Below are 57,671 nucleotides of genomic sequence, written 5' to 3' on the forward strand. Positions count from 1 at the left end.
TTCCTATTGCTGTATTTGCACTGGGATTAGCTAAGGTGAGGGTGAGGTTTTCGTTCCCTTCTACTAAACTGTCTTCGCTGATGGGAACCACAACTGTTTTTGTGGTTTCGTTGGCGGCAAAGATAATATTTTGAGTGGTGGCGGTAAAATCTGTGCCGCCTGTTGCTGTACCGTTACTGAGTTGTACATCTATATTAGATGTGCCTGTGGTGACGCCAGTTCGGTTTAAAGTTACCGCGACTCCTACAACTGTGCCATCTTCATTGACTTGATAACTTGCTTGGGAAAATTGAATGCTGCTGTCGTTGTCGATGATGTCTAATGTGGCGGTGTTTTGAGTACCAATAATTGTATTAGCACTAGCATTTGCTAAGGTGAGGGTAAGATTTTCGTTCCCTTCTACTAAAATATCTTCTGTGATGGGAACAACAACGGTTTTGCTGGTTTCGTTGGCGGCGAAGATAATATTTTGAGTGGTGTTGGTGAAATCTGTGCCGCCTGTTGCTGTACCGTTACTGAGTTGTACATCTATATTAGATGTGCCTGTGGTGACGCCAGTTCGGTTTAAAGTTATGGCGATACCAACAATTGTGCCATCTTCATTGACTTGATAGTTTGCTTGGGAGAATTGGATGCTGCTGTCGTTGTCGATGATTTCTAATGTGGCAGTATTTTGCGTTCCTATTGCTGTATTTGCACTGGGATTAGCTAAGGTGAGGGTGAGATTTTCGTTCCCTTCTACTAAACTGTCTTCGGTGATGGGAACAACAACGGTTTTGCTAGTTTCGTTGGCGGCAAAGATAATCGGAATAGTACTGTTGTTGAAATCTGTGCCGCCTGTTGCTGTACCGTTAGCAAGTTGTACATCTATATTAGATGTGCCTGTGGTGACTCCGGTTCGGTTTAAAGTTATGGCGATACCAACAATTGTGCCATCTTCATTGACTTGATAGTTTGCTTGGGAGAATTGGATGCTGCTGTCGTTGTCGATGATTTCTAATGTGGCAGTATTTTGCGTTCCTATTGCTGTATTTGCACTGGGATTAGCTAAGGTGAGGGTGAGGTTTTCGTTCCCTTCTACTAAACTGTCTTCGCTGATGGGAACCACAACTGTTTTTGTGGTTTCGTTGGCGGCAAAGTTGATGGTTTGTGTGGTGGCGGTGAAATCTGTGCCGCCTGTTGCTGTGCCATTAGCAAGTTGTACATCTATATCAGATGTGCCTGTGGTGACTCCGGTTCGGTTTAAAGTTATGGCGACACCAACTACTGTGCCATCTTCCGATACTTGATAGTTTGCTTGGGAGAATTGGATGCTGCTGTCGTTGTCGATGATTGTCAGACTGGCGTTGTTATTTGTGGCGCTGACGGTGTAGTTTGTGCCGTTGGTGAGGGTGAGATCCACCGTTTCCCCAGGGTCGATTAGATTATCATCAACGGGAACGACATTAATAGTGGCGGTATCTTTTCCGGCTGAAATAACAATACTGCCGATCGCAATCGTATCAACATTCGTACCGGCTGTAAAACTATAGTCGGCGGGATTGTTGGCTGTACCGGAGGGAGTGAAGTTGATGGTTAAACCGCCAGTTGGCGCTGGGGTACTCAGTTTAACATTTAATGTGCCATTTGTAACACCCTCTTCGTTCGGATTTGTGCCGGGAGTAATGGAAACTTCTGGCGCTTGTACTACGCCGCTGATATCGAAATTGAAGGGATTTTCGTCGGCGTCGTTGTTGCCAAAGGATATAGTTCCGTTGAAGGTGCCTGCATTGGCGGCGTCGAGTTGAACTTCAAAGGTGGTAGAGTTACCGGCGGCAATTGTGGTGCTGCCGAAGGGACTCGCTAAGCTGAAACCAGTACCTATTGGGGAAATGGAATTGAGGGTTAAATCGTTAAAACCTGTGTTTTTGATGGTGAAGGTTTTGGTAATTGCAGTACCCAGAGGAGTGGTGCCGAAATTGACGCTACCTGTGTTGTCGGGAATATTGGTAGCAGTTTCTAAAACTTGGATTTCTGGGATGTTGTTGTTAGCACCAAGGGTTGTTGCTTGTTTGCGGAAGTCGCTGGCGTCGTTGTTGGTGTCTGTAGCGTTGGGAACTCTCGCTACTGCTTGATCTCCGATCGCACTCGCAGCACCGTTAGGTGCGCCGCCACCACCCAACTGCACTTGGTCAATAACAGCACCAGTGTGATCTTTCAGCACGATCGAGATGTTGTTACTCATCTGACCGCCACTGGCGACATTTCCCAACACAAAGTAGTCACCAGCTTTGGTGCTGGTAAAGCTACCGCCGCCTGCACTGATATAATTTTGTACCTGAAAGGCTCTAGTGACAACGTTGTTGCTGAGGTCGCCGATGACATCGCTGCCGTCAAGAAGTTCGATTTTCCAATTAGTTAGGTTTAAACCATCTTTGGCGATGTAGAGTTCTACCCATTCGTCTACTCCCTGACTGATTGTGCCTGCGCCGGAAGTACCGTTGAAGTTGTTGGTACTCCAGTCTTGTTGCGGATCGGTGACGACTTCGTTAACCAGTACTGAACCTGCTGGCGCGGGGATTCCGGTGACGTTAATCGCGATCGCATCATTATCCGTCTTACTCCCACCACTCCCAGTATTCCCTTGGTCATCTACGGAGATATTAATACTGTCAGTACCGTTAAAGTTGGTATTACCTTTATACGTGAGATTGCTTAAAGCAGTATTGATATCAGCAAGCTTGCCACTAAACGTTATGGTGGGGTCGGTTGTGCCGTCGCCTGTGGTAAAGGTGAGTCCGGTTGTCGAACTTAAAGTCAGGACTCCGCTAGTCGCAGATACAGTAACTTTTACAGCACCAGTACCCGCATCCACATCGGCAATGCTAATACCCCCAATGACTAAATTCGTGTCTTGATTGACGGTTTGACTGCTGGGAACAGTTAGATCTGGCGCATCGTTGACGGGGTTGACGGTGATAGTGAAGGTTTGCGCGGCGCTGGTGTTGACGTTCGGTGCGATGTTGCTGCCGTTGTCGGTGAGTACCACAGAGACGGTAGCTGTACCGCTGCTGTTCGGTGCGGTTTCAAAGGTGAGTTTGCCAGTAGTCGGGTCAATAGCCGGTGCGGATGTAAAGGTCAAACCGCCAGTTGTCCCGGTGATGGTGGGAGTAAACGTTAGAATTTGGCTGGTTTCGTCGATCGCGGTAGCTGGGCCGGGGAGAATATTGGTTGCCCAGGTTGCGATCGCTTGTACACCTGCATCCTCATTTACCGCCACATCGCTGCCTTTGGTGAACTGCGGCGCGTCGTTGATGGGGTTGACGGTGATAGTGAAGGTTTGCGCGGCGCTGGTGTTGACGTTCGGTGCGATGTTGCTGCCGTTGTCGGTGAGTACCACCTGGACGGTAGCTGTACCGTTGCTGTTCGGTGCGGTTTCAAAGGTGAGTTTGCCAGTAGTGGGGTCAATAGCCGGTGCGGATGTAAAGGTCAAACCGCCAGTTGTCCCAGTGATGGTGGGAGTAAACGTTAGAATTTGGCTGGTTTCGTCTGTTGCCGTCGCTGGGCCGGGGAGAATATTGGTGGCCCAGGTTGCGATCGCTTGTACACCTGCATCCTCATTTACCGCCACATCGCTGCCTTTCGTGAACTGCGGCGCGTCGTTGATGGGGTTGATAGTGATGCTGGCAGTCGTAGTGGTGCTGCTGAAAGCGGTTTGTCCGCCATTGACGGAGGCGTTCACCCCTGTTTGGCCGTTTTTGAGGCCGTTGGTGGTATCCCAAGCGCGGAAAGTGATGCCGGGATTGACTGTGCCGTTGTAGTCGGTGTTGGGAAGGAAGCGAATTCTGGTATCTGTCTGAAGTGCGATGCGTTTGAAGTCGAAGTTACCCGATGCAGAACTGGTATTATCGCCGAAGAATAAGAAGTTTGGCTGTTCGTAGGGATCGTAGGGTAAACCTGCACCAGCGGAGTCGAAGGCCCGATAGTCGCGCAATGCACCGCTGAGAATTGGCGTGCCATTGGATTTGAGGGTGTAATTATTGTTTAAAACTGAGAGTTCGTAGCGAGTCAGGGAAGTGGTTGACTGAAAAGCGCGTTCTGTGGTGCTGTGAGTGAAAAGAGTTCTAGTGGGGTTGGGAACGGGCGTTACATTCGGGCCATCATTCTTGATCCATATTTCGTCCGGCCAAAAGCTAAGTTCGATCGCTTTAGTGTTATCGCTGCTAACTGCGATCAAGCTCAAACCAGAACGGTCTATCAGTCCGTCGCTGTTATCATCGCTGGAGTGATATTCGCTGTTGAGTTTGCCATCGAAACGAACGGTAAAGCCTTTAGTGCGATCGAGAATGGGAAAAGCTGCATTGACTAAAGTTGGCGAAAAGGCTTGGTAATTGCTGTAGCCAGCAGCCGATGAAAAATTAGTTACCAAGTTGGTCAAGTTACCACTAGCAGTTTGAGTGCCAAAAGGAGGAGAAGTGCCAAATTGGAACCAGCCTTGGCTATTGGGTGTACCAGTGACAAAGCCGCTGTAGAGTGATGTCCAACCCAAGATTGTGGCGCTGCTATCGGAAACCGCGCCGAAGGGTGTCCAAGTTGTGCCATCTGTGGAGAATTGCCAAGCGCCGTTGGTGTTATCCACTCCGGTGACGGCAATTCCCAACGGGTCGCTGTTATCGTCGGTGGCTAAACCAGCAATTAGGTCGGAAACCAGCATTCCGGTGTTGCTGGCAAGAGTTTCGTCTTCGTTAATAGTTGGTAGAGTTGACGTTCCCGCAGTTAAAACTGGCGCTTTATTGACATCGACTTCATAAGCACCGATGTCAGCAATTGCGGTGCCGTTTATATCCCCGTCGCTGGGCCGAGGCATTCCCCTTTGGTCGGTGGTGGGTGCATCGGCGGCGTTAGCTGCATCGATGGCCTTACTGCCAGTAACTAAAGCGTGAGTTTTAGTCGGGCCGCCGTTAATAGCTAGGGTGGTATTAATTACGCTGGCGGCAGCTACACCTGTAATATCGCTGCCAAACCCGGTACTGCTGCCAACAGCCCCAATTATGTTGGCATTATTGCTGGTAAAGGTTCCCGAAACATCGGCGTTGCTAATGCTAGCAGTATTTCCAATCGCGATCGAGTTTTTGACGGTAGTGCTGCCAAGCTGATTGTAAATCCCACCGCCAGTATTGTTAGTAGTGTTAAAAGCGATCGTGCTATTAGTGATATTCAAAGTGCCGCTAGCACGGTTACGAATACCACCACCACCATCACCTCCCGATGTGTTACCGCTAACGGTGCTGTTAGTCAGGTTGAGCGTGCCTCCCTGATTTTCAATACCGCCGCCGCCTTCACTGCCACTACCAGAAGCTTTGTTGCCGCTGATAGTGGAGTTGGAAATGGTCATCGTGCCATTGAAGTTTACAATGCCACCCCCATCGTCATAAGCATTGTTGCCAGAAATGGTGCTGTTTTGAATAGTTACCGTGCCGCCGTCGTTGAGAAAGGCAGCAGCATCACCTCCGAAGCTAGCGCTGACCTTGGTGATTCTTGCATTCGTGAGAGTTACATCATTGAGTGTGAGGTTGCCTCCAGTATTAACCCTCAATATCCGATAGTCGGAATTATTGCCATTGATGACCGAATTGTTGCCGTTGATGATAATTGGAGTGATAATTACTGGCAAACCCGTGTTTCCCCAATCGCCATCTATATGTTGGGCGGATGTCAGGGTGTAAGTGCCGCCCAATAAGTTAATGGTGTCAGTACCAGGGTTAGTAACTTCATCATTGGCATTGGTAATCGCATTAATCAGCCCGGTAGCATCACCAGCATTGACATCGAAAGTGGCTAAAATTCCTTGATAGGATGCGATCGCACTCGCCACAAACGCCAATGGTGCTTTAATCTTTCCGGTGGTAACTTGCAAATTCCAGTCACCGCCCAGTGCTGCGTTACCCGTTAAGTTATGGGAAGCCGCAATATCTGCACCCGTCAACTCGCTTAATCGTTGCACGAAGGCGATCCCCTCTTCTCCTGCTGCCACGTCGCAACCATAAAGAAGGATATCGGCATCATCTGTTAAGGAATTCCGCCACTGCTGCAACTGAGAACCGTATGTGTGGAGATTGCCCGAATTGAGGGTGCTGCTACCCAGTTGCAAGCTACCGGGACTGCCGTGCGAGACGATATGAATCGTATTTATTTCATTGCGAGAAGTTATATATTGAGTAATTTGATTGACTTCATCCCCCGTAGGGTAGATAATAATTACATCAGTTCCAGGTTTAACCCCAGCAACAAGACTCTGGTAGTCAGGAACTGTGGAGTCAATGAAAACAATGGCATTTGGCTGGGTGCTGGCATTAATGTTGTTTGACATAGGGAAACCTTTTACCGAGTAATTCTCGGCTCAATAACAATGTATTTTCATCAGTATGAAGACAGGATTTTCCGCAATCCCGATCCGAGATGCTGAAAAAATTTATCAAAACTTCAAATTAAAGAAAAGTCTAAGTAATTACACTATGTTCTTGACTTAAGTAATTACTAGGAGATGCACTGGCACATATCCAAGGTAGCACAGTTTAAGCAAACTTAAGGTTAGCAGCCTTCCGCAACCCTTCTACCTGGACAGTAACTGACAACATTTGTGCTTCGTTGACATTAAATGTCACCCATATATCCAGTTCTCCTTTACGTCGCTTTGGCAGATCGGCAATACTAATTGTACCAATCAAAGTGTTGTTTTCCACCAAGCGATCGCAACCTTGGTAAACATGAATATCCAGGGAAGCTTGATCGTCAGCAGTGGTGCCGAAAATCTGAATTTGTTGGCAAGGTGTTTTGCGATTAGCCGCTATCAACGGGTAGAATTCTTTGTCTTTGATTTCGACGCCGAGAGCGTGACTGGTGCGTGTGCGAATTTCGATGTCGCGACCAAAAACTTCCCGATTATCCAAGTAAGCTGCGTATATAGCTGCACCCTCTGCCACACACAACCAGGGGTTGGTATTATCATACACTTTTTGGGCAGTGATGAGGTCGCTTACTAAGGATTTTAGACGCGGGATTTTGCTGGAACCGCCGACGAGAATGACGCGATCGACTTGCGACGGCTGCATATTAGCTGTTATCCACAGTTTATCGATCGTGCGATCGATCTTATCTATGTAAGACTGAATGCAAGCCTCAAATTCCGAGCGCGTTACAGTTGTATCTATATGTTTTCCTGGAATAACATCAGTAACGGTAACATATTCTAGTTGGGTAGAACTTAAAGTGTGCTTTGCCTCTATAACTTGCTCCAATATTTTCTGTCTCGCCTTGCGTGCTTCCAAAGGAGATAAATTGTTGAGAGTCAGACCGGATTTTTTTAGCAAAAATTCCAACAAACATTCATCGAAATCCATACCGCCAAGTCTGTCGTCGCCACCCGTAGCCAGCACTTCAAAAAGCAGCTTTGACTGGGACTGTTCCAACCGAAATAAAGTTAGGTCAAAAGTACCGCCACCAAGGTCAAATACCAGGATATTTTCTGCAAACTCTTTTTCTGGACAAGCTTGCACCAGTTGCCAAGCGTAGGAAAGAGAAGCTGCAATTGGTTCTTGGATTAACCCGATACAGTTAATGTTAGCGATTTCGGCTGCTTTGCGGGTATTTTCGCATTGGTGAGCTTTAAAATAGTAGGGAACAGTGACAACTGTACCGCGACTTTGAAAAAGATTTACAGGACATTTATCGGCCACATCTTTATATAAGCGCTCTAATATTTTGGCAGATAACTCAATCGGTGAAAATGCGCGATCGCCAATGATAATTTTTTGATCGGCGTCATCCATATAGCGTTTGATCCCAAATGCCATATTTTCTGGGTAAATCAGACCTCTCCTGAAGGCAACTTTCCCCACTAGAAGCTCGTTTGTTTTCGGATCGACGTAAACAACGGATTGCAGGGTATCGTCGCCTGTGCGAGTTTGATAAATTCTTGGCCCTTTACCGTCCCAGCGTGCGATCGCACTAAAGGTAGTCCCTAAATCAATTCCCAGAACCGGATTCAAATCGTTATCAACAAACATATATCAATTTTGTATTTTGGATGAAAGGAATTTACATTTCCCCATTTTAATTCTTGACGACAACTACTTGAGCAGGACGCAGCACTCGCAGATCGGAACGATCTGGCGCTGAGTATTCGTATCCTTGACGAATGATTTCTTTTATGTATTCATTCGGCAATCGCTCGTCAGGCTGGACATCGAATGGTTCGTGAAGCGTGTAATCAATTGGCATTTTTATTTTAACTTGCATAGGATAAACTTGGACTTGTTCTAGCGCTTGGATGAGACTTACCCGCAAATTAATGTAAGTTTGGAACCAAATATCCAGTTTTATTGTTAAATTAGGATATTCATCTTTCAACTGATTAACCAGCGGTTGAGAATAGCGCTGTCCGTTTTCGATTCCATCAAGGATTGGCAGCACTTTCTTTTCTACAAAGTTTAGCCAGCGTTGGCGGCGTCTTTCTGCTAATTCTCGCATTTCTGCAATGTACTTGTAACGTTGATTTCCAATCTCTTTGAGTTTTTTGTCAATAATTTGGCGTGCCGACTCCTCATTTGTTCCCTCTGCTGTAAAAATATCGCTCAATTCTTGTTCGCTTGCGCTTGGTAGCTGTCGCTTTGGCGTTTCAGTTTCGTTTAGTTCTCGTGCCGGTTCGAGAAGTCGCCCTAGCATTCTACTAATAATTTCTAAACCTTTATCTCTTTCTTGTAGTTTTTCCTGCACCGCCAGAGGTAATTCTTGTTTCACTTTCTGACATTCAGGAAATAGTTTGTTTTCGCTAAGTTGCAACGTAGTGGCGATCGCATCAAAGAGCATTTTACCACGATCGGCCCAATGTTGCGCTTGAGCGTAGTAGCTATTAAGTTGCTGCCGATCAGTTTGGCAATTTACTCGATCAGACTCGACTAATTGAGCAACTAAGTCTATTTGAGCCGCCGATTTTGTCGCAACGATGGGGGATGTGTGATTTTTTTCTCCTTCAATAACAGCGAGGCGATTTTCTATCTGCTGCAACGCTTGTAGCATTTTACTAGCTAGGTTTTCTAATTCGGAAACCCGGCGATCGACTGACTGCAACTGCCTGTTCAAAGCCAAATCGCGATCGCCAGATTTTTTTCTGGGGCTTCTGATGCTTTGATTTTTATTTATGATTCTTCTTACCTTTTTACCACTCATTTTTTTATAACTTTTTTATTTTTAATTCACCTACAGAACTAGAACTGCTTGCTTTCACTTTCAGTAAATTCTGGCGATCGATTTCAAAAGTTACTTTTATCCGTTCTTCTCCTCGCGGTTTGGGCGGAATTCCGCTTAGGAAAAATTCGCCAATACAATTTACGCTTTCGGTATCAACAAACTCTGCTAACCTATCTGACTGATAAACAGAAATTCGTAATTCTGTCATGTCGTCTCGCGAGGTGGTAAACTCTTTGCTCGCTGCTATGGGTGTATTAGATGGAATTTCGCGCCCTTTTTCTATTAAGCAACTGAACTTACCTCCTTGGGTGGCAATACCCAGGAAATGGGTGACGATGTTTGCGATCGCGAGTACGGGTGGGGTCACTCCGGTTGTCCCTATATCGACATCTGACTGCACGTTCAACATAGCGGCAAATATGGCGGCACCACGCGCTACAACTGTGTCTGGATCGGTGTCAGAATATGGTGGTTTGCCAAACATTTCGGTCAGCATTTCTTGCGCCAGCGGGACTTTAGTAGACCCGCCTACTAAAATGATGCGAGAGATATTTTCTATAGTTAGTTTCGCATTATCTAACGCTGTTTGTACGGCGTTTTTTGATGACAAAATGAGTTCGCGTATGGCGTCGTTGAATTCACTGCGTCCGATCTCGATATCCAGATTGTGAACATGACCGGATTCATCTTTAATTAAGTTAGGAATGGCGATTTGGGCAGTTTTAGATTCTGTCAGTTCCCATTTAGCAGTCTCCGCCGCATCTCTAAGCTTTTGTTGTGCTTCGCGCAAAGCTTTTAGTGAAATTCCGAAATCTTTCTTGAGGTCGAGAATATCGATTTTTGATATTTCTTGGAATTTGTGGGCAGCAATTTCCATGATTTTGCGATCGAAGTCGTCTCCACCAAGTTTGGGAATGCCTTCTTTAGCTAAGATTTTGAACTCGGCGCGACGATCTTTAGTTGAATCTACCTGGAGAATGGAGACATCGAAAGTGCCGCCACCTAAGTCGTAAACTAAAATAGTTTGGTCGCGGTCTTTTTCTATAGCATAAGCGATCGCAGCTGCTACTGGTTCCTCTAATAAATAGAGAACATCCAAATTAGCCAATTTACCCGCTTCTAGGGTGGCAGTTTTCTGGGTGTCGTCGAAGTTAGCGGGAATACAGATAACTGCATAGCGGGGAGTGCCAAGCAAATCTACTGTCCCTGTCTGTTGGGCACCGTTAACCAATTTCGATAAAATCTCAGCAGTGACATCTGTAGGGGTGTAGATTTTTCCCGGTAAACTTTTAAATTCTTTTTTCCAATTTCCTCCCATCTCGCGCTTGATGGAGGCAACGGTATTTTCTGGGTCGATTATTAAACGGTTGCGTGCTGCTTTTCCAACTAATATTTCACCATCAACACGCACGCTTAATACAGATGGAAGTGTTTTATTTCCGTCAATTGGGATAACGTCAGTTTGTCCTTTGATAAAAACTGCGATCGCTGAGTTGGATGTTCCTAGATCGATTCCGACAATATAAGGGCTATGTTTGGGAATTATAGTCATTTTTTAAATGGGAAAATGGAGAGTGGGGGAGTGGGGATTGGGGATTGGGGATTGGGGATTGGGGATTGGGGATTGGGGATTGGGGATTGACAACTGACAACTGACAACTGACCACTGACAACTGACAACTGACCACTGACAACTGACAACTGACAACTGACCACTGACAACTGACAACTGACAACTGACAACTGACCACTGACAACTGACAACTGACAACTGACCATTATCTATTCATAATTCTCGCCACTTTCGTGTAAGCTTCGCCGTTTTCGACTAAAGAATCCACGGCAGTTAAGTCTACAACGCCTTGATTTTTTCTGGCTTTCTCTATAATAGATAAGCTTTGCGATATGGCTGGCAACTGCACTGCTGTAAAGTGAATGATGCCATCAGCATCAAGATCGAAAATAGCGGCGACAGGTACAATTTCAGAATGCGGCGGTGATACAGGCAGGGAAAGCAAACCCAGGCATTCGTTGAATTTGGGGTCGTTGTTTTCGCCGCGAAATACGGGTATGTCTATCTCGTTTTGGAGGGCGCGATTTGTGTAACCGATAATACCGCGTCGGCAGGGATAGGCGGTTTGACGGGGAATAATTGGCTTGAAAACTAGCTCATCCTGCTTATTGAGCATGGATACGCCCAGTGAATGTGCGGTTACATCTAGCACATCGAGGGGAACTAGATCTGGTAAGGAAAGGTTAGCGGCTGCGATCGCAGCACCGTGTGCAACTACTTCGTCTACGCGATCGCTAGTGTAAGGTTCTTTGATTTCTTTAGCAACAATTTCCCGGACGGCGCGATTTTTGGTAGAACCACCTACGAGAATCACGCGATCGATATCTTGCGGTTTCAAAAGGGCGTCTTGCAAAACCGACTTCATGCAATCAACTGTGCGTCGCAATAGCGGCGCAATTAAATTGTTGTACTCAGATACAGAAATTTCCAGTTCTAGGGGATAACCCAAACAGTCAGGAATGGCGATCGTGGCCCGATCGCTGATTGAAAGTTCAATTTTGGCATTTTCTGCGGCTTCTTTGAGGCGTTGTCGTGCGATCGTTCCTTCTCGACTAGGATCGTTTTGTAAGTCAATGCCTGTCTGTTCTTGAAATGTTTGACTTGCCCAATTTACGATCGCTCGATCGAAGTCGTCGCCACCCAAGTGACTGTCTCCGCCTACCGCTTTCACCTCGAAGCGATTGCCTTGCACAAGCAAAATTGAGACATCAAATGTACCGCCACCAAGATCGTATACCATGATAGTCTGGTCTTTGTTTTTGTCAAGACCGTAGGCGATCGCAGCTGCGGTGGGTTCGGGAATCAGACGAAGTACGTTCAGTCCCGCCTCTTCACCAGCACGTTTGGTATCTTCCCGTTGCGCCTCAGTAAAATAGGCGGGAACCGTAATCACGGCGTCGCGGATATCTTCACCAAGTGCTTTGCGCGTACCTTCCACAAGGATCTTCAGCACCATGCTACTGATATCTAAGGGAGACAGGAATTTGCCGCCGATGCGATAGAATTTGTTGCGGTCTCCCATGAAACGCTTTGCCGATGCGATCGTGTTTTCCGGGTCTAGCAACAACCTCGATTTTGCCGCTTGACCTACCAACACACTGCCATCGTCGCGCCAGGAAACCACAGAAGGCATGGTAGAACGACCGTCAATAGCTATAGTTTCTACAACTCCTCGGCGAAAGATAGACACAACTGAATTCGTCGTTCCTAAGTCGATGCCAACAGCGTATGTCATAAGTATTGCCAATAACAATAAACTCTAAACCCAGTGGTTGTTGCAAAGTAAATAATACCAGAAAACTGGCGAACAATTACCTTTTTCCCAATTACCCATCACCGATTAATAATGACACATGGGCGCTAACAACGCGCCAACCTTTTTCGGTTCGCATCCAGGTTTGACTTTGGCGTCCGATCCTATCTGAGGATGGTGGGCGCTTAAATTCTGTATTTACTGTGGCAAAATCTCGTCCGTAAGTGGTGATGACTGTGTTTATCAGTACCCTTTCTAAATTAGCAGCCGATCGGTTGCTGCGAAAAGTCGCGATCGCATCATAACCGTACAGATTTTCTCCCACGCCAAAGCGTACTGTCTGCGGACTTTGCCAAAATAGTTCGTCTAGTACGGCGATGTCATTGTCAATCAAAGCTTTTTCGTAACGCTGAAATGCTGCTGTCACTTCAGCTACCACATCGGGAATGTTGATATCCATAGTTCTGGAAAATAAATATTAGCAATTTCTAGCAACCGCCCGTGTTAGGACAACTCCAACTTTTACCTCTGGTCTTTCCATCCCCCTCTTCCCTCTTCCCTCTTCCCTCTTCCCTCTTCCCTCTTCCCTCTTCCCTAGCCCCTAGCCCCTAGCCCCTAGCCCCTAGCCATAAGGTAGGCATTGCCCACCCTACGAGTTTTATTCTGGATACAGACGATATGAGGCTGTTGGCAAATCAGTTGTATTATCCCCTTTTTCCATCTCCTCGTCAAACTCTTCGATCAATTTTTCGCACTTTTCCAACAATTCTTTCTCCTCTTCTGGTGTAAATCCTTCTTCAGCAGCTGTGCGAATTGGGCTTTTCTCATTTTCTTCTAAGGTTAGTGGCGATTTTTCTGGGTTGTTTTTTTCAGAAGTCATAGGTAAAGTTCCTTGGTGCAATAAGTAGGTATGGCTCGATGTCAGATCGGTTTAGCGCGGTATGACGTTGAAGGAAATACAAATGCGATCGCTATTTCCAGTAAAGGGAATGGTTGAATGCCAGAAGTAGGATGGGAAGAGTACCAGCAACCCTTCTTCTGGTTTAATTGTATATTTTTCTATTTCTTCCGTTTCCACTACCTTGGGGAATAGATTGCCGAAATTCAAATATCCTTCCCCATTATTGTTCTGCTTCACAGTATCTGGAATTTGGATATAATAAACGCCACTGACAAAACTTTCCGGGTGAATATGAGAGGTTTGAAATCCTTCTGACTCAAGTACAACAGCCCAACCGCTGAGTTTCCATGCTGATGGCGGTTCAGAGAAAAAGTCATTTTTGGCATTAACTGCACAACTGTTTAAATAATCCCTTATGTGGATATTTACCATATCGCATAAGGTCGTAATTACAGGTGCATTATCGGTAAATATCTCGTAAGTCTGACGCCCTTTGTTTATGGGTTTGCCAATCCGATCTTTTAGTAAAGTCGGATGATTATAAATATACTTTTTTAGGTCAGCATTGTAAGCAGTTATATTATCCCATTGTGCCACTTTAGTAAATGGGTATTTGGCCAGCAGCGCTGAGTAATCAAAAATATCCGCAGCCTCATCGATTTTTTCCACTTCTTGAAGTGCTAAACCAAGATGGGCATAAACTTTAACATTTTTTTGGTCACTTTCGCGGGCTAGTTGAAAGTGTGCGATCGCTCCCTCTAAATCACCCGTTTCTCGCAAAGCAATTCCCATATTAACACCAAAATCTACCGCATCTCCATCTAACTTGAATTTGTTTTGATAAAGTTTGATTGCTTCGTTCCACTGAGATTTATTAGCGAATATTTGGCCTAAACGAGACATTGCTTTGAGCGATTTAGGCTCTAGTTTTAAAGCTAGATTGTAACATTCTACCGCCTCCTCATTGTGCCCTTGTTGACTCAAAATAATACCGAGATTAATATGAGGATCGGGGTTCTCAGGTGCTAATTTAGCAACTTCGCGATAACAGGCAACCGCAACATCAATTCTACCCTGTTCGTAGAAGACTGCACCAATATTGGCAAGAGCTTCTGTAGAGTAAGGATCGATTTCCAAAGCTTGCTGATAGGCTGACTGTGCCGATCTAAGATCGCCTTTCCGGTAATATAGCATACCCAGAGATGTCAGTGCTTCAAAGAAATCCGGCACAATCGATAGACCTTTTTGATAAGAAGCGATCGCATCATCCAGCAAACCAATTTCCTTTAACAAATGACCGAGCGCTACATGAGCGCGTGGATGCCGGGGATTCGCCGTTACTGCTAGTTTGAAGGATGCGATCGCATCTTCTACCAGGTCTTCTTCTGTTAGTAAAATACCCAAATTAAAGTGTGTATCTGCAAAGTTAGGATTAATTTCTAAAGCATTTTTATAACATTTAATAGCTTCCTCTGTGCGCCTTGCCGATATGTAGACGCTGCCCAAATTATTCAAATAGCCAGCATTGTTGGGTTCAACACTTACAGCCGCAGAAATTAGAGGAATTGCGCCTTTTAGATCCCCATTTTGCGCCTTAAGTAGACCCAAACCATTTAATGCCTTGGGATTTTTAGGTTCCGACTGAAGTATTTGTTCGTAAACAATTTGTGCTTGCGCCAACTGTCCGCTTTTGTGAAGTGACAGCGCATCAGAAAGGGCATCCGATCGCAAATTATTGTTTTGCCTAAAAACACTTTGACTATTTTTACCTTTATTTTTTGCCGCTTTTCGTCTTTGTTCTCTATTCATATTCGATCCTTGTTTTCTCGTGACCGGACTTAGGCTGGGAATGCTCTGTAAGAGGATCTGCCTCTAGTCTGAGGTAGATCCTCATTTTAACTAAGAATAACCTTGGGCCGATCGCGCTTGCAATCCCATCACAGTGCGATAACGATCTTCTACTTCGCCCAGTGTTTTAGACTGGCGATTATTAGCCCACTGACTGCGATCGAACAATTCCTTTCTTAAGTTATCTACATCGATAGTTGTCACTTGCCCATTTGCAACAACTCTTTTGCCATTTACCCAAACACTATCAACCGCCTGAGTGGGACGACCCAATATTAGCAAACCAATCGGGTCGGTGCGCGGCAACAGCGACAAACTCTTAAGATCGTAAAGTACCATATCGGCCTTTTTACCCACAGTCAGCGAACCAAGTTCATCCGCCACATTCAATCCTTTAGCACCGCCCAAAGATGCCATTTCCACCGATTGACGCGGCCCGATCCAGTGGTGATAATCTAAATCCGTGACGTTGTGCAAAATCGAACCAATCTTGATAGCTTCCAGCAAATCTTGCGAATCGTTACTAGCAGAACCATCGCAACCAAAAGACACATTGACTCCCGCTTGCAGATATTTCAAAATAGGAGCAATGCCGCTACCCAAACGCAGGTTACTGAGAGGATTATGTACAACGGTGGATTGAGTTTCTACCAAAATAGCAATATCTGCATCGGTCAAATGCACGCAGTGGGCTAAAGAAGTGCGGGGACTAAGATAACCGATACGCTGGAGATGTTCAACTGCGCTACATCCGTATTTTTCTTGAGCCAGCAACACTTGGGCTTTGGTTTCCAGCAAGTGAGAATGACGACAGAGATTGTAGCGATCGCTCAATTCTGTAACGCCTTCAAACAAAGCATCAGAACACAGTTGAATTCCCGTCGGCGCAACCAAAATATACACGCCTTCTTCTGGTTTGTGAAACTTATTTACAGCCTCTTCTATTAATTGCAGAGTGGCGTTTGTCGAGCGAATATAAGCTTCGTGTTCCTGTTTTGTATCGCCGCTGGGAATGCCAGATGTGAGAGATTCATCCTGAATCAGAGGGGCGATAAAAGCGCGGATACCGACTTCTTTGTAAGCGCGAACAGCAGTAGCAATAGTTTCGATTTCTTTACCCGGAATCAAAACCAAGTGATCGACAACACTTGTGCCTCCAGACAGCAAAGTTTCTACAGCCGTACCTAAAGCAGTCAGATAAATTTGTTCCAGTTCCAGAGGTACAAAGTCGTAGAGTTCCGCCAGCCACAATTCTAGCGGAACCGGGGGAATCACGCCGCGCTGCCACATCTCCGACGAGTGGGTGTGCCCGTTGACGAAACCGGGGAGGAGGAGTTTGTTGTTACAATCGACAGGAATGCCGATCGCATTGAGATTGGGGTCAATAGCGGCAATGCGATCGCCTACTACTTGCACATCAACGGTTGCGTAACCGCGATCGACCGGAATTAGAGCTTGCTGGAGGGTAAAAGTCACCGAATTCCCCTGTAAATTAAGAATTTAGAAAGTTTTCCGAGTTTGGGACAAAAAAGTAGTATTAAACATATTAAGTCTAATTCCATTTTGAACTACAACAGAACTGTAACTCAAAACTCAAAATTCAAAACTATGATGAAACCCCTACGTACCTTGGGCATACCCCCAAATGCTTGGGCAGTTGATGCGGAAGTAGCAGATATCACCCGACCGCCCCTCGAACCTCAATCCATAATACTACCAACAGAAACCAAAAAGCTACGTCTGGATTTGGCAAAAGCAGCCATATTAGTAATTGATATGCAAAATGACTTCTGTCATCCAGATGGTTGGCTAGCGCATATTGGCATAGACGTGACACCGGCACAGACTCCCATCAATCCCCTCAACACACTACTACCAGAATTGCGAAAAGCCAATGTGACTGTAATTTGGCTTAACTGGGGAAACCGTCCCGATTTACTGAATATCAGCGCTGGATTGCGCCACGTTTACAATCCTACAGGCTCGAGCGTTGGTTTGGGCGATCCTTTGCCTGCCAATGGTGCCAAAGTCCTGATGGCGGGAAGTTGGGCGGCGGCAGTAGTAGATGAATTAGAACAAAAACCTGAAGATATCCGTGTTAATAAATACAGAATGAGCGGTTTTTGGGATACTACTTTAGATAGCATCCTGCGAAACCTGGGAAAAACTACTCTATTCTTTGGAGGAGTGAATGCCGATCAGTGCGTAATGGCTACATTGCAAGATGCTAACTTCCTGGGTTATGACTGTATTTTAGTCAAAGATTGCACCGCCACTACTTCCCCAGAGTATTGCTGGCAAGCCACCCTTTATAACGTTAAGCAATGTTTTGGTTTTGTTACAGATTCGCAAGCTATCTTAAAGGCAATTACTCATTCGATTTTAGATTTTGGATTGAACCCACAGCAGTAAAAACAAATAATCATATCATGTCCTTACACATCGGTCACCTCAAAAACTCGTGTGATTATTCTTATCTGCGTTTATCTGCGTTTATCTGTCTACCCTACGGTCAGGCGAAGCGCCTACATCTGCGGTAAAAATTTAACCAACGATGACAACAGACAATTTGACGATATCACTACCAAATAACAAAGGAAAAAGGAAAAATGATTAATCGCTGCATGATTCCGATCGCCAAGTCTCCCAGAGATTATCAAGCTTTTCGCATCAGTCCCCAGGACAGCAATCGGTTAGCGATCGTATTCGATCCCACAAGTGCTAACGTATCGTTAACTTTGTGCGTCGAAATTTTTGATGCTGGGGGTAAAACTCCTCCCAATCGTCATAATCTGGCCGTAGAATTGTTTTTTATCCTCAAAGGAGAAGGACTGGCAACCTGCGATGGCAAAACAGTTTCTATTGGTGCCGGAGACAGCATATTAGTACCGCCAACAGGAACTCACGAACTTAAAAATACAGGTTCAGGGCGCTTGTACGCCCTGTGTTTTATGGTTCCCAACGAAGACTTTGTAGAACTGATTCGCAGCGGCACACCCGTAGAATTGGATGAAGAAGATTTAAGCGTTCTCGGTCGTAAAGATGCGCTGGTTCCATGCTGAAAAAAGCCAGAAGCTGTTGTGCATTTAAATCCCATATCGTAGGGTGCGTCAGATATTCAAGTTTTTCCTATAATGTTAAGCTGTCTGTCTGACGCACCCTACTCAAAACGAACGCTAACGCTGCGAAAACCGCGCCCCAAATAGTCTATTAAAATACAATATAACAGTCTACAGAAACCCGGTTTCTTGGAGAAACCGGGTTTCTAAGGTTCTAGATGTAGATTGTCAAATCTACCAGGCGGTTGGAATAACCCCACTCGTTGTCGTAATAAGCGAGAACTTTGACAAAATTGCCATCAAGTACGCTAGTCGATCGCAAATTCACAATTGCGGAGTGAGGATCGCCTACGCAGTCGGTAGAAACCAAAGGCAAATCGCTCACTTTGAGAATTGCTTTCATCGAATTGGTGGCATACTTGCGGAAGGCGTCGTTAACTTCCTCTGCCGTTACCGATTTTCGCAATAACGCATTCAAGTCGGTAACAGAACCTGTGGGGGTAGGTACGCGCAAGGCGATACCATCGAGACGCCCTTTGAGTTCCGGTAAAACCAACCCAACTGCTGTAGCTGCACCCGTTGTAGTTGGTACAATGTTCTGAGCGGCAGCGCGTCCGCGTGCCCACTCTTCGGGATGTCCCATATCTACCAAACGCTGGTCGGCGGTGTAGGCGTGTATTGTAGTCATCCAACCTTTATCGATGCCAAATTCATCGTTGAGGATTTTGGCTAGAGGCGATAAGCAATTGGTGGTACAGGAAGCCGCTGAGATGACATCATCGCGCTCTTTATTGTATTTTTCGTGATTGACGCCAAATACGAAGGTGGGGACTGCTTCGCCCTTAGCAGGCGCACTGATAATCACTTTTTTGGCACCAGCTTGCACGTGCAAACCAGCTTTGTCGGCGCTGCGAAAGACGCCGGTAGACTCAATTACGACATCAATTCCCATGTCTTTCCAGGGCAGGGCGGCGGGGTCTCTTTCTGCCAAAAGAGGGATTTCGCGATCGCCAATTTTAAGACCTTTTTCGCCGGGAGTTACTTCCTCGCCGGGGAAACGACCGTAGATCGAGTCATACTGCAATAGGTATGCTGCTAAGTCGGGTTTTAATGCCACATCGTTGAGGGCGACGACTTCCACATCCGGGTTTTGATGCGCTATCCGCATAAAAGCCCGTCCAATTCGTCCAAACCCGTTAATTGCTACTCGTTTCATGTCTTTCACCCCATCGAAATATCTAAATATGCTGAGTTATGCCAGTTTCTTAGTATCGGGGGATAATAAGCTCAAGTTCTTGAGTCGCCCCAAAGTCTTGACGCATTCTCAAGCAAACCAGTGTTAAGAATACTTGGCTATTGGGAGAAAGTAGAAATGCTTTATAAAAGTTTTAGACATTTGGGGCGATCGTAACTTGGTTTTGCATTTAACGCATAGCGCGATCGCATCAAACAAATGAAAAGAAGACAGATCGTTACCTTTATCGCCGGAATAGCTGCTGTAGCGTTGTTAACAGTCGGCTTCGGTTATGTAAAAACGGGATATTTTGCGATCGCGCAGGGGCGAACGTCGCTGACGGTATCCGCCGCCATTAGTCTCACCGAATCTTTGCAAGAAATTAAGCAAATTTATACGCGCAGCAAGCCGAATATCGCCGTTACGTATAACTTTGGCGCTTCCGGTGCCCTCCAGCAACAGATCGAACAAGGGGCCCCCGTTGATGTGTTTTTCTCAGCAGCAGCCAAACAAATGGATGCTTTGCAGGAAAAGGGATTGCTGATTACAGAAACTCGCAAAACTCTGCTGAATAACCGCATTGTCTTAATTACACCTAAAAATGCGCCTGCACTGACGAGTTTCAGAGATTTAAGCAGTTCGCAGGTAAAGCGAATTGCGATTGGTGAACCCAGGAGTGTACCGGCTGGACAATATGCACAAGAAGTGCTACAAAATCTGGGTATTTTCGAGCAAATCAAACCGAAAATTGTTTACGCCAACAACGTGCGTCAGGTGCTTACCTACGTGGAAACTGGAAATGTGGATGCTGGGATTGTTTACATAACTGATGCCAAGCAATCTAATGGAGTTAAACAGGGGCCGATCGCACCCGAAAATTTACATTCTCCTATTGTATATCCAGTAGCAGTGCTGAAAAACAGCAAAAATATCCCTATTGCCACAGATTTTGTGCAATTTCTGTCTAGCCATCCCGCCAAAGCCGTATTTCAAAAGTATGGTTTTACAATGGCTAATAGCTAATAACGTAAGTTGCTAGTTATTAGGTTATGGGTTACCTAAAAAATTCTTGTGATTATTCTTATCTGTGTTCATCTGTGTTCATCTGTCTTCATCTGTGGTAAAATTATAACCAACGGTGACAACAGATAATTTGACAATATCACTCTTATTCAAATCTGCAATTTTAAATTTTAAATGATTAATGACTTATCCCCATTATGGATATCCCTAAAAACCGCTTTCATAGCGACCATCGTTACCTTATTTATAGGAATTGCGGCAGCAAGGTGGATGCTGGGATATAGCGGCAAAGGCAAAGGATTAATAGAAGGAATTCTTATTTCTCCTCTCGTTTTACCACCGACAGTAGTCGGTCTTTTGTTGTTATTGTTGTTTGGTAAAAACGGCCCGATCGGACAAATATTATTGTCATTGGGAATAACAATTATTTTCTCATGGCCTGCTACAGTTATCGCAGCAACAGTAGTAGCTTTCCCGCTGATGTACAAAACAGCATTGGGAGCATTTGAACAAATCGATCCTAATCTTATTAGTGCTGCCAGAACGCTTGGAGCTTCCGAATGGAGAGTATTTTGGCGGATTACTTTACCTTTGGCATTACCAGGAATTGTAGCGGGAACAATTCTCACTTTTACCCGTGCGTTGGGTGAATTTGGTGCAACTTTGATGCTTGCTGGCAATATTCCAGCACAGACGCAAACTATCCCATTAGCTATCTATTTTGCAGTAGAAGCGGGGGATATGAATCTAGCCCTAATTTGGGTTTTGGTTATTTTATCTATTTGTTTATCAGTTCTCACGGCTGTTAATTATTGGTTGGAGAATCGGAAATCTGGAATAGGCAAAAAGAAAAATTATCAATACCAAATTCTCCAAAGCCAATTCCATCAGCACAATTCACAACTATTTGTGAATATCGAAAAGCAACTTTCTGACTTTTCCCTATCAGTCGCATTCAACCTAGCTGGAGAAACTTTGGGCGTGTTGGGTGCTTCCGGTGCTGGCAAAAGCATGATGCTTCGGTGTATTGCTGGTTTGTCAACTCCTACGCGGGGACAAATTATTCTGAATGGGCGGGTTTTGTTTGACTCGACAAGAGAAATTAACTTACCCAGTCATCAGCGCCGGGTTGGGTTTCTCTTTCAGAATTACGCTTTATTTCCTCACATGACGGTCGCTGAAAATATCGCTTTTGGTTTGCCAAAGTTATCCAAGTTAGAAATAACTCAGCGAGTAAGACAACAACTAACTTTGGTGCAATTGCAGGAATTGGAAAACCGCTATCCTCACGAACTTTCTGGTGGACAGCAGCAGCGAGTGGCTTTGGCGAGGGCTTTGGCTATTAAACCCGAAATTTTGCTGTTAGATGAGCCTTTTTCTGCCCTCGATACTTACTTACGCAGTCAGTTGGAAAAACAGTTAATTGAGACGCTTTCTGATTATCGAGGCGTGACGTTATTTGTTACTCACAATTTGGAAGAAGCTTATCGAATTTGTCAAAATTTGTTGGTACTTTCGGAAGGTAAAGCGGCTGCTTATGGTGGGAAGGAAGAGATTTTTGAGCATCCTCGCACTTTCACTGTAGCGCAATTGACTGGATGCAAGAATTTCTCTCGCGCAGATGTCTGCCAAATCCATTTTGATAAGGAGGGAATAAGAGAGGTTGAAGCTTTAGATTGGGGTTGTACTTTGCGGGTAATTGAGCCAATTCCTCAGACGTTGGCGTATGTGGGAATTCGCGCTCATCATTTCACTTTTCCAGAAGATGATAATAAAGAGAATACGTTTTTGTGTTGGGTGGTGCAGACAAGCGAAACTCCTCACCGAATGACTCTTTATTTGAAGCTGCACGCGCCGCCAGTAAATGCTAAGGATTATCATTTGCAAGCGGAAGTTTTTAAAGAAAAGTGGGCTGTTCTTAAAGATACACCTTTGCCTTGGTATATCGGTTTAGATCCGCTGCGGTTGTTTTTGATGGAGGGGTGAAGGGTGCGATCCCCTGTCAAAATAATCAAGCCATAAGCTATTAGCTTAAAGACGATACGTTGAACTATCAGCTACGCGATATACCTACGGCACGCTACGCGAAAGCTATGGCAATTCTTTGATGTCTAGAACATCGACGATTCTCAGCCTATGCCCAACTCGATAAATAACAATTAACTTTCCTACAGTAAAAGATTCTAGTTTTTCTGGAGCGCCAGTGATAAAATCTTCCTGGTCAACCGCTAACCTGTTCAATCGCTCCTGTATCTGTCGCGCTGTCGCGCTGTCATTTGGCTCCAATTCTTGCAGCTTTTGTCTTGCTTCTAAGGATTTCCAAATTTCATAGGGCATCTTTTCTGTCACCTTTAGTGGTAAAGTGCAGGATAGAACAAATGAGCGTTCTATCCTGGGAAAAAAGCATCGATGACCCTAAATTATAAGCGGTGTTAGTCATGAGTCAGCGCGATAACTACGAAGTTTTGCCTGTTTGTCCGTGTTCCCAACGGGTAGATTCACCGCGTGCATTCGACTCTAAACCTCTACGAATACCTTCCTGCACCTCTAGGGGAAGATCCCCAAACCTTATGGATCGCCTTGTACCTTCAGGGTCAGCTATATCGTAAGAATCGATGAGATAATCTGGATTCAGTCGCTCAAGTTCGACTTTGGCTTCCTCGGCGATCGCCCATCGCATCTCTTCGTCACTCAACTTATTCGATGTTGTTGGTTCCATTGATTTTATCTGTTAACAGCTTTTGCTCACACAATTATAAAATCCGCTTCGGGAACTAGCAGCGTCTCCAATCTTGCGCCTAAAGTTCAAACTCCCTCTTGTGGTGCTGATGTAAAATCTTCTCGTCGGGAAAAAATGGCTTTGCAGTTGGTAACCTATCAGCTTGGAGCCTATATCGATGAGTATCAGAACAATTTGGGTGTTGCTGAAAACAACATTTTCTCAGTGGAGACAGGATCGAGCTTCGCTGATGGCTGCTGCACTTGCATATTATACCGTGTTTTCTCTGGCACCGCTGTTGGTGATTGCTCTAGCTCTAGCAGGTGCAATCTTCGGCGAAAAGGCGGCAAAAGGAGAACTGGTAACCCAAATCCAAAGTTTAATTGGCAAAGATGCTGCCGAACTCATCCAGGCAGCCATTGAAAACGCCAGTTACCTAGATCCCAGTCAAGGCATTATCCCACCCTTCTTAATATCGGCTTTCTGATTTTGGGCGCAGAATTTAACGAAGTTTACCAGAAAAGCAACGCTAAAGAAGTTATTGCTACCGATCGCGCCATACCTGTGCCTAAAAACTGTCTAGGGTAACTAAGAGCGTTCGCCCTCTGCCTACGGGTAGATGAAGCCATCGGGAACTTTAGCCAGATGGCTTCATCTACACTTCACACATAATGACTCATCTGAATGGAACTAATTACGCAATTACTTGCCCAATTAGTGTGTCGGGAATCACAAAATATAGGTAATCTGAACTGATGTTGCGTTTACTTAACTTAAATAGAGTTAATACTAACGGTAGTGTAAATTCCATTCATGATTTTTTGTAATGAAATGCAATGTTTTTATTGCAAATACTACAAGTTAAGCAGACTTGTAAATTTTGCTGCATACTTTAAAAAAGGTAGGCCAGTTTTGGCATGAAAATACTTTTAAAAGGAATCCTCTTATGAAAACCCTAAATCCTCCTGTTTCAGCGTGCAAGTATTGTAAATATTACAAACCTATTGGCCGCCGGGGCGGGTCTTGCGAAATGCTGGGCGTATCAGTGCAAGGTGCGTGGAAGGGTTGCCATATAGGAACGCCACTATTTACGGCCCAGTCGGAAAGTTGCGAAACTGCACAAGAGAACTGTAATCCAATACACAAAACCTCTCAAAAAGAAGCCCAGGAATTTTCGGAATTACAAAAAAAAAGCTTTAATACTGCCGATTTAATCGTTTCCTGAATTAATCAAATCGCGATCGCACTCAACCGCCCTTGCTTGCGGTTGAGTTTTTGTTTAGTAGCACCTATAGCCAAAAGGTTCATTGCGTAGTCTAACCAACTGACAGCGATGAGCTAATTTCGTTAATGTGATAACTGAAACAGCGATTCACTGAAATAGGTAGATCGACAGGAGTCTAGATGCAAACGCCAACACCAATTAAACAAACCACCGATCCCGCCCATGACGTACTGCGTTACGAGCATCAACCCCTCGATGCCATCTTTGCACCAAAAAACGTTGCCGTCATAGGCGCAACCGAAAAAGCAGGCAGCGTCGGACGCACCATCCTGTGGAACCTAATTACCAGTCCCTTTGGCGGCACCGTTTTTCCCGTCAACCCCAAACGCCCCAGCGTACTCGGTATTAAAGCTTATCCCAACATCGCCGCAGTACCGGAAAAGGTCGATCTCGTTGTTGTGGTAACACCCGCCTCAACAGTACCGGGGGTAATCAGCGAATGCGTTGATGTGGGGGTAAAAGGAGCAATTATTATATCTGCTGGCTTTAAAGAAGCTGGCGTTTCCGGTATCGAATTAGAGCGACAAGTCCTAGAACAAGCGCGTCGCGGCGGGATGCGAATTATTGGCCCTAACTGCCTCGGCCTCATGAGTCCGATATCGGGACTAAACGCCACTTTTGCCAGCGCGATGGCTCGTCCCGGCAATGTCGGTTTTATCAGTCAAAGCGGCGCACTCTGCACCGCTATCCTCGATTGGAGTTTCCGCGAAAACGTTGGTTTCAGTGCGTTTGTTTCGATCGGTTCGATGCTCGATGTGGGCTGGGGGGACTTAATTTATTACTTAGGCGACGACCCCCGCACGGAAAGTATCGTTATGTATATGGAATCGATCGGCGATGCGAAATCATTCCTCTCCGCCGCACGAGAAGTCGCCCTCAGCAAACCGATTATCGTCATTAAGGTGGGACAAACCGAGGCGGCTGCAAAAGCGGCGGCTTCTCACACCGGGTCGCTAACTGGCAGCGATGAGGTATTGAATGCCGCTTTCCGACGCACGGGTGTATTGCGCGTCAATACTATCGATGACTTGTTTAACATGGCGGAGGTGCTGGCAAAGCAACCGCGTCCAAAAGGAAAGCGTCTTACCATTCTCACCAATGCCGGTGGCCCAGGGGTACTTGCTACCGATGCACTAATTACCGAGGGTGGCGAACTGGCGGAATTGTCCAAAGACACAGAGGAAAAGCTAAAGGAAATTTTGCCAGCAGCGGCTAGTACGCACAATCCGATCGACATTTTAGGAGATGCGGAGCCGGAACGATATGCCAAATCCCTAGAAATTATTGCCAAAGATCCCAACAGCGATGGTTTGCTCGTTATCCTAACTCCTCAAGCGATGAGCAATCCAACTCAGACAGCAGAACAACTTGTCAAGACTTTGCACTCAGAAAAGTTGCAGTCAACATCTTTACACCGCAAGCCAATTTTGGCTAGCTGGATGGGTGGTGGTGAAGTTGCAGCGGGAGAGGAAATTCTTAACCGCGCTAGTATCTTTACTTTCCCTTATCCAGATGCTGCTGCCCACGTATTTAACTTGATGTGGCGCTACAGCTACAACCTGCGCGGTATTTACGAAACTCCAGTATTGCCGGAGGATTGCGGGGAACAGAAGTGCGATCGCGTTTTGGCAGAAACAATTATCAGAACCGCACGCCAAGCTGGTCGCACAATTCTAACAGAATATGAATCTAAACAACTCCTCAGCGCTTACGGTATTCCCACAGTAGACACCCGCATCGCCACCACTCCAGAAGAAGCAGTAGAGTTAGCAGAAAAAATTGGCTATCCAGTTGTTTTGAAATTGTATTCGGAAACTATTACCCATAAAACAGATGTGGGTGGTGTGCGGCTGTTAATACAAGATGCCATCGCGGTCAGAGGTGCTTACAACGGTATCAAAAATTCCGTTACTCAGAAAGTTGGTGCCGAACATTTCTTAGGCGTCACAGTTCAGCCAATGCTCAAAATTGAAGGCTACGAATTGATCCTGGGTAGCAGTGCCGATCCGCAATTTGGCCCAGTGCTGTTATTCGGTACTGGCGGACAATTGGTGGAAGTTTTCAAAGATCGAGCCTTAGCGCTACCGCCCCTTAACAGCACTTTAGCGCGGCGGATGATGGAACAAACCAAAATTTACACTGCCCTCAAAGGTGTGCGCGGACGAGATCCAGTCGATATCGCCGCATTGGAACAGCTGTTAGTGCAATTTAGCCAGTTAGTTGTCGAACAACCGTGGATAAAGGAAATTGATATTAACCCTCTACTCGCTTCACCGCAGAGATTAATTGCACTGGATGCGCGGGTGGTATTGCACGAACCGGATACCAGCGAAGACAATTTATCTAAACCTGCCATTCGTCCTTATCCGAGTCAATATATCGCACCTTTTACGATGAAAGATGGGATGTTGGTCACAATTCGTCCCATTCGTCCAGAAGATGAACCGCTAGCGGTCAAATTCCATCAAATGCTTTCAGAGGAAAGCGTTTATCTGCGCTATGCACATTTGGTGAAACTGAGTCAGCGGATCGCCCACGATCGGTTGTCCCGTTTGTGCTTTATCGATTACGATCGCGAAATGGCGCTGGTTGCAGAACACATCAATCCTGAAACTGGTTTGCACCAAATTATTGGTATAGGCAGGTTAAGCAAGTTGCACGGCACCAATGAAGCTGAATTCTCTATGCTGATCGCCGATCGCTTCCAACGTCAAGGTTTGGGTACGGAGTTGCTGCGGCGGTTGGTGCAAATTGCTGGCGATGAAAAATTGGATCGCATTACTGCGGATATCTTGACAGATAATATGGCGATGCAGCGCATTAGCGAGAAGTTGGGTTTCCGGTGCGATCGCATTATGGGCGAACCAATGGTGAAAGCAACTTTTGACTTGTAAAAAGTTGGGTTTACATCAGAAACCTGGTTTCTTGAAGAAACCGGGTTTCTGGGGTCTAATAGCGATCGCTTCGCACTTTTCAACAACATTATTTTTGTGAGAAAATCTGGGTATTCGTATAGATGTATAGCATGACGGGGTGACAACAAACTGTAAAACCCTTACTGCGTGCGGGTTTTACAGTTTGTTGTCAAACAAAAATAGGTCTGCTATTCTCAAGAAGACCTACCCAATTGAAAAAAATGAATTTACTACTCACATTCTACACCCAATACCTAGAAACGCAACTAAAAAGAGCCGAGTTTTTAATTTTATCTATGTTGGTTGTCATGTGACAACAGCATCGAAGCGTAAAATTAGAAGAATTGGCTGGTCAATTTCCCCAGAAAATTCTATTTGAAAGTCGGCGAAAGAAGCTGCAAAGATTTCTCTCGCTACCACACCTAACAGGAGAAAAAATTTGGTGGCCACTATTCAGTTATTGGTTGACCAATAATTTTGAACCAACCTCAGTATTATACATCGCGATTGACCGCACTCAATGGGGTTTAATTAATTTAATAGTCGTCAGTTTAATTTATGAAAAAAGAGCCATGACCATCTATTTTGTAGTTCTCCCTAAATTAGGTAATACAAATAGCTCAAAACAAATAGCAGTACTCTCTAAAGTATTGCCGTTATTAAAGAATTATCAAAAAGTGGTATTAGGGGATAGAGAATTTTGTTCTGTAGACCTAGCTGAATGGTTGAGAAGTCAAGCCGAGACCTATTTTTGCCTACGCTTACGACGAAATGAATATATTAAAATCGCCTCTCTGGGATGGGTACAATTAGAGGATTTAGGTGTAATTCCAGGGATTTCAATTTACTTTGGAGGCGTTAAATTAACCGATCGCATTGGATGCGATCGCACTCCTGGGTTAAAAGAGCATATTTTGATTTTACTGCTGCCAAGAGCGATCGCACCCGACCCAAGGCCCGATCGTCGGCGATCGAGCCGCTGGGTTTTCAGACTGAGCGTCCTGTTGTATAATCCACAATGCGGACACGCGGGGGGTGTAACTTGGGAGCAGCTATGAGGACGTCAAAACCACAAAAACTACCAAGGCGGCTCAATTGTTACCCAAACAGGTCATAATTTGACAAACACAGTTGCAAAAAGAAGCCTGTGAAATATTTTTTTCTTTCTGATGGATGGTCTTTTGGCAGAGTATGGGCGTCTGATGGCCTATGGAACGAAACGGCTTGGCGACGCCAACCGAGTATTGAGCGAATGAGTATTTGCCTAGTAGAAAACAATGAAAAGTTATGGCTCTATCGGGTGGAAGACGCTATCCTAACCGTAGAAGTTAAGCCACTAGCGACTGCCGAAGTAGGCCCAGCCGCCCAAGCGATCGGTCAAGTAGTTCTAAAGCGGCTCATCACAGCCGAACAAGTGCTGGAAAGAATGGCAGCGGGTCAGGCTATGTGCCAACTGAATAATATCGAAGCTATAGTTTTTTGACACTCGCCGGAATTGAATTCGGGCGATTCTTGGTTAATGGACGTACCTGAAAAAGAAAAGCGGGGGCTTTGGCCCGGCAGCGCCGTTCCCTGACATCCGCCAGCAACCTCGATCGTAAAGTGCAACAAGACAGTTGAACCGAATCGCTGGGATGAATTTGCCAGTTTAACCTGCTTGCAATGGGCAGCGACAAGGTTTACACTTCTTTAAACGCTCTCATTTTCCTAAAGGCATTGTTAAACTGCTCAAGTGTCTTAAATATTGGACATTAAGCGGACAGCCTCAGGATTTAGAACCTTAAGAAACGGCATAAAAGTTCGCTGAATTATACATCACTTATCGAGGAGGATCGTAGTCAATGGGACTACCCTGGTACCGAGTACACACAGTCGTTCTGAACGATCCGGGGCGATTGATTTCTGTACACCTAATGCACACTGCCCTCGTAGCAGGGTGGGCCGGTTCTATGGCCCTGTACGAACTAGCCATTTTTGACTCCAGCGATCCAGTCCTGAACCCCATGTGGCGTCAGGGGATGTTTGTGATGCCATTCATGGCACGCTTAGGCGTCACCCAATCCTGGGGTGGTTGGAGCATCACTGGCGAAGCGGCAAACAATCCCGGCGTCTGGAGCTTTGAAGGCGTTGCAGCCACTCACATTATCCTTGCCGGTCTGCTGTTCCTAGCAGCAGTTTGGCACTGGGTTTACTGGGATTTGGAACTCTTCAGAGACCCCCGCACTGGCGAACCAGCTCTCGACTTGCCAAAAATGTTTGGCATTCATTTGTTCTTGTCCGGTCTTCTTTGCTTTGGCTTCGGTGCCTTTCACCTATCGGGACTTTTTGGCCCAGGTATGTGGGTCTCCGACCCTTACGGTTTAACTGGCCACCTCCAAGCCGTGGCCCCAGCGTGGGGGCCGGAAGGTTTTAACCCCTACAACCCAGGTGGCATTGTGGCTCACCACATTGCTGCGGGTGTTGTCGGTATTATTGCCGGTTTGTTCCATTTAACTGTTAGACCTCCAGAGCGGCTTTATAGAGGGCTGCGGATGGGGAACATCGAAACAGTACTTTCTAGCAGTATTGCCGCTGTATTCTTCGCTGCCTTCGTCGTCGCCGGTACTATGTGGTACGGCACTGCCGCCACGCCGATCGAACTGTTTGGCCCGACCCGCTACCAGTGGGATAAAGGCTACTTCAAACAAGAGATCCAAGCGCGGGTGCAAGCAAGTTTGGCAGAAGGTGCCAGCCTGTCAGAAGCTTACTCTGCTATTCCTGAAAAGCTGGCTTTCTATGACTACATTGGCAACAGCCCTGCCAAAGGCGGTCTGTTCCGCGTCGGTCCGATGAACAAGGGAGATGGCATTGCCCAAACATGGCTGGGCCATCCAGTATTCAAAGATGCTGAAGGGCGGGAATTGACAGTCCGTCGGATGCCCAACTTCTTTGAAACCTTCCCAGTGATCTTGACCGACAGCGATGGGGTAATTCGTGCTGACATCCCATTCCGTCGCGCTGAATCTAAGTACAGCTTTGAGCAAGTTGGCCTCAGCGTAACCCTCTACGGTGGCGAATTGAATGGTCAAACCTTTAATGACCCATCCAGGGTGAAGCAGTTTGCTCGTAAGGCCCAACTCGGTGAGCCGTTTGAGTTCGATCGGGAAACCCTCAACTCTGACGGGGTGTTCCGCACCAGTACCCGTGGTTGGTTTACCTTCGGACACGCTGTATTTGCACTACTGTTCTTCTTCGGTCACATCTGGCATGGGTCTCGTACCCTCTTCCGTGATGTGTTTGCAGGTGTAGATCCTGAACTTTCGGAAGAGCAAGTCGAATGGGGCTTCTTCCAGAAAGTGGGTGACAAGAGTACCCGCAGAACGGAACCTGTGTAAACCAACTAAATGATTGGGGACTTGGAGAGTTCTGAGTTAAGAATTTTGAGTTTTGAGTTAAATTTTATAATTCAAAACTCATTCCTCATTCCTCAAAACTATTTCTAGCCCCAATCCTTTGGTAGACTAATAAGCGACTGAATAGTCAGGAAGTTTTGATATGGAAAGCATTGCTTACATTTTGATTTTCACTCTGGCGGTGGGCGTCCTCTTCTTTGCGATCGCATTCCGCGAACCTCCTCGCATTGAGAAGAAGTAGTCAGCCTCAAGCATCTTCCCAGCTCTAAAAGCAACTGTTTAACAACAGAAGCCGCTGCTACTCATCTGGCGATATCGCCATCAGCCAGATCTAAAGTAACAGCTGGCTTTCGCTTTTTTAACTTGCTGGAGCATCTGCCCTAGCATAACGGTCAACAAATTAAAGGAGTTGACAAAATGCGCTGTCCTTTCTGCCACTACCCAGATAATCGCGTCCTTGAGTCCCGCTCCGCAGAAGCAGGACAAAGTATCCGGCGACGAAGAGAATGTTTGAGGTGCAAACGTCGCTTCACGACTTACGAGCAAATAGAATTTGTTCCCATTACCGCGATTAAGCGGGACGGTCGCAAGGAATCTTTTGACCGTTCTAAATTGCTGCGCGGTATCGTTCGTGCTTGCCAAAAAACGGGTATTCCCCAAACCCAACTCGAAGCTCTCGTTGATGAGGTTGAATCAGAACTCCAGCAGCGAGAGGTGCGAGAGGTCACAAGCAGTGAAATTGGCGAGATGGTTCTCGGTAAACTCCAATTTCTCAGCGAAGTCGCTTATGTACGCTTTGCTTCTGTCTACCGCCAATTCCAAAGCATTAAAGATTTTGTGGATACTTTAAACCATTTAAGTACAAGCAGTTCAACGGCTTCTGTAGTCAACACACCCGATCTGGGTTCACGATCATCGCACTTATCTGAGGCTTTGTCACCAGAAGACTCTGTTTCTTTTGTGAGGTCTTTGTGACATTTAGAACTTTGACTTGGAAATACCCTTGCCAAAATCGCTCCAGTATGCTAAAGAGATGTTAAGCGATCTATTAAGGTACAGGAATCCAAACGCGATCGCTTCCCTTGTTGGCGATCATCACAAAACCCGGCCAGCCGCTCCCAGCTAACAACACAAGTAGAAACTATATCCACAGGATGTACTTAAGTTAAAATAATTAATCTAGACTCTCAATCGCCCAGCTGTCCAACGGCTGGCGATACGGTTTGCAGACTTGTAGGTGTAGGCTGCACATTACCAAAGTGCGTATACATCAACAGGAGGAGCAACTTTTACAAACATAATTAGCAGGAAACGATTCGCATGGTCAATCTGAAAACAACAGCTACAGCAGAAATTGGTTTCACTCACGAAGATTTTGCCGCTTTACTCGATAAGTATGATTATCACTTTAATCCCGGTGATATTGTAGCTGGTACGGTATTCAGTATAGAGCCGAGGGGCGCTCTGATTGACATTGGTGCTAAAACAGCGGCATACATCCCAATTCAGGAAATGTCAATTAACCGGGTTGACGCTCCCGAAGAGGTGCTGCAATCAAACGAGACTCGTGAATTTTTCATCCTCACAGATGAAAATGAAGATGGACAACTGACGCTTTCCATCCGACGGATTGAGTATATGCGGGCTTGGGAGCGAGTCCGCCAGCTACAAGCAGAAGATGCTACAGTGCGATCGGGCGTATTTGCCACCAATCGCGGCGGCGCTTTAGTAAGAATTGAAGGCTTACGCGGCTTTATTCCCGGTTCTCACATCAGCACCCGCAAACCTAAAGAAGAATTAGTGGGAGAGGAACTACCCCTGAAGTTCCTGGAAGTAGACGAAGACCGCAACCGTTTGGTGCTGAGCCACCGACGAGCGCTGGTAGAACGCAAGATGAACCGACTAGAAGTCGGCGAAGTGGTAATTGGTTCGGTACGGGGAATCAAACCCTATGGTGCCTTCATCGATATTGGAGGCGTCAGCGGTTTGCTGCACATTTCTGAGATTTCCCACGAGCATATCGATACACCCCATAGTGTGTTCAATGTCAATGATGAAATCAAGGTTATGATCATTGACTTAGACGCTGAAAGAGGTCGAATTTCACTTTCAACCAAGCAGCTAGAACCCGATCCGGGTGACATGATCAGGAACCGCGATCGCGTCTACGATATGGCCGAAGAAATGGCGGTTAAGTATCGCGAACAATTGAAAGCCAAACAGCAAGGTAACGCTCCGGCGCGGATGGAAATTCCAGTTGCCGAACCAGTTGCCGAATCAGCTGCTGAATCAGTTACCGAATCAGTGGCCCAACCAGTTGCCGAATCAGTGGCCCAACCAGTTGCCGAACCCATCGCTCAACCAGTTGCTGAACCAGTTGATGAACCAATCGCCGAACCAATCGCCGAACCAGTTGCCGAACCAGTTGCCGAACTAATCGATGAAGAAGAAATCGTACCCGCGACTGAAGAGTAACTATTCACTTAGTTGATAGAAAAAAGAGGGATGCTCCCTCTTTTTTTGTTTGCGTGTAATTAAGAGGAGTTAAAACTTTTGGTAACTATCCGTTGTCGGGAAGTAACTTTCCCAAATATCCAGGCAGTAATTTTTGACAAAGATGGCACACTAGAGAATTCGGAAGAGTATTTGCGAAACCTGGGACAAAAAAGAGTCCGCACGATCGATGCCCAAATTCCAGGAGTAGGCGATCCCTTGTTGATGGCTTTTGGTATTGATGGGGATAAGCTAGATCCCACAGGGTTAATGGCTGTTGGCAGTCGCCGTGATTCGGAAATTGCTGCCGCCGCTTATATTGCCGAAACTGGACGCGGGTGGTTGGAGTCGTTAGCTCTAGCTCGTCGCGCCTTTGAAGAAGCCGACCAAGTATTGAAAAATGCTACTCCTTCCCCTCTATTTGTCGGCAGTCTGGAAGTATTGCAATTTCTATCAGCAGCAGGATTGAAATTGGGGATTCTGTCAGCTGCTAACACATCACAAGTGCAGAAATTTGTCAAGCGTCATCAACTAAATGATTATATTCAGTTAGAAATGGGAGTGGATGAAGGGCCAAGCAAACCAGACCCGGCTTTATTTTGGCAAGCTTGTCAGAGATTGGGAGTAGAACCGAGTGCTACTTTGATGGTGGGAGATTCTGCTGGTGATATTGAGATGGCGCGTCGTGCTGGTGCGGCTGGTTGTATTGGTATTTGCTGGGGAAAACCAGAGGCGGTGCATTTGGAAGCAGCAGATGTTGCGATCGGACAATTAGACGAAATGCAAATTATCGCCTAATTTGAGATAAGTAGGTGGGCATAATTACTGGAGTTTAGACGAACAAAACTCAAAAGTCTGGAAAGTTTATTGAGAATATTTAGCAAAATCAAGCGCTTCTGCTGCTGTAGAGATTCTGCCTTCGATGCGTGCGAGCTGAATGGCGGTGAGGAGTTGGCCGATCTGTGGGCTAGACGGTATGTTAAGGGCTTCCATCAAGTCTTTGCCATTTACGAGAGGTGTGGGGTGGGCAACTTGGTCTGAGGGGGTAAGATAGCGATCGCACAACGTTGCAATTCCATCCACTTTAGTCCCAGCAGCAACAGCTACCAATACTAATGCGGGGAAGACTACTCCAACTTCCCGAAACATAAAGTACTGTTCTCGTACAGACATGGAAGTCTTACGCAATTGAGGTAAAAATTTGAGGATTGCAGTCACAGCGCGAATTTCAGGAACGCTGTACTTCATCTCTTTGAGAAAATCTTCAACTGAGCAATTTTCTACCCGAATGTCAGCGCGAGTGTAATTCAAGCTGACTTTTAACTCATCAATTCCCGAAAGCCAAGTTTCTGGAATTAGCAAACTGGCAAGTTTAGCGATCGCAATCCAAGTCCGTTTTGAGTCTGCCGCTAACCCCGGAACCGCAGAAGACAATTCTACCCCAAGTTGCGGCCAAGTTTGGGCCAGTATTGCGCTAGTGCGATCGATTTCCGCTACTAGGGCCAAATTTGCTGCTGTTACATCGTCGTGCAAAACCGATCGCAGTATACCATCTGACCAAGCGGCGTTTAACCAGGGAGTGCCTTGAGGACTGCTGAGGAGATAGCCTAATTCTACCCGCACTCGTTCTGCGGCGATTTGAGCGAGTAAAGGTGCTAATTGGCTAATAGTCGATCGAGTTTCCTCCTCAATAACAAAACCCAATTGACCAGCTTGACGATAAGCTCGTAATAGGCGCAAGGGGTCGTCTTCGAGATTTGCAGACGATACCATACGGATGATGCCCTGCTGTAGGTCAGAAGTGCCTTGTAGGGGATCTATGAATTCGCCTGTACGGGGATTGTAGGCGATCGCATTCACAGTAAAATCCCGCCGATGCAAATCTGTTTCCAAGCTATCGCCTTCCTGTTCGGCAAAATCAGCAGTTGCATTTTTGAATACCACTCTGGCAATCTTTCGTTGAGGATCGAGTACAACAAACCCAGCTTTGTAGTGATATGCGATCGTACTAGCTGTCTCCACTGCACCAATTGGCACCACAAAATCCAAATCCAGATACTCCCGCCGTCTTAAGAGTAGAGCATCTCGCACCGCACCACCTACCATATAAGCAGGCACGGGCAGCAATTCCAAGTCAAACGGCCAACTTTCGGGAGATAAGATAGAATCTTTCTTATTTTCTTCCTTCGCGTCCTTTGTGTCTTCGTGGTTCATTCAATTTTTTTACCAACTTGCAACAAAAATCAACCAAGCGACCAACAAATTGCTCTCTTCCCTAAGCTAGATTAACAGAAAAGCCTGTGGAGAAAAAGCTATGTGTATTTGCATTAACTGCCATTATGTAGACCGCTGCACCACCTACAATGCGGTAGAAACTCAGCATCAGGTGCCTCACCTGACGGAAACGCCCGATTTTGAAGCTAACGAACCGAGCATTAACGTCAACATTCGTACCCGTGAAGATTATATTGAGATGGAGTGGGATGTTGTCGGCTGTAATAGCTTTAAGCAAGAGACGGGCAAGTGGGTGAGATTGCGTCCAGGTGAGTTGGTGCCAACTTGAGAAAGGTGCCGACAAAATTGAGGGGCACGTTCTGAACGTGCCCCAACAGGATTAAGCGGAAATTGTAAAAAACTTAACTGTAGATACACCTGCGATCGCAACCACTACTTTACACACAAAAATAGTGCTTTAAACTAGCAAACTTGACTATAATTTTAAATTACCTGGTTAGATCGTGTCCTTAAACATCGTTCATCTAAAAAATGCGTGTTCTTATTCTTATCTGTGTTCATCTGTGTTCATCTGTCTTCATCTGTGGTAAAAATTTAACCAACGATGACAACAGACAATTTGACGATATCACTCATAACCTAAAAGAATTAAGTAATAATTAGGAGATAAAAACTATTATTTGATGGGTAAACTGATGCCAAACTTGTTAGATCCGGGGAAATATGGCCTTGCTCTACACACTACCACCCCAGAATTAGGTATAGCCCTCAGTAATTTTACAAATGACTCCCGCTGCCAAACCTGGGACTTGGGGCACGATATATCGACCCATTTGCACCAGTACTTAGCCGAGTTTATCAAGCCTCAGACTTGGGCGGACTTGGCGTTTATTGCCGTAGCCAAAGGCCCTGGCGGCTTCACGGGTACTCGCATCGGTGTCGTAACTGCCCGTACCCTAGCCCAACAGCTGGATATTCCCTTGTTTGCTGTATCCACATTAGCAGCGGTTTGTCAAGAGGAGTTGGCAAAAAATTCTGGAGAGGCGATCGCAATTCAATTACCTGCCCATCGCGGCGAAATATTCGTCGCTATCTATGAAGTATCGCCAACTGGTTCCGGTTTAACCCAGCTATTGCCAGACACAGTAATAAAACCGGAAAAATGGCAACAAACTCTGGAAAATTGGCCTAATTCCTATCATTTAATCCAAGCATCAGATAAATTGGGTGCATCAGTTTCCAGCGTGTTAGAACTCGCCTATTTGGACTGGCAAAATGGATTGCGCCCCCATTGGTCAGAAGCGCTACCTTTTTACGGTCAACACCCAATAGAGGACAAAAATGTTGCAGCCCTTTAGAACACAGCCAATCTGGATAACACAAAGGGTAGGCTGACACTTCACCCATAAAATGGCAGTTAGGTGGAAGCATAAAATGGCAAAAAAATGCCTTTTTCATAAGATTTTAGCAGACTAAGTACGAAAGAACCGTTCCTAGCCCCCAATCTCTTCTTTACTTTTGACTTTTGACTTTTGACTTTTGACTTTTCTTGCCCCTAGCTATATGTCATACAGCCAATTCACAACACTGGCAGCAGCACTGAATTCTTTCTCTCTCACTGTGAGGGAACAAAGATTCTTTCCGATGTTAGAGCCTCTCACTGCGTCTGAAGTTTTCCGCAGTTATCTGGATGAGACACTTCCTCTCGCGGCATCAGGTAGTGAAAAGGTTCGTTCGGAAGGCATTATTTATCCAGTTTTGATCGAAGTCAGGCGCATACTGAACCGACAAATAGCCGTGTTTTCTGGTGAGGAATTTTCCGTAGATGAAACCGTTGGACTCAACGGCATTGTGGATTTTCTGATTAGCCGATCGCCCATTATCAGCACTATTATGGCTCCGGCGGCGGTGATTGTGGAAGCTAAAAAAGCCGATATCAAGTCAGGCTACGGACAATGTGTGGCTGAAATGGTGGCTGCCCAACGCTTTAATCAGGCAAAAGCGCAACCCCTCCAGGCGATTTACGGCTGTGTTAGCAATGGCACTCAATGGCGCTTTATCGAGCTGGTTGACACTACCGTTACCATTGACCTTACCGATTACTCTCTCCCTCCTGTGGAGCCGATTTTGGCTTTTTTGGTTTGGATGCTCCAACAGCAGTGAATCATGTCCGGTTACATCGGCATTGTCATAGGAATCATTGGTTGAATTTTACCGCAGATGAAGACAGATGAACGCAGATATGAAAAGCGATTTTTTAGCGTTCCGATGCTACCGGACATGATACAGGGATTGCCGCTGTTATGAGGTACAGAAGTAAGGGCGTTCGCGAAGCGTGCCGGAGGCATTAGCATTCCGGCAAATAACTTATTGGTTATATGCAGAGGTTAATTACCGGAACGCGAATGCCCCTACACCCTACTTAAAATGTACTCTATTACAGCGGGATGCTATATCAAACCACAGTAAAATTGGCTGCTGTCAGGGCAGCATTATGAAAGATAGTAATCGTGTTTTCTGCGCTAACCGTTACTACAGAGAAAAAGCCGCCTCCATCACTTGTACCGCTGCTAGTAATTGCCCCGAAAACACCAGCACCGCTAGTAAAACCAAGTCCAGCGGCTACTTGTACGATGTCATCAGCTACCCTAAAATCGCCAAAGCGATCTCTGCCAGCATCAAAGATAAATCGATCCCGACCATCACCGCCAAAAAGGTCGTCATCGCCGGGGCCACCTATGAGCAGATCGTCGCCAGAACCACCTGTTAGCTGATCGTTGTTTCGATCGCCAAAAAGAATATCATTGCCATCTTCCCCAGACAGGATGTCATTATTAGCACCACCCCTGAGTAAATCGTTTCCCGCATTTCCCAGTAGGTAGTCGTTACCAGCATTACCGTTGATGACATCAGATACAACCGTGCCAAAGATAGTATCATCACCGGAAGTTGATAAAGGTGGCGTTGAACCTTGCGGTTGCAAGTTAGGAATTCGGTAGCCAATATCTGCTAAAAGTGCCAAATCCATCCGTGTCGGCGAAATCCGAGTATTGGGGTAAGTTGGGTCCATAAGCACTGGCTGACCATCGCTTAAAACACCATTTCTTATATGACCTAAGTCCTCTTCTAGAGGAATAGGCTGGCCTCCATTCACAGCCCTGGCATTAAGGCCATTAAACGAAGATCCGGCACCTAATGTTTGAAAAATGGTTGAGGGGCCAATTCCCAAAATATGTCCGATTTCGTGCAAAACAACGCTGAAAAAATCAGTACTTCCGCCGGGAATATCGTTAGATGTATTGGGTGTGGGATCGAAGAACCAATTTGTTGTTGAATTAAATGAGAGAGTACCAACAAAAGGCTGAAATTTTGAGCCAGTCAGCCTATTATTGTAGATACTTCCATCTGCATCGTAACCATCGACTACTGATGCTGCTAGAGCGTCAGTAGCATCACCAAATGGAGTAGGAGCAGCTCCAAGGTAAATTCGCAAATCGTCAATATCAGAAGTTAAAGTAACTTCCTGAAATCCTCCCGTTTGAGGGTTTGCTATACTAAACTGAGTCCCTCCTGGGACATTTTTAAACTCGTTTTGGATGTAAGATTCCCAGACTCCAGCTGCTGCTTCTAAAACCGCTCTTCGTGTCGGGTCAGTCAAGAATCTGTTGGTATCAAAACTGTAGTCAAACTCGATATTGAAACTATTAATTGGTACACCAGGTCGGTCTTCTTCCTGACCGTAGACAATAAAGTGTTCAAATGCAGAAATTTGTCCTCCCGCTACAGCCCCTGCAATATCTGGATTTTGGCTCAGATAAAGGCTGGTATTGAACAGGGGACTGGGGTCGCGTCCTTCTCTGGCTCCATACTCAAGGAAATGGTCGTAGCTACTGCGAAATGTGCCATTGGTTACAGCTGATGCAATATCTGGATATCGGCTGAGATAATAACTGCTGCTAAAGAGAGGAATGGGGTCGCGTCCTTCTCTGGCACCATACTGTATGAAATGGTCGTAGGCGCTGCGAAAGATGCCATTGGTTACAGCGCCTGCTACATCGGGATACTGGTTTAGGTAATAGTTGCTATTGAATACCTGACTGCTAGCACGGTTTTCTCTAGCACCGGACTGTATGAAATGGTCATACCCAGTTGAGATTTCTCCTTTGAGAATTGCGCCGTAAACGTCGAGGTTATTAAGACGATAGAAGTTTTCGTCGAAAAAGGTGTTGATAGGAAGGGTCATAAAGGGGGGCGAGTGTTGAGGGGCTAGGGGCTAGGGGCTAGGGGCTAGGGAAGGAGGGAAGAGGGGAAGCAATTATCAATTATTATTCATCTTTTGAAGATGATATTCTACTGCCGGAGTGAGAGCGGCGAGTAGTAACAAAAGCGGTGTTAACCAATCTCCCCAACGGACATATAAAGTCTGACTCTGCTGACGATAAATTGTTGCCGCGTGTAGCTCATAAGTGTTAATTCTGGATAACCATTGGGTTTGGCCGTGAGGATCGATAATGGCAGAATAGCCTGTATTTGTAGCTCTTACGGCCCAACGTCCGGTTTCGATCGCTCTCATGATATCCTGGGCGTGATGCTGGGCAGCCATAGATGGTCTGTAATGGGCGTCGTTAGAAGCGCTGAGGATAAATTCGCCGCCATTGGCCGCTTGACGCCGGAAAAGCTTAGAAAAGGCTGAATCGTAGCATATCCCGACAATAGCGCGACCAAAGGGTGTATCGAATACTTGATTGAGCTTACCGTGAACTAGGTTCGCGTCTAAAGGGGAAAGCTTTTCAATCAGGCTTCCCAAAAATTCCTCAAAGGGAATGTACTCGCCTAACGGCACTAACTTTACCTTATTGTAGCGGCTGAAAATCTTGCCGTCGCCAGTGATGGTAAATAAGCTATTTGTAAGATTGCGACCTTGCTGTCCAAAACCTCCTACCCAGGCAATTACGCCTTTTTCCATAACTGCTGAGTAGAAGGAATGAGGAATCTGATTTGGATCTGTCCAGACAAAAGGCAAAGCCGTTTCTGGTATTAAAACTGCATCAACTCCTTGGTCGGCTAAGGTGCGATAACCTGTGGTATAGCCTTCAATTGCACGATACCATCCGGCTGAATTAAATTTGATTTTGTTGGGAATATTGCCCTGAATTATGCCGACTTTTAATGCTGTTTCTGGTGGCTGATTCAAAGGACGGTTATACAGTGCAAAGCCTATAAGGTGTAAACCTGCTAAGACGCTAATTACGATAATTAATTTAGATAAAATTACTCGATCTAAATTATGTTTCTCTTTGCCAATGCCCAATTCAGCAATTAGTCCGTTGACGGCTACAATTGCTGCTGTGATGGTGTTGGGGCCGGAGATTTGACCGAGGTGCAAAATGGCGAGGTTGTGGGGACTTTGGGTGTAAGAAATAGATGTCCACCACAAAGAACCGGAACTGCAAAGAGTTTCTAAACCGCACCACAAAGCTGTGCCAATCAAGATGCGAAATAAACTATTTTTTATGGGAGATTTGGGATTTTCTATTAAATGAAAAATACCTCTACTAGCAATTGCCCAAAAAACGACTACTGCGGCACCACAAAGGGAAATAAATGTCCAGCATAAGATGGTAATTAGTAAACTTTGCAGCCAGGGTACTCCCAGCCAATCCATCGGGTGAATGCCTGTTATCCAAAATGTGGCTGTGCTGTAATAACCACTTCCCCAGAGTAAAGGAAAAAGAAAGAATTTTGATTTTTTTCTTTCATACTTAACAAGTACAATCCAAAGGGGAATTAAGGCAATCCATGCTAGAAGCCAAGCACTTACTGGTGCTGTTGTCAATCCCATCAAGATGCCACTAATCAGGGCAATTATTAAGCGCAATTCCGGTTCTCCCGTAGTTGATGCGATCGGTAGAAATTGTCTGTTTTTATCGTTGGTTAAATTTTTACCACAGATGAAGACGGATGAACACAGATGAACACAGATAAGAATAAGAACACGAATTTTTTAGGCTAGTGATGCTACTTATGAAGGGCTAATTGGTAAGTTGTTGCGCTTTAGCGCTAAAGCGCAACAACTTACCCATTACTCTGCCTCTTCTTCTTCGCCGTTGGTGGGAGGAACTAGGGCGACGGCTGCGATCGCATCATCTTCATCCAAACGCTGCACGCGCACTCCCGTAGCCATGCGCGATTGCGGTGAAATCGCATTCACAGCTTGACGGATGATAATGCCTCGGCTGGTGACGATCATAAATTCATCATCCTGATTGACGATGTGTAGTGCAGCCAGTCGATCGGAGGTTTTGCGGAACTTGGTAGCGAGTAAACCCATACCCGCCCGATTTTGGAGGCGGAACTGAGTCACTGGCACCCGCTTGCCGTATCCTCCTGTGGTAATTACCAGCGCCCAAGGGCCATTCATTTCCGGTTTGAGATTGGAGATTTCAGATTCAACTTTGTCTTCTTCATTTTGCAATTCCAAATCTTCAATCTGCAATTCCTCACCGGCATCTGGAGCAGAATCTGGATTGTCTTCTATGTTGGCAATCACCGATCCCGGCAAAACGTCCATGCTAATGAGTTGATCGCCTTCTCTGAGAGACATCGATCTGACGCCTCGTGTGGCTCTACCCAAAGAACGCAATTGATCGTGGTTGGCTCTAAAGTGTATTGCCATACCATGACGCGACCCAATGATAATGCTATCTTCTGCACGAGCGCGTCGCACCCATCGCAGTTGATCTCCTTCTTCCAGGGAAATGGCGATTAATCCATTGGCTCTAATATTACTAAAAGCTGCCAGTTCTGTCTTTTTGATATAACCGCCGCTGGTTAGCATTACTAGGTATTCATCGCTGGTAAATTCTGCGACTGGTACGATCGAGGTGATTTTCTCATCTCGCGGAATTGGTAGCATTTGGACGATCGGTACGCCGCGTGCGGTGCGAGATGCAGTGGGAATTTGATAGGCTCTCAGGCAGTAGACGACGCCGCGATCGCTAAAAAACAGCACGCTGTCGTGATCGCAACAAGTTAAAAAGTGTTTTACGCCGTCATCTTCTTTCATGCGGTTAGCCGATTTGCCGCGAGTTCCCCGACTTTGGGCTTCAAAGGTGTTGATCGGCATCCGCTTAATGTAACCCTGTTCGGTTAGCAAAATCAGCGCTTTTTCGTTGGCGATCAAATCGGTGTCTTCGATTTCACCTTCTGCGAGTTCGATCGCTGTCCGCCTGGGGGTGGCAAAGGTGGTTTTTAGCTGAATCGCTTCGGTTTCAATGATTTCCAGAATCCGCTCGCGCCGCGCCAAAATGTCTTTTAAATCGACAATTTGCACTTGTAATGCGTCGTGTTCCTGCCGGATTTTCTCTGCTTCTAAAGCTGTCAATCGCCGCAATTGCATTTGCAGAATTGCATCTGCTTGCGCCTCGGAAAGTCCATAGGTTTCGATCATTTCCAGACGGGCTGTGGGGGCGTCAGCCGCGTGGCGGATCAGTTCGATGATGCGATCGAGGTTTGATAGGGCAATCAGTAACCCTTGCAGCAGGTGGTCTCTCTCTTCTGCTTTCCGCAGTTCGTGCTGAGTGCGACGGGTGACGCATTCTATGCGGAAATCCAGGAAGACGCTGAGGAATTTCTTGAGACTCAGCAATTGGGGCTCGCTATTGACTAGGGCGAGCATATTTGCCCCAAAGTTTGCCTGCAAGGGCGTTTGTTTGTAGAGGTTGTTGAGAACGACGCGGGGATAAGCATCTCGCTTGAGTTCGATGACGATTCGCATTCCGTCGCGATCGCTCTCATCCCGGATATCGGCAATTCCTTCTAACCGCTTGTCGTTGACCATTTCGGCGATTTTTTCAATCAAAGCGGCCTTATTGGTTTGGTAAGGCAACTCGGTAATAATAATCGCTTCCCGATCTGGACGGCCTCGATGCTCGATCGTTTCAATTCTGGCTACACCCCTCATGGTGATGGAACCGCGTCCGGTGGTGTAGGCTTCTTTGATTCCCGATGTTCCCAATATTTGCCCGCCTGTGGGAAAGTCAGGGCCTGGTATATACCGCATCAATTGGATATCGGTAAGCTCTGGGTCGTGGATCAGCGCCACCAAGCCGTCAATCAGTTCGCCCAGATTGTGGGGCGGGATGTTGGTTGCCATGCCTACGGCAATACCGGATGAGCCGTTGAGCAATAGCTGGGGAACTCTTGCTGGTAATACTAGGGGTTCTTGCTGGGAACCGTCGAAGTTATCGCCAAAATCAACAGTTTCTGCCTCGATATCCCGCAGCATCGCTTCGCTGGTGAGGGATTGCAGGCGGCATTCGGTGTAACGCATTGCCGCTGGTGGGTCGTTGTCAACGGAACCGAAGTTACCGTGGCCGTTGATCAGGGGCGATCGCATGGAAAAATCCTGCGCCATCCGCACCAAGGCGTCGTACACTGCTGTGTCACCGTGGGGGTGATATTTACCCAACACTTCTCCTACGACACGGGCGCATTTCCTAAAAGGGCGATCGGGCATCAGTCCCAATTCGTGCATCGCATAAAGAATGCGACGATGCACAGGTTTCAGACCATCCCTGGCATCTGGGAGTGCCCGACCTACAATTACGCTCATCGCGTATTCTAGGTAAGACCGGGACATTTCGTCCCCTAAATCCGTGGGGATAATCCGCTCCTGGGAAGTCGTCATACAGTGAAAAACTCCAAAAATGAGAGATTTAAGTCGCTATAATGCAAATAACTGAGAAATTAGCGACCCTGACTTTAAAGTATTGTCAAATATCATTAAAATTCTATCACATTTTGTCGTTCTTGGCTTTTTCAAGCACTAACGTGAAAATAACACTGTCCATATCGTAGAAGGGGTTTATCCAACCTCTCTCCAAACAGAGCCTGAAAATGATAAATGCAGACTGTAATGGTGCAGTCAACATCTTAAGAAAAGTAGCGGCGATTTTGGGGCTATACCTCGAAAAAGTCAGTAGCGGCGTATTGATATCGCCCTTAAGAATCCAACTCTGGATTAATTAAGAATCCCCCGCATTTCATGCGTGGGAAGTATCAAAAACCTCACTCTCCCATCGGCAGTCTATACTTGCTGCTATGGTGGAAAAAATCCCCAATGCCCAAGTTTTTGTCTACCCGGTTCGGACTATGCTACCCGTAATTTACTCTGACGAGTTCCTGCTGCACGATACTGGCTCATATCACCCAGAACGTCCACAACGCTTAACTGCAATTGTAAACGCTTTGCAGGCGGCACACTATGCTGACAAGTTGGAGTGGCAGGTGCCGACGCCGGTAGAGGAAAGATCTGTGATGCCTATGCTGGAAAAGGTTCACTCGCGATCGCATATTGAGAGAGTGCAGCGCATAGCGGAAAATGGCGGCGGACTTCTGGATGGGGATACGCCGATTTCTAAGAGTAGTTACGATATCGCATTGCTGGCGGTGAGTGCTTGGTTGGATGGGGTCGATCGCGTTCTAGCTACCTCAAACCCAGCTTTTGTGCTGGCACGTCCGCCGGGACATCACGCCGAACGCGATCGCGGCATGGGGTTTTGTTTATTTTCCAATGCTGCGATCGCAGCTTACTACGCTTTGTCACAACCGGGAATTAAGCGCGTTGCCATCCTAGATTGGGATGTGCATCATGGTAATGGCACGCAAAATATTGTAGAAAATCATCCACGAATAGCATATTGTTCTTTGCATCAGTCACCTTGCTATCCAGGAACGGGATATGCTGACGAAAGGGGAGAGTACAAAAACGTACTGAATATTCCGATGATACCGGGTAGCGCTGTGGCTGAGTATCGCATGGAGTTTGAATCGCAAGTGATGCCGTTTTTATCGAGATTTAAACCAGATTTTTTGATTGTCAGCGCTGGATACGATGCAAATGCTGCCGATCCGTTAGCGAGTATTGAATTGCTACCGCAAGATTTTGGCTTGTTTACGGATTATTGTTTGCAATTAACTCGGAAAATTTTGTTTGGTTTGGAAGGCGGTTACGATTTGACTGCGCTGGCACAGTCGGTTGTAGCGACGATCGAACGGTGTTTAATTTAAAAATAAAGAAACCCGGTTTCTTCGAGAAACCGGGTTTCTGCAACCTTGTTCTCGTGACCAGGTTGAACCCGATCGCGAATTCCCGGAGGTTCTACCTCCCAGCCGTGCAAGATCTCAAGCTAAAGAAACCAAGTTTCTACAAGCCATAACTTCTTACTAAGGTAAAAAATAATGATTCAAGTTGCTATCTTCGTTTGTGTCGGCTGGCTTTTATCAGTTTGTCTCCACGAATTCGGTCATGCGATCGTTGCTTATTGGGGTGGCGATACTTCTGTGAAAGATAAAGGTTATCTCACTTTAAACCCGATCAAATATACCGATTTTAATTTAAGTTTGTTTCTGCCGTTGATTTTTCTGCTTTTAGGTGGAATTCCCCTACCGGGTGCGGCAGTTTATATCGACCAGCGAAGACTACGCAGTCGTTGGTGGAAAAGTGCGGTTTCAGCAGCTGGCCCGATCGCAAGTATTCTAGTCGCGGTTTTACTGACAGTAATTTTTCGGTTTGGTTCGCCATTGCCATTAGGTGAATATAGATGGATATGGCCAGCTTTAGCATTTCTAACTTATCTAGAAATATATGTAGTTATACTCAATTTGTTGCCGATTCCAGGACTTGATGGTTATGGCATTATTGACCCTTGGTTGCCTGCTGAAATTCAAGAGCGATCGCGAAAATTCGGTCAATATGGAATTTGGGTTTTGTTCGCACTGCTTTGGTTCGTAGAACCGTTCAATAACCTGTTGGGAGGTTCAGCTTTTTCCATCAGTCAAATGGTTGGGATTCCATCGCGAATGGTGGGAGTAGGATATTTTTTATTCAACGAATGGGCAAAAGTTTTGCTAGTAGTAGCAATTGCGATCGCTTTCGTGGTTCGCCAGGTTACTCAAAAGCCGCACGATCGTCAGTACGAGCGAGGAAATAATAACATAAAACGGCGCAAATATGAAGATGCGATCGCAGCTTTTGACCAAGCTATTCGAGTCAAGTCGGATTTCCATGAAGCTTGGTATATGCGCGGTTATGCACTACTTCAATTACAGCGAGATGAAGATGCGATCGCAGCTTACGATAAAGCCATTGAAATCAAATCTGACTATTGGGAAGCTTGGCACGATCGAGGTATTGTGCTAGAAGTTTTGCAACGATATGAAGATGCGATCGCATCCTATCAAAAAGCGGTAGAAATAAAACCAGACTACCATCTAGCTTGGTACAAAATTGGCAAAATACTTAGTAACTTGCAGCGTTATCAGGAAGCAATTGCTGCCTACGATAAGGCCATTGAAATTCAGCCTAATGACGCGATGATTTGGACGGAAAAAGGGGTAGATTTAGGCTATGAAAAGGAATATGATGCGGCAATTGCTGCGTGCGATCGGGCAATTAAAATCAATCCGAGATATTTTTTAGCTTGGTATAACAAAGCTGGTTGTTATGCGGAACAAAAAAATGTAGATTTGGCGATAGAAAGTTTGCGGCAAGCTGTTAAAATTGACCGCGTTAAAGTTAAGGAATATGCGGATAAAGATACGAGTTTTGATTTTATTCGCAATCATCCAGATTTTAGAGAGTTGATAGGTAAGTGGAAATAGGATTAGGGATAAAACTTTTTGATTGGGGAGATTTAGAGAGATGAATCAGGGCGATCGCAAAACCAATAAAGAGCTAGTGGACAAAGCACTAGAAGATATTTTAGTACCGGGTATCAAGCCGTTTATCCAGCGTCAGATGAAGAAAATTTATGGCAAAAACTGGTTGCAGGATGCGCGGCTTGGTTTACAGGATTATCACTTTGAGGGAGATGACCTAAAATGGAAAGACCCCCAAGTTGTGCTGAAACTAATCATCGATAAATGGAATGATGCTTTTCGTGATGCGCCCCAACTTGGTTATTCTCAGCGCAGTCTAGTTAGTGAATTGCTGGAAGTCCGCAACGCAGTCAAGCATAACGATTTACAGAAATTTGATAATGACTATACTTACCGCGCACTTGATAGTATGGGGCGATTGCTGACTGCTGCGGATGCTAAGAAAGCAGCACAGGAAATAGAACAGCGAAAGGAAGAATTTAGGCGAAAAACTTGGGTAGATAATCAAGTTGAAGAAAAGCCAAAACAGGTAATTAGCAATCAATCAGCAGTTGCAGAGTCAGCGAAGGTAAATCATCAGTTTCAAGCGTTGATAGATGAGAAAACAGATGGTTTTGTTGGGCGTGAATTTGTATTTAAGGCAATCGAAAATTTTCTCGTAAGTCAGCCCAACGGTTACTTTATTATAGAAGCAGATCCCGGTATGGGAAAAACTGCTATTTTAGCTGAATATGTCCGGCGGACGGGGTGTGTAGTTCATTTCATTATTCGTTCTCAAGCTATCAACCGCGCCGATCAATTTCTAGAAAGTATTTGCGCTCAACTTATTTCGCGCTATAATTTAGGTTATCCCTCCTTAACATCTGAAGCTACGCGAGACGGCAAGTTTTTTGCTAAATTGCTCGAAGAAATTAGTGCAAAACTTAAACCAGGTGAACGGCTGGTAATTGCGATCGATGCACTGGATGAAGTAAATCAAACCGACCACTCTGGCGGAAATATCCTTTATTTACCTGTAGCTTTACCCAAGGGAGTTTATTTTGTTTTAACACAAAGAGCGATCGCTCTACCTTTAACAGTTAACACGCCTCCCCATCGGTTTAAGTTGATGCAGTATCAAGCCGAAAGTTTGCAAGATATCCAAACATATATTAGGCGAGAAATTGAGAAATCGCCGCAGCTTAAGGCGTGGATTGATGGACAAAGGTTGACGGGAGAAGATTTTGTTACTTTGCTTGCTGAGAAAAGCGAGAACAATTTCATGTATTTGAAGTATGTTTTGGAGGAAATTGAGCGGGGATTTTATCGAGATTTGAGTATTGATAATTTGCCGCAAGGTTTACAGGCTTATTATGAGGATCATTGGCGGCGAATGGGGATGATTGCTAAACCTTTGCCACGTCCTAAAATTAAAATTGTGTATGTTTTGGCGGAAGCGCGTAAGCCTGTTTCTCGGCAGTTAATTTGCGATTTTACGGGTGAAGATGCGTTGACTGTTCAGGATGTGTTAGATGAGTGGGAGCAGTTTTTGCGATCGCAATCTATCGATGGACAGCGCCGTTATAGTATTTATCACGCCAGTTTTCAGGATTTTTTGCATCGCTTAGATATCGTGCAAGCAGCAGGGGTAACGCTGAAAGATATTAATGCCATGATTGCCGATAATTTATCAGAGGAGCTTGGTTTGTAATGGGTGATTTAGGCGATCGTTTAGCAAAAATGTCACCGGAAAGGCGACACTATGCTTTGGAAACTTTACCGAGTCATTTAGCCGAAGCATCTCAGTCAGAACGATTTTATAAATTGCTGACTGATTTCGATTTTATCGAAGCTAAAATTTCTGCTTTGGGGGTGCAATCGCTAGTTGAAGATTACGATTTTGCTTTTAATCCTGATGTGTTGTTTTCCGAGGAAAAAGCAGAGAGTTTGAGATTAATCAAGGGGCGATTCGGCTATCGGCGCACATTTTGGAGAAGGATAAAACACAATTGGCTGGGCAATTGTTGGGGCGCTTGATGTCTTTTGATTTGCCAGAGATTAAGCTGTTGTTAGAAAAGGTGAAGTTGATAGTAAATGCACCTTGGTTGCGGCCATTGAAACCTAACTTAACACCTCCTGGTGGGCGTTTGTTACGGACTCTTATAGGTCATACAGGAGCTATATTAACTTTAGCAGTAACACCAGATGGCAAGTGGATAATATCTGGTTCGTCTGATAAGACTATCAAAATCTGGAATTTAAAAACAGGAGCGGAAATTTTCACTCTTATAGGTCATACCGATAAAGTAACATCTATCGCATTGACATCAGATGGTAAAAGGCTAATTTCTGGTTCAGATGATTGTACTATTAAAGTTTGGGATTTGGGAAACCAAAAGGAGCTTTTCACTCTTCAAGGCCACACTGAGTCAATCAATATTGTAACAGTTGCACCTAATGAAATATATTTTGTTTCAGGTTCAAAAGATAAAACTCTCAAAGTTTGGGCTTTGGAAACAGGAGAAGAACTTTGCACTCTGATAGGTCATACCGACTCCATATTAAGTGCAGCAGTATCACCAGATGGTAGTGAGGTGTGGACTGGTTCAAAGGATCAAACTCTCAACGTCTGGATGTTGGGAACTGAAGAACCTTTAAGTTATTTTCGAGGAAGATCAGTACCTTACATATCATTCACTTCAGATGGTAAGCAAAGGATTGTACAAATTGGAGAGGCTCAAGGAGATATAAATTTCTATATATGGGATTTAGAGAAATCAGGTTCACCGAGAATATTATCCGAATTATGCTATGAAGAAGAACTGAATAATGTAATATTTACAACCAATCCTAAGCAGGTATTTCATAGTTCATTTAGCGACCAGTTTGGGGCAAATATAGTAGCCTGGTCTTGGGAAGAAGAAACAGAAGAAATACTTTTTTCTTTTACAACTCATACAAGCTATATAACATCTCTCGCCATATCGCCTGATAATAAATGGATAATTTCTGGTTCAGTAGATAAGACTATCAAAGTCTGGAACCTGGAAATAAAAGAGGAAACTTTCACCCCTATGGAGCATGAATTTCCTTTAGAATATGTTGCTTTTACTCCCGATGGGAAGCGATTAATCTCTAGATCTCGAAGTGATGATACTTTACAAGTATGGAATTTGCAAACAGGTGAATCGTTTATAGAAGAAAGAGTATCTGCTCTCGCAGTAACCCTAGATAGTAAGTGGCTAATTTGTGCTTCTTTTTTCAATAGTATAATAGTCTGGGATCTGGAGACAGGTGAAGAAGCTTTCACCCTTCATGGCCATACAAATATGGTAAATTATTTGGCAGCAACACAGGATGGTAAGCGTTTAATTTCTGGTTCAGATGACAAAAGTATCAAAATTTGGAATCTCGAAACAAGAGAAGAATTATTGATACTGACAGGACATACTGGCGGTATAGCGAAAGTTTATGTAACTTCTAATGGCAAGCATTTAATTTCTAGTTCATGGGACAAAACCATTAAAGTATGGAATTTAGAAACCGGACAAGAAATTTTCACATTTGGAGATCATACTTTTCGCCCAGAAATCGAAACTAAAAGAGATGTGATTACAGTTAGTTTTGCCGTGAATATTGATGCAGTTATCCCTAATGACAAACTGGTTATTTCTAGTTATAACTCTTTGGAGTCCCAAGAAGTAATAATCTGGAGTTTAGAAGACGGAAAAGAGCTTTTTACTTTTAATGGTAAGTTTTTAGCGGTAACGCCAGATAGTAAGCGAGTTATTTTCCGTTTAAATCCTACTACTATACAAATTTATGATTTGCAACTGAAGAAAGAAATTTTTACTTTAGGAGGTCATACTGATTTTGTAAATAACGTAACGATTACCTCGGATAGTCTATGGATGTTTTCTTGGTCAAAGGATAGCACGATCAAAGTTTGGAATCTGGATATTGGAACTGAAGAATTTACTCTTCATGGTCATACAGATTGTATAAATTCTGTAGCGCTAACAGCAGATAACAAGAGGTTGATTTCTGCTTCATCTGACCACAGTCTGAAAGTTTGGGATTTAGCAACTCGAAAGGTAATCGGTACTTTTACTGGAGATAATGTGTTGACTTGCTGTGCTGTTGCACCCGATGGTGTAACGGTCGCAGCAGGCGAATCATCAGGAAGAGTTCATTTCCTGCGATTAGAAGGTTGTTAGCAAGCAATCAGGAAATCTTGCAGGGGTTTTGAGGAGCGATCGCACTTTGGAGCTAAGTACAGATGACAGAAAATCGTTTAGAATTGCTAGAGTGCTATTTATCTACACTTCTCGAAAAAGCCTCTGTTTCCCAACAGCGAAATGCTGCTATAGTCGCCAGTCGCTTTGCACTCGATCGCACTAGCTTAAGCGATCCAATTGTTGAACAAGCATTAAAAGCAATCGAACTTGGCAATTTCAGTGACGACTCTTTAAGGGAAAAAATTGAATCCTTGGTTAACCAATTAGATGAAATTCAGTGGAATTTGCAAGATAAGATGGAGGAAGGTGAAACAGATATATCTACATATATAGCTGCTTTCCAACAAGCAAGATCGGCTAATTCTCTGTATTTTGCATTAGATGCAAATGCGCTAATTGCCGCAACCGAATCTATTTATGAGGCTGATGCAGCTACCGATGATTTAGCAACTTTGAAACAAATAATTTTGGAATCATTTAAACATCAAAGTGGCTCTGGAGAAGCAATAATTGAAACTCAAATAGCTTAATGTAAGGGAATATTTGGGGAGCGATCGCACTTCTTACCATACCATAAGTGCGATCCCTCTTTCCCAAACTACTTAAACTTCCTCCTTCTGTGCAGCCATAGCCCTTCTAGCTTCAGCCTTGCGTTGCCATTTTTCTGCCATTGCCGTTGCAAATTTACTCATTTCTCTTAGTTTCTGTTCACCCACTTTTGCGAGTTCTAGAATTTCCATCAATTCTTTTTCATTCGGTTCTTTTTGGTTCATTTTTATCCTTCTTCTGCGCGTTTTATAGCTATTCCCTCTTCATACCTTGGTATTTATCTGCCATTGCTGTTGCCATTTCGCTTATCTCTTTAAGTTGCTGTTCGCCAATTTTTGCTAATTCCAAAATCTCCACCAATTTATTTTCATCCAAAACTTTTTGTGTCATAAACTTTTGGCATAGGCATAATTATTAAATTATATCATTTTTCAAAAGGGCGATCGCAGCCTATAAAATTGAGGTGCGATCGACCTTTTACAAACTAATCACACTTCCAACTTCTGTGCAGCAGCATCCCGTTTAGCTTCCGCCCTCAGTCGCCACTTTTCTTCTACTTTTGCTGATTCCTGCATAAATTCTTTAAGTTTCTGTTCTCCAACTGTTACAATTTCTTGAATATGTTCTAGGATAGCCAGTTGTTTTTCCGTCAGTTCTGGTTGTTTCATTGCAAGTTCTCCAAGCGAATTTTAACACTACTAACAAGTATTTTTGTTTCCAAAACTCGACCTAGCTTGTTGCCCAAATCTTCTCCTGCTTCCCGAATCTCCTCATCTGTAGAAGCCTCCTCAGCCAACAGATTGTCAACTATATCCCTAATCAGTCCTCTTTCGATGTCTACATAAAAAACAGCGTTATTCAAAAAAGCAAACATTTGAATCAGTGTGGAATTATCTGGGAAACGCTCCATGCTGACTCTGGCTAAGTTAAGTCCCGCTCTTGCTTCCCGATCGATTATATCTAACTCTTGGTTTAACCGCTCAATCAGCGCGTTCAGTTCTGATGGAATAGTCATATATAATTTATACTATGAGAACCTAACATTTGTCCACAAAAATTACATATATTTAACTTATGGAACTTTACCTGGGCATCGATTTCGGCACATCTGGCGCACGCGGCATAGTAATCAACTCAGAAGGAATTATCCAAGCTGAAACACAATATCCATTTCCTAGTTCAGCAAACTTAGCCAACCTTTGGCAGCAAGCTTTATTCTCCCTCATCCAAGAGATTCGCGAACAAGTGCGATCGCAAATAAAAGCAATTTGCATTAACGGCACTTCCTCCACAGTGCTACTCTGTGATGATGCAGGAAACCCAATCGATGAACCGATTTTATATAACGATGCGCGAGGTATGGAAGTGCTGGATAAAGTCAGAGAAATTGCACCCCCAAACCATACGGTAATTAGCGCGACTTCTTCGCTTGCAAAACTGTTGTGGTGGAGTCAGCAACCTTTATTTGCAAATGCAAAATATTTTCTGCATCAAGCAGATTGGTTGGCATTTTTATTACACGGACACCTGGGAATCAGCGACTATCACAATGCTTTAAAACTCGGTTACGATGTAGAGCAACTTTGCTATCCAGAATGGCTACAAAATCTAGAAATATCGATTCAATTGCCCAAAGTTATTTCGCCCGGTACTCCTATCTCCGAAGTAACATCTGAAATAGCTAATCATCTCGGTTTAAGACGAGATTGCGTGGTGTGTGCGGGTACAACTGATAGTATTGCTGCCTTTCTCGCTAGTGGTGCGACATCTCCCGGTGAAGCTAGTACATCTTTGGGTTCTACTTTAGTCATCAAGCTGTTAAGTAAAACTCGCGTCGATGATGCACGATATGGAATTTACAGTCATAGATTACCAATAAACCTAACCCCTCCAACCCCCCTTCCCTGCGAGGGAATGGGGGAGAATTACTCCCCTCTCCTGCAAGGAGAGGGGTTGGGGGAGAGGTCAGATTTATGGTTAGTTGGCGGTGCTTCTAATACTGGTGGTGCGGTGCTGCGAGAATTTTTTACTGATGAAGAATTAGCAAATCTCAGCACTCAGATAGCTCCAGAAAAAGAGAGTTTACTTGATTATTATCCATTATTGAAAACAGGCGATCGCTTCCCCATCAACGACCCCAATTTGCCGCCGCGACTGGAACCTCGCCCCGAAAACCCAGTCGAATTTCTGCATGGTTTGCTGGAAAGTATCGCCCGCATTGAAGCACGGGGTTATCAGTTATTGCAACAATTGGGTGCAACTCCCTTGACCCGCGTTTACACTGCTGGCGGTGGTGCGAAAAATCTCACTTGGACAAAGATTCGCAGGCGTCATTTGAAAGTATGTATTTTAGAACCGACGCACAGAGAAGCGGCGTATGGTAGCGCCCTTTTAGCGATGCGGGGACTCCACGCAAATTAGTTGGGTTACTGTATTCGTTGCAGTTTGACAATCTTGGGGTCGATGATTTTTCGCCCAACGCCGGGAAAATGAACGGCGACAGTCATTTTTTCTCCCGAACCCAAAATGTGGGTGATTTCGCCAATACCGAAAGATTTGTGAAGGATGCGATCGCCTACTTTCCAATTTTCTCCCTGACTTGCAGAAACGCCAACACTTTCATCTTGAGATTTCTGTCGCTGCGACTTTCCAGCTACACCCGCGCCACCGCTACGAATCGTCGCCCCTACCTTGCTACTCACTAAATCTTGAGGCAATTCTTCGAGAAACTGCGATTTAATAGCCGGTTCGCGAGAACCCCACAAACGTCGTTCCAGCGCATGAGAAAGATACAATCTCTCTTGGGCGCGAGTGATGCCAACATAACACAAACGCCGCTCCTCTTCCAATGTAACTGGATCGGACAAACTGCGAATGTGAGGTAACAATCCCTGCTCCATCCCCACCAAAAATACTACCGGAAACTCCAGTCCTTTGGCTGCGTGCAACGTCAGCAATGAAACTGCTTTTTGTCCTTCTTTCAAGTTATCCAAATCTGAAGATAAAGAAGCATTTGCCAAAAAAGTTCCCAAACTTGCTTCATCATTCTCTTCTTCAAATTGCACCACTGCGTTAAACAATTCAAATACGTTTTGCAGTCGATCCTGCGCTTCATCAGTGCCTTGCTTTTTCAAATCATCAATATAACCAGCATCTTCCATCATTCCCTGAACAATTTTAGACGCCGGGAGCGGTTCGACTTGTTGCTGCCATTTACCAATTAGCTGCACAAAGCTGTTAATTGATTTGGCTGCACGTCCTGCCAATGTATTTACTGATGTCTCATCGCTCAGTATTTCCCACAAGGGGACGCCCAATTGTTGAGCCGCATTGATCAGGGAATCTACCGTGGCTTTACCTATACCGCGTCGGGGAGTATTAATTACTCGCACCAAACTAACTGTATCGGATGGATTGACAAGTAAGCGCAGATATGCAAGCGAATCTTTAATTTCTTTGCGATCGTAGAACTTTAAACCGCCAACCATTGTGTAGGGAATACCCCAGCGCAGCAAGGCGTCTTCAAACGGTCGAGATTGAGCATTTGTGCGGTAAAGAATCGCAAAACTACCCAAGTCAAATTCTTTTTCCTGGCGTTCCAGTTGGCGAAGTTGCTGCACTGTAAAATCAGCTTCATCGAGTTCGTTATCAGCACGATGGAGGTAAATCGGTTCTCCTTCTCCCCTTGTAGCACGCAGTATTTTATCAATGCGTTGGGTATTATGTTCAATTAGGTGATTTGCCGCTTGCAGAATGTTTTCTCTAGAACGATAATTTTCCTCAAGCTTCACCATCGTCCGGGTGTCCTCATCTGCCAAACCGTCGCCAAAGTCCTCCTGAAATTCTAGCAAAATCCTGTAATCTGCCATTCGGAAGGAATAAATTGCTTGGTCAACATCGCCAACCACAAATACAGAGCGATTTTGCCAATTATCAAATTTTTTTGGACTTTTGCCGTTAGTTGCTAAGAGCCGAATCAGGTCGTACTGAATACGGTTCGTATCCTGGTATTCATCTACCAAAATATGTTGAAATCGCCGATGCCAATAGCCCAGAACAGATTCGTTTTGTTCAAAAAGTTGGACGGGAACTAAGATGAGGTCGTCGAAATCGAGGCCGTTATTTTCTGCGAGTTTATCCTGGTAAATGCTATAAACTTGTGCTATTACTTTACCGCGAAAGTTCGGCTGTTCTCGCTCAAACTCTTGGGGTGATAAGCCTTGGTTTTTGGCGTTGCTGATGGCATAGCGGACGGAACTGGGGTCGAATTTTTTGTCGTCCAGGTTTAGCTGTTTGGTGACAATTTCTTTAATCAGGCTTTTGACATCGGATTCGTCAAAGATGGAAAAGTTGCGATTCCACTTGCGTCCTTTTTCGTCTTGGTATTTCTCGATATCATATCTGAGGATACGAGCGCAAAGGCTATGAAAAGTGCCTACCCACAAAGGTTTGATGCGAGTTTTGTAGACTTGCGATCGCAACCTCGTCTGTTCCTCACCTGAAAGTGACTCAAACGACTTCCCTGTCTCCTTTTGCGCCATCTGAGCCGCAAAAAGCTTTTCGATCCGCTCCTTCATCTCCCGCGCCGCCTTATTGGTAAAAGTGACAGCTAGGATATTTTCTGGATCGACTTTGTGCTTCAGAATAAGATTGGCGACTCGATAAGTCAGCGCCCGTGTTTTGCCAGAACCCGCCCCAGCAACAACAAGCAAAGGGCCGCAAAAATGTTCGACAGCGCGACGTTGGCTGGCGTTGAGGTGGCTGAGAAAGTCCGTGGTTGCTGTAGTCATGGTTTGGATCGGTTCTAGGCGAGTTGCCTTATTTTACTATCAAGCGATCGCATTCCTCATCCCCAAAATTCGCGATCGCATTGCTTTTACTCAATCAGGATTGAAAACATCCTGCAAGTTACGATAACCGCTAATAACTCGCAAAATTTCAATACCATCACCAACCATTTCATAAAAAATGATGTATCCCATTAATGACACACCACGTAAATTTGGAGCAAATTGTGAATACGATCGCCCAAGTATGGATACTCTGCGAGATGCTGACATTTTTTCCCAAATGCTTCCACAAAACGATCTCCTGCATCTACGCTTTGAGCCAAAAAGTAATCGGAAATTTCTGCTAAATCTCGACTCGCCTCGATTGTAATGAGCAAGCGCTTCATACTATTACTTCTTTGGCTTTTTTCACTTTATCCCTAAGTTGAGCTAATACGTCTTCTGCATTTCGCACTTCACCACGTTGCGCCTGTTCTCGTGCTAGGTCAATTTTTTGGCGAGTTTCTTCGACCCACGCTAAATAGTTTGGGCTGTTGTTGCCATCGGATAGAGTAACATGATCGATTAATAACAGCAAGGCTGTGTTAAGAGCTTCTTCAAGGGAGGGATATTCCCCATGCTTTACCAAAGCTTCAAGGACTTGGGTTTGCTCTTGACTCAAGGTGATTTGCATTGTTACCTCTGATGGGGGCAAGGTTTGGACAATACTTCTACTTTATCGCACTTCCCTATAAAAATTCGTTCACGAAGTGTGCGCCTAGAGCAATCGCTCTTGACTATAAGATATAGAAAAATA

Annotated in this window: 49 protein-coding genes; 24 read left to right on the forward strand and 25 right to left on the reverse strand. The window is 45.1% G+C overall.

From position 1 onward, the window contains the following. The 10 genes from LAY57_RS05150 to LAY57_RS05195 all read right to left on the reverse strand — a co-directional run. Positions 1-6,349: Calx-beta domain-containing protein (locus LAY57_RS05150; protein ID WP_249065236.1), on the reverse strand; the 6,349-nt coding region annotated here is incomplete at its 3' end. Between the two features lie 205 nt (positions 6,350-6,554). Then, complete coding sequence (locus LAY57_RS05155) at positions 6,555-8,045, reverse strand: Hsp70 family protein (RefSeq protein WP_249065237.1); 1,491 nt, start codon at positions 8,043-8,045, stop codon at positions 6,555-6,557. Positions 8,046-8,091: 46 nt separating this feature from the next. Next, positions 8,092-9,207, reverse strand: a complete 1,116-nt coding sequence (grpE, locus tag LAY57_RS05160; RefSeq protein ID WP_249065238.1) for a nucleotide exchange factor GrpE — start codon at positions 9,205-9,207, stop codon at positions 8,092-8,094. A 4-nt stretch (positions 9,208-9,211) separates the two neighbouring features. Then, the gene (locus LAY57_RS05165) at positions 9,212-10,780 is read right to left on the reverse strand and encodes an Hsp70 family protein (protein ID WP_249065239.1); all 1,569 of its coding nucleotides are present in this window, start codon (positions 10,778-10,780) and stop codon (positions 9,212-9,214) included. A 3-nt stretch (positions 10,781-10,783) separates the two neighbouring features. Then, positions 10,784-10,999 (reverse strand): hypothetical protein, encoded by a 216-nt coding sequence (locus LAY57_RS05170; protein WP_249065240.1) that lies wholly within the window; start codon positions 10,997-10,999, stop codon positions 10,784-10,786. Positions 11,000-11,006: 7 nt separating this feature from the next. Then, complete coding sequence (locus LAY57_RS05175; protein ID WP_249065241.1) at positions 11,007-12,536, reverse strand: Hsp70 family protein; 1,530 nt, start codon at positions 12,534-12,536, stop codon at positions 11,007-11,009. 91 nt (positions 12,537-12,627) lie between these two features. Further along, entirely contained in the window at positions 12,628-13,014 is a 387-nt protein-coding gene (hpxZ, locus tag LAY57_RS05180; RefSeq protein ID WP_249065244.1) for an oxalurate catabolism protein HpxZ, read from the reverse strand. Between the two features lie 198 nt (positions 13,015-13,212). Next, positions 13,213-13,434, reverse strand: coding sequence for a hypothetical protein (locus LAY57_RS05185; RefSeq protein WP_249065245.1), 222 nt, complete (start codon positions 13,432-13,434; stop codon positions 13,213-13,215). A 51-nt stretch (positions 13,435-13,485) separates the two neighbouring features. Continuing rightward, positions 13,486-15,264 carry a tetratricopeptide repeat protein gene (locus tag LAY57_RS05190; RefSeq protein WP_249065247.1) on the reverse strand — a complete coding sequence of 593 codons (1,779 nt, stop codon included), beginning with the start codon at positions 15,262-15,264 and terminating at the stop codon, positions 13,486-13,488. A gap of 90 nt (positions 15,265-15,354) precedes the next feature. Next, complete coding sequence (locus tag LAY57_RS05195; protein WP_249065249.1) at positions 15,355-16,779, reverse strand: amidohydrolase; 1,425 nt, start codon at positions 16,777-16,779, stop codon at positions 15,355-15,357. A 132-nt stretch (positions 16,780-16,911) separates the two neighbouring features. Here LAY57_RS05195 and LAY57_RS05200 point away from each other — a divergent pair, with 132 nt between their 5' ends. Further along, positions 16,912-17,715, forward strand: coding sequence for a cysteine hydrolase family protein (locus tag LAY57_RS05200; RefSeq protein WP_420839065.1), 804 nt, complete (start codon positions 16,912-16,914; stop codon positions 17,713-17,715). Positions 17,716-17,912: 197 nt separating this feature from the next. After that, on the forward strand, positions 17,913-18,365 hold the full coding sequence (locus LAY57_RS05205; protein ID WP_249065250.1) for a cupin domain-containing protein: 453 nt from the start codon (positions 17,913-17,915) through the stop codon (positions 18,363-18,365). Positions 18,366-18,576: 211 nt separating this feature from the next. Here the strand turns inward: LAY57_RS05205 and gap are convergent, their stop codons facing one another. Continuing rightward, positions 18,577-19,578, reverse strand: a complete 1,002-nt coding sequence (gap, locus tag LAY57_RS05210; RefSeq protein ID WP_249065251.1) for a type I glyceraldehyde-3-phosphate dehydrogenase — start codon at positions 19,576-19,578, stop codon at positions 18,577-18,579. 237 nt (positions 19,579-19,815) lie between these two features. On the opposite strand from gap, the gene modA reads away from it, so the two are divergent. Then, entirely contained in the window at positions 19,816-20,619 is an 804-nt protein-coding gene (gene modA / locus LAY57_RS05215; protein WP_249065252.1) for a molybdate ABC transporter substrate-binding protein, read from the forward strand. Between the two features lie 174 nt (positions 20,620-20,793). Then, on the forward strand, positions 20,794-22,605 hold the full coding sequence (modB, locus tag LAY57_RS05220) for a molybdate ABC transporter permease subunit (protein ID WP_249065253.1): 1,812 nt from the start codon (positions 20,794-20,796) through the stop codon (positions 22,603-22,605). A gap of 105 nt (positions 22,606-22,710) precedes the next feature. On the opposite strand, the gene LAY57_RS05225 is transcribed toward modB, so the two are convergent. Beyond that, positions 22,711-22,956 (reverse strand): hypothetical protein, encoded by a 246-nt coding sequence (locus tag LAY57_RS05225; RefSeq protein WP_249065255.1) that lies wholly within the window; start codon positions 22,954-22,956, stop codon positions 22,711-22,713. A 118-nt stretch (positions 22,957-23,074) separates the two neighbouring features. Next, a complete protein-coding gene (locus LAY57_RS05230; RefSeq protein ID WP_249065256.1) occupies positions 23,075-23,338 on the reverse strand; it encodes a hypothetical protein in 264 nt (87 codons plus the stop codon). 178 nt (positions 23,339-23,516) lie between these two features. Between LAY57_RS05230 and LAY57_RS05235 the strand changes: the two genes are divergently transcribed. From LAY57_RS05235 to LAY57_RS05280, 10 genes are all read left to right on the forward strand, one after another. Beyond that, entirely contained in the window at positions 23,517-23,825 is a 309-nt protein-coding gene (locus LAY57_RS05235) for a YhjD/YihY/BrkB family envelope integrity protein (RefSeq protein WP_249065257.1), read from the forward strand. A 459-nt stretch (positions 23,826-24,284) separates the two neighbouring features. Continuing rightward, positions 24,285-24,563 (forward strand): hypothetical protein, encoded by a 279-nt coding sequence (locus LAY57_RS05240; protein ID WP_249065258.1) that lies wholly within the window; start codon positions 24,285-24,287, stop codon positions 24,561-24,563. A gap of 179 nt (positions 24,564-24,742) precedes the next feature. Then, complete coding sequence (locus tag LAY57_RS05245) at positions 24,743-27,517, forward strand: bifunctional acetate--CoA ligase family protein/GNAT family N-acetyltransferase (protein WP_249065259.1); 2,775 nt, start codon at positions 24,743-24,745, stop codon at positions 27,515-27,517. A gap of 485 nt (positions 27,518-28,002) precedes the next feature. Further along, positions 28,003-28,596, forward strand: a complete 594-nt coding sequence (locus LAY57_RS05250) for a transposase (protein ID WP_249065260.1) — start codon at positions 28,003-28,005, stop codon at positions 28,594-28,596. A gap of 89 nt (positions 28,597-28,685) precedes the next feature. Continuing rightward, complete coding sequence (locus tag LAY57_RS05255; RefSeq protein ID WP_249065261.1) at positions 28,686-29,021, forward strand: hypothetical protein; 336 nt, start codon at positions 28,686-28,688, stop codon at positions 29,019-29,021. Positions 29,022-29,379: 358 nt separating this feature from the next. Then, the gene (gene psbB, locus LAY57_RS05260) at positions 29,380-30,912 is read left to right on the forward strand and encodes a photosystem II chlorophyll-binding protein CP47 (protein ID WP_249065262.1); all 1,533 of its coding nucleotides are present in this window, start codon (positions 29,380-29,382) and stop codon (positions 30,910-30,912) included. 160 nt (positions 30,913-31,072) lie between these two features. Continuing rightward, positions 31,073-31,171 carry a photosystem II reaction center protein T gene (locus LAY57_RS05265; RefSeq protein WP_249065264.1) on the forward strand — a complete coding sequence of 33 codons (99 nt, stop codon included), beginning with the start codon at positions 31,073-31,075 and terminating at the stop codon, positions 31,169-31,171. A 176-nt stretch (positions 31,172-31,347) separates the two neighbouring features. Further along, on the forward strand, positions 31,348-31,905 hold the full coding sequence (nrdR, locus tag LAY57_RS05270) for a transcriptional regulator NrdR (protein ID WP_249065266.1): 558 nt from the start codon (positions 31,348-31,350) through the stop codon (positions 31,903-31,905). A gap of 345 nt (positions 31,906-32,250) precedes the next feature. Then, positions 32,251-33,405, forward strand: coding sequence for a S1 RNA-binding domain-containing protein (locus LAY57_RS05275; RefSeq protein WP_249065268.1), 1,155 nt, complete (start codon positions 32,251-32,253; stop codon positions 33,403-33,405). 78 nt (positions 33,406-33,483) lie between these two features. Beyond that, positions 33,484-34,221, forward strand: a complete 738-nt coding sequence (locus LAY57_RS05280; protein ID WP_249065270.1) for an HAD family hydrolase — start codon at positions 33,484-33,486, stop codon at positions 34,219-34,221. Positions 34,222-34,287: 66 nt separating this feature from the next. Here LAY57_RS05280 and LAY57_RS05285 read toward each other — a convergent pair whose 3' ends face one another. Beyond that, the gene (locus tag LAY57_RS05285; RefSeq protein WP_249065272.1) at positions 34,288-35,637 is read right to left on the reverse strand and encodes a tRNA nucleotidyltransferase/poly(A) polymerase-related protein; all 1,350 of its coding nucleotides are present in this window, start codon (positions 35,635-35,637) and stop codon (positions 34,288-34,290) included. A 100-nt stretch (positions 35,638-35,737) separates the two neighbouring features. Here LAY57_RS05285 and LAY57_RS05290 point away from each other — a divergent pair, with 100 nt between their 5' ends. The 3 genes from LAY57_RS05290 to LAY57_RS05300 all read left to right on the forward strand — a co-directional run bounded on the left by LAY57_RS05290 (position 35,738) and on the right by LAY57_RS05300 (position 37,821). Next, positions 35,738-35,986 carry a Ycf34 family protein gene (locus LAY57_RS05290; RefSeq protein ID WP_249065273.1) on the forward strand — a complete coding sequence of 83 codons (249 nt, stop codon included), beginning with the start codon at positions 35,738-35,740 and terminating at the stop codon, positions 35,984-35,986. Positions 35,987-36,353: 367 nt separating this feature from the next. After that, complete coding sequence (gene tsaB / locus LAY57_RS05295; RefSeq protein WP_249065274.1) at positions 36,354-37,016, forward strand: tRNA (adenosine(37)-N6)-threonylcarbamoyltransferase complex dimerization subunit type 1 TsaB; 663 nt, start codon at positions 36,354-36,356, stop codon at positions 37,014-37,016. Between the two features lie 205 nt (positions 37,017-37,221). After that, positions 37,222-37,821: a hypothetical protein gene (locus LAY57_RS05300; RefSeq protein WP_249065276.1), complete on the forward strand. Its 600-nt coding sequence runs from the start codon at positions 37,222-37,224 to the stop codon at positions 37,819-37,821. Positions 37,822-37,832: 11 nt separating this feature from the next. On the opposite strand, the gene LAY57_RS05305 is transcribed toward LAY57_RS05300, so the two are convergent. The 4 genes from LAY57_RS05305 to gyrA form a co-directional block, all read right to left on the reverse strand. Then, positions 37,833-38,006 carry a hypothetical protein gene (locus LAY57_RS05305; RefSeq protein ID WP_249065277.1) on the reverse strand — a complete coding sequence of 58 codons (174 nt, stop codon included), beginning with the start codon at positions 38,004-38,006 and terminating at the stop codon, positions 37,833-37,835. Between the two features lie 107 nt (positions 38,007-38,113). Beyond that, entirely contained in the window at positions 38,114-39,901 is a 1,788-nt protein-coding gene (locus LAY57_RS05310; RefSeq protein ID WP_249065278.1) for a hypothetical protein, read from the reverse strand. A gap of 75 nt (positions 39,902-39,976) precedes the next feature. Next, the gene (lnt, locus tag LAY57_RS05315; protein ID WP_249065373.1) at positions 39,977-41,500 is read right to left on the reverse strand and encodes an apolipoprotein N-acyltransferase; all 1,524 of its coding nucleotides are present in this window, start codon (positions 41,498-41,500) and stop codon (positions 39,977-39,979) included. A gap of 240 nt (positions 41,501-41,740) precedes the next feature. Then, positions 41,741-44,347 carry a DNA gyrase subunit A gene (gene gyrA, locus LAY57_RS05320; protein ID WP_249065279.1) on the reverse strand — a complete coding sequence of 869 codons (2,607 nt, stop codon included), beginning with the start codon at positions 44,345-44,347 and terminating at the stop codon, positions 41,741-41,743. Positions 44,348-44,811: 464 nt separating this feature from the next. Here gyrA and LAY57_RS05325 point away from each other — a divergent pair, with 464 nt between their 5' ends. The 6 genes from LAY57_RS05325 to LAY57_RS05350 all read left to right on the forward strand — a co-directional run bounded on the left by LAY57_RS05325 (position 44,812) and on the right by LAY57_RS05350 (position 52,066). Further along, the gene (locus LAY57_RS05325; protein ID WP_249065374.1) at positions 44,812-45,729 is read left to right on the forward strand and encodes a histone deacetylase family protein; all 918 of its coding nucleotides are present in this window, start codon (positions 44,812-44,814) and stop codon (positions 45,727-45,729) included. A gap of 171 nt (positions 45,730-45,900) precedes the next feature. Next, positions 45,901-47,322 carry a tetratricopeptide repeat protein gene (locus LAY57_RS05330; RefSeq protein WP_249065281.1) on the forward strand — a complete coding sequence of 474 codons (1,422 nt, stop codon included), beginning with the start codon at positions 45,901-45,903 and terminating at the stop codon, positions 47,320-47,322. A gap of 40 nt (positions 47,323-47,362) precedes the next feature. After that, positions 47,363-49,009, forward strand: coding sequence for a Swt1 family HEPN domain-containing protein (locus tag LAY57_RS05335; RefSeq protein WP_249065282.1), 1,647 nt, complete (start codon positions 47,363-47,365; stop codon positions 49,007-49,009). Continuing rightward, on the forward strand, positions 49,009-49,335 hold the full coding sequence (locus LAY57_RS05340; RefSeq protein WP_249065283.1) for a hypothetical protein: 327 nt from the start codon (positions 49,009-49,011) through the stop codon (positions 49,333-49,335). Before LAY57_RS05335 ends, LAY57_RS05340 begins: the two co-directional genes overlap by 1 nt. After that, complete coding sequence (locus tag LAY57_RS05345) at positions 49,308-51,515, forward strand: WD40 repeat domain-containing protein (protein ID WP_249065285.1); 2,208 nt, start codon at positions 49,308-49,310, stop codon at positions 51,513-51,515. Before LAY57_RS05340 ends, LAY57_RS05345 begins: the two co-directional genes overlap by 28 nt. Positions 51,516-51,577: 62 nt before the next feature. After that, on the forward strand, positions 51,578-52,066 hold the full coding sequence (locus LAY57_RS05350; protein ID WP_249065287.1) for a hypothetical protein: 489 nt from the start codon (positions 51,578-51,580) through the stop codon (positions 52,064-52,066). 72 nt (positions 52,067-52,138) lie between these two features. Here the strand turns inward: LAY57_RS05350 and LAY57_RS05355 are convergent, their stop codons facing one another. From LAY57_RS05355 to LAY57_RS05370, 4 genes are all read right to left on the reverse strand, one after another. Next, a complete protein-coding gene (locus LAY57_RS05355; protein ID WP_249065289.1) occupies positions 52,139-52,309 on the reverse strand; it encodes a hypothetical protein in 171 nt (56 codons plus the stop codon). Positions 52,310-52,337: 28 nt separating this feature from the next. Next, positions 52,338-52,475, reverse strand: a complete 138-nt coding sequence (locus tag LAY57_RS05360; protein ID WP_249065290.1) for a hypothetical protein — start codon at positions 52,473-52,475, stop codon at positions 52,338-52,340. A gap of 98 nt (positions 52,476-52,573) precedes the next feature. Then, the gene (locus tag LAY57_RS05365) at positions 52,574-52,753 is read right to left on the reverse strand and encodes a hypothetical protein (RefSeq protein WP_249065291.1); all 180 of its coding nucleotides are present in this window, start codon (positions 52,751-52,753) and stop codon (positions 52,574-52,576) included. After that, a complete protein-coding gene (locus LAY57_RS05370; RefSeq protein WP_249065293.1) occupies positions 52,750-53,100 on the reverse strand; it encodes a hypothetical protein in 351 nt (116 codons plus the stop codon). The genes LAY57_RS05365 and LAY57_RS05370 overlap by 4 nt, the downstream gene beginning before the upstream one ends. Positions 53,101-53,159: 59 nt before the next feature. Between LAY57_RS05370 and LAY57_RS05375 the strand changes: the two genes are divergently transcribed. Further along, positions 53,160-54,506, forward strand: coding sequence for an FGGY-family carbohydrate kinase (locus LAY57_RS05375; RefSeq protein ID WP_249065294.1), 1,347 nt, complete (start codon positions 53,160-53,162; stop codon positions 54,504-54,506). 5 nt (positions 54,507-54,511) lie between these two features. Here LAY57_RS05375 and pcrA read toward each other — a convergent pair whose 3' ends face one another. The 3 genes from pcrA to LAY57_RS05390 all read right to left on the reverse strand — a co-directional run bounded on the left by pcrA (position 54,512) and on the right by LAY57_RS05390 (position 57,548). Then, complete coding sequence (gene pcrA, locus LAY57_RS05380) at positions 54,512-56,875, reverse strand: DNA helicase PcrA (protein WP_249065295.1); 2,364 nt, start codon at positions 56,873-56,875, stop codon at positions 54,512-54,514. Between the two features lie 191 nt (positions 56,876-57,066). Beyond that, the gene (locus LAY57_RS05385) at positions 57,067-57,261 is read right to left on the reverse strand and encodes a type II toxin-antitoxin system RelE/ParE family toxin (protein WP_249065296.1); all 195 of its coding nucleotides are present in this window, start codon (positions 57,259-57,261) and stop codon (positions 57,067-57,069) included. Further along, on the reverse strand, positions 57,258-57,548 hold the full coding sequence (locus LAY57_RS05390) for a ribbon-helix-helix domain-containing protein (protein WP_249065297.1): 291 nt from the start codon (positions 57,546-57,548) through the stop codon (positions 57,258-57,260). Before LAY57_RS05390 ends, LAY57_RS05385 begins: the two co-directional genes overlap by 4 nt. Between the last annotated feature and the right edge of the window lie 123 nt (positions 57,549-57,671).

It is taken from the genome of Argonema antarcticum A004/B2 (assembly GCF_023333585.1).
Taxonomy (GTDB): Bacteria; Cyanobacteriota; Cyanobacteriia; order Cyanobacteriales; family Aerosakkonemataceae; genus Argonema; species Argonema antarcticum.

Excerpts from the sequence above, each read along its gene's own strand:
- LAY57_RS05360 (WP_249065290.1), bottom strand. The coding sequence starts at position 52,475 with ATGACACAAAAAGTTTTGGATGAAAATAAATTGGTGGAGATTTTGGAA.
- modA (WP_249065252.1), top strand. The coding sequence starts at position 19,816 with ATGAAAAGAAGACAGATCGTTACCTTTATCGCCGGAATAGCTGCTGTA.
- psbB (WP_249065262.1), top strand. The coding sequence starts at position 29,380 with ATGGGACTACCCTGGTACCGAGTACACACAGTCGTTCTGAACGATCCG.
- pcrA (WP_249065295.1), bottom strand. The coding sequence starts at position 56,875 with ATGACTACAGCAACCACGGACTTTCTCAGCCACCTCAACGCCAGCCAA.
- LAY57_RS05175 (WP_249065241.1), bottom strand. The coding sequence starts at position 12,536 with ATGACATACGCTGTTGGCATCGACTTAGGAACGACGAATTCAGTTGTG.
- LAY57_RS05310 (WP_249065278.1), bottom strand. The coding sequence starts at position 39,901 with ATGACCCTTCCTATCAACACCTTTTTCGACGAAAACTTCTATCGTCTT.
- LAY57_RS05305 (WP_249065277.1), bottom strand. The coding sequence starts at position 38,006 with ATGCCTCCGGCACGCTTCGCGAACGCCCTTACTTCTGTACCTCATAAC.
- gap (WP_249065251.1), bottom strand. The coding sequence starts at position 19,578 with ATGAAACGAGTAGCAATTAACGGGTTTGGACGAATTGGACGGGCTTTT.
- LAY57_RS05230 (WP_249065256.1), bottom strand. The coding sequence starts at position 23,338 with ATGGAACCAACAACATCGAATAAGTTGAGTGACGAAGAGATGCGATGG.
- tsaB (WP_249065274.1), top strand. The coding sequence starts at position 36,354 with ATGCCAAACTTGTTAGATCCGGGGAAATATGGCCTTGCTCTACACACT.
- LAY57_RS05235 (WP_249065257.1), top strand. The coding sequence starts at position 23,517 with ATGAGTATCAGAACAATTTGGGTGTTGCTGAAAACAACATTTTCTCAG.
- LAY57_RS05350 (WP_249065287.1), top strand. The coding sequence starts at position 51,578 with ATGACAGAAAATCGTTTAGAATTGCTAGAGTGCTATTTATCTACACTT.
- LAY57_RS05390 (WP_249065297.1), bottom strand. The coding sequence starts at position 57,548 with ATGCAAATCACCTTGAGTCAAGAGCAAACCCAAGTCCTTGAAGCTTTG.
- LAY57_RS05330 (WP_249065281.1), top strand. The coding sequence starts at position 45,901 with ATGATTCAAGTTGCTATCTTCGTTTGTGTCGGCTGGCTTTTATCAGTT.
- LAY57_RS05155 (WP_249065237.1), bottom strand. The coding sequence starts at position 8,045 with ATGTTTGTTGATAACGATTTGAATCCGGTTCTGGGAATTGATTTAGGG.
- LAY57_RS05335 (WP_249065282.1), top strand. The coding sequence starts at position 47,363 with ATGAATCAGGGCGATCGCAAAACCAATAAAGAGCTAGTGGACAAAGCA.
- LAY57_RS05200 (WP_420839065.1), top strand. The coding sequence starts at position 16,912 with ATGATGAAACCCCTACGTACCTTGGGCATACCCCCAAATGCTTGGGCA.
- LAY57_RS05185 (WP_249065245.1), bottom strand. The coding sequence starts at position 13,434 with ATGACTTCTGAAAAAAACAACCCAGAAAAATCGCCACTAACCTTAGAA.
- gyrA (WP_249065279.1), bottom strand. The coding sequence starts at position 44,347 with ATGACGACTTCCCAGGAGCGGATTATCCCCACGGATTTAGGGGACGAA.
- LAY57_RS05240 (WP_249065258.1), top strand. The coding sequence starts at position 24,285 with ATGAAAACCCTAAATCCTCCTGTTTCAGCGTGCAAGTATTGTAAATAT.
- LAY57_RS05205 (WP_249065250.1), top strand. The coding sequence starts at position 17,913 with ATGATTAATCGCTGCATGATTCCGATCGCCAAGTCTCCCAGAGATTAT.
- LAY57_RS05365 (WP_249065291.1), bottom strand. The coding sequence starts at position 52,753 with ATGAAACAACCAGAACTGACGGAAAAACAACTGGCTATCCTAGAACAT.
- LAY57_RS05275 (WP_249065268.1), top strand. The coding sequence starts at position 32,251 with ATGGTCAATCTGAAAACAACAGCTACAGCAGAAATTGGTTTCACTCAC.
- grpE (WP_249065238.1), bottom strand. The coding sequence starts at position 9,207 with ATGAGTGGTAAAAAGGTAAGAAGAATCATAAATAAAAATCAAAGCATC.
- LAY57_RS05355 (WP_249065289.1), bottom strand. The coding sequence starts at position 52,309 with ATGAACCAAAAAGAACCGAATGAAAAAGAATTGATGGAAATTCTAGAA.
- LAY57_RS05225 (WP_249065255.1), bottom strand. The coding sequence starts at position 22,956 with ATGCCCTATGAAATTTGGAAATCCTTAGAAGCAAGACAAAAGCTGCAA.
- LAY57_RS05370 (WP_249065293.1), bottom strand. The coding sequence starts at position 53,100 with ATGACTATTCCATCAGAACTGAACGCGCTGATTGAGCGGTTAAACCAA.
- LAY57_RS05265 (WP_249065264.1), top strand. The coding sequence starts at position 31,073 with ATGGAAAGCATTGCTTACATTTTGATTTTCACTCTGGCGGTGGGCGTC.
- LAY57_RS05245 (WP_249065259.1), top strand. The coding sequence starts at position 24,743 with ATGCAAACGCCAACACCAATTAAACAAACCACCGATCCCGCCCATGAC.
- LAY57_RS05375 (WP_249065294.1), top strand. The coding sequence starts at position 53,160 with ATGGAACTTTACCTGGGCATCGATTTCGGCACATCTGGCGCACGCGGC.
- LAY57_RS05165 (WP_249065239.1), bottom strand. The coding sequence starts at position 10,780 with ATGACTATAATTCCCAAACATAGCCCTTATATTGTCGGAATCGATCTA.
- LAY57_RS05385 (WP_249065296.1), bottom strand. The coding sequence starts at position 57,261 with ATGAAGCGCTTGCTCATTACAATCGAGGCGAGTCGAGATTTAGCAGAA.
- LAY57_RS05325 (WP_249065374.1), top strand. The coding sequence starts at position 44,812 with ATGCTACCCGTAATTTACTCTGACGAGTTCCTGCTGCACGATACTGGC.
- hpxZ (WP_249065244.1), bottom strand. The coding sequence starts at position 13,014 with ATGGATATCAACATTCCCGATGTGGTAGCTGAAGTGACAGCAGCATTT.
- modB (WP_249065253.1), top strand. The coding sequence starts at position 20,794 with ATGATTAATGACTTATCCCCATTATGGATATCCCTAAAAACCGCTTTC.
- nrdR (WP_249065266.1), top strand. The coding sequence starts at position 31,348 with ATGCGCTGTCCTTTCTGCCACTACCCAGATAATCGCGTCCTTGAGTCC.
- LAY57_RS05300 (WP_249065276.1), top strand. The coding sequence starts at position 37,222 with ATGTCATACAGCCAATTCACAACACTGGCAGCAGCACTGAATTCTTTC.
- LAY57_RS05340 (WP_249065283.1), top strand. The coding sequence starts at position 49,009 with ATGGGTGATTTAGGCGATCGTTTAGCAAAAATGTCACCGGAAAGGCGA.
- LAY57_RS05190 (WP_249065247.1), bottom strand. The coding sequence starts at position 15,264 with ATGAATAGAGAACAAAGACGAAAAGCGGCAAAAAATAAAGGTAAAAAT.
- lnt (WP_249065373.1), bottom strand. The coding sequence starts at position 41,500 with ATGGGATTGACAACAGCACCAGTAAGTGCTTGGCTTCTAGCATGGATT.
- LAY57_RS05290 (WP_249065273.1), top strand. The coding sequence starts at position 35,738 with ATGTGTATTTGCATTAACTGCCATTATGTAGACCGCTGCACCACCTAC.
- LAY57_RS05285 (WP_249065272.1), bottom strand. The coding sequence starts at position 35,637 with ATGAACCACGAAGACACAAAGGACGCGAAGGAAGAAAATAAGAAAGAT.